Genomic DNA, 56,581 nt, shown 5'->3' with positions numbered 1-56,581 from the left:
AAGTGCCCGCCTCAGCCGGTCCTACCTGATCCGGGCCGTGCGGTACCTGGCAGGTGAGGCCGGGATCCGCCAGTTCCTGGACATCGGGACCGGCCTGCCGACAGCGAACAACACCCACCAGGTCGCGCAGTCGGTGGCGCCGTTCAGCCGGGTCGTCTACGTCGACAACGACCCGCTCGTGCTGGCACACGCGCGAACCCTGCTGGCCGGCCACCCCGACGGCGCCACCACCTACCTCGACGCCGACATGCACGACATGGACCTGGTGCTACGCGAGGCCGCACACACGCTCGACTTCACCCAGCCGGTGGCGGTGCTGTTCATGGGAGTGCTCGGGCACGTCGAGGACGACGCCGTCGCACAGGCCATGGTGAACCGGGCGCTGGCCGCCGTCCCGTCCGGCAGCTACCTGGCCGTCTACGACGGCACCGACATCACCCCGGCCAACGTCGAGGCGGCCCGGATCTGGAACGAGTCGGCCGCCCAGCCGTACCATCTGCGCAGCCCGGCCCGCCTGGCACGGTTCTTCGACGGGCTGGAGCTCGTCGAGCCCGGCGTCGTCCCGGTCACCCGTTGGCGCCCCGAGGACGACGCCCCAGAAATCGACCAGTTCTGCGCGGTAGGCCGCAAACCCTGAACTGAGCCTCTACAAGATCCAGGGCGCGCCTCATCAGCGGGGGGCTATGAATCGGAAGACGACGGTCTAGAGTGGACGCGTGCTGGGAGTCGTCGCGGCCGCGCTTGGCGGTCCTGAGGTGTTGCAGGTGACCGAACTGCCCGAGCCTGAGGCGGGGCCTGGGCAGGTGGTGGTCCGGATCCGCGCGGTCTGTGTGCACCCGGCTGACGTCGCCGCCACGACCGGAGAGATTCCTCGCGGGCCGGTTCCGCCGCCGTTCTCGCCCGGGTGGGACATCGCCGGCGAGGTGGCCTCGGTCGGCCCCGACACGGCGGATTTCGGGGTGGGTGATCGTGTCGTCGGGATGATTCCGTGGTATTTGACGCGGGGTAACCCCGGTGGCTATGCCGAGTTCGTGGCCGCCGACGCGGACTGGCTGGTGCGGCTGCCGGACGAACTCGACTTCGTGTCCGCAGCCACGGTGCCGCTCAACGTCCAGACCGCACACCAGGGTCTGTCACTGGTGTCATTGGCCATGCTGCCGGCCGGCAGCAGCATTCTGGTCACCGGTGCCAGCGGCGGTGTCGGCGGCTTCGTCACCCAACTTGCCCTTCAGGGCGGCTACCGTGTCGTCGCCCAGGCAAGCCACGGCGATGAGCAATGGGTGCGCGGTCTTGGCGCTCACGAGGTCGTCTCCCGTTCCGTCGATCTGGCCTCGGTAGGGCCGGTGGGCGCGGTGTTCGACGCGATCCCCCTCGGCGAGGCGGCGGCCGCCGCCGTCGAGGACAGGGGAATCGTGGTCGCGACCCGGCCCACGCCGGCCATCGTTCCGGCACGTGGTGTGCGCCAGGAGCTGCAACTCATCCGGCACGACCGGAAGCTGTTGGCCGACCTGGTGGGGCAGGTGGCGGCCGGACAGCTACGCACGCGCGTGGCGGTCACGATGCCGTTGACCGAAGCGGCCGACGCACACCGGCGGGTCTTGGCTGGTGGGCTGCGCGGGAAGGTCGTGCTGACGGTGGGCTGACGGGGAGCGCGGCGGCGACCGAGCCTGCCGCGGTGGGGTCCGTCAGATCGCGCAATCACATGGAGGCGGAGGAATTCCGGTCCAGGTACGGATCGGCTTCGGTTCGGACCGTGAGCCAGTTCGTGGGGATCGTGTCGACCAGCGTGCCGGCTCCGTTCTCGCCTCGGTAGCGGACCAGGGCGGCCCATTCGCAGGCGCCCTCGACCACTCCCGCGCGACGGGCGCCACTGCGGTGCACCCACACCGGGTCGCCCGGCTGGTACACCACCGCGGATCCGGAGGCGGTCAGACCCGGCGGGGGCACGGGGACGGCGGCCGGCTCGTACGTCTCGGTGTGGTCGCCGGTCTCGGTGGCCACGACCCAGGTGATACCGGCCCTGTCGGTGGTGTTCGCGTGCCGCTTGGCGCTGAACATGGCCTGGTCCGCGCGGCGCAGCAGGTCAGATAGGTCGCGGGAGCGCCCAGCCGGTACGACGCCGATCGAGGCGGTGACGGACAGGGTGTGGCCCAGCACGTTCATCGGCGGCGCGATCGCAGCGCTCAGCGAGCCAGCCACCTCGTGCCACCACGTCTCCGGGACATCGGCGCGCGGGGCACGCGGCAGCGCGGCGAACTCGTCACCGCCGAACCGGGCCACCAGATGGTCGCCGAGACAGCCGACAATGCGCCGGGCGACCACGCAGAGAACCTCGTCACCGGCATCGTGCCCGTAGGTATCGTTGATCGGCTTGAAACCGTTGAGGTCGAGGATCAGGACGGCCGACGAGCAATCGTCGCCGCCCAGCAACTCCGGGGCGAGCGTGTGAAAGAGGCGGCGGTTGGCGAGTCCGGTGAGGTCGTCGTGGCCGGCCATCCATCGGAGTGAGGCTCGCTCCTGCTCCATCTGCTGGACGTGTGCCGCGAGTTGATCGATGCGGGCCTGGAGGCGGGCGGTTTCGGGCTCGGTCCGCAGCTCAGTGTTATCTGACGGCACACCGCCCGTGTCGGCGGCGGCAGGATCGAGGATCCGCATCGGCCGTCCTCTCAGAACTCTGGCGGACCAGCGGGAGCTGTCGACCACAGTGGAATCATGGCAGCCGCCCTGAACACGTGCAAGATTTCACGTGGACAACTGTCGCGGTGACATGATGCATCCGAAGCAGGTTTCGGCTACTCTAGGTGCGTGCTCTTTCGTGGTGAAAGATCCGCCCACAGCCGTGAAATCCTAATTTTGCACTTCGGGCGGGGCATTAGGGCGGCATCCGGCCACTCAACCAGTGGCAGAACAATTACCCACAGTGAGCTACTCCAGAAGGAGGGGCACTGATGAGTAGTGAAACCGGCTGGATCATTTCCAGCAGGTCGACAGGCAACGGAGGCAGTTGCGTCGAGGCCCGCCGCCAGGACGGCCTCATCGAGGTCCGCAACAGCAAAGCGCGCGAGGCCGGCACGGTGGTGTTCACGGTCGAGGAGTGGGACTCGTTCCTGTTCGGCGCCAAGCGCGGCGAGTTCGACAAGCTCCTGACCGACTGATCACGGCTGGCCGCCTCCCCAGCGGCACTTCCTCCGGGTTCGGCCGTGGCGCACTGGTTACCTCAAGCGGTTCCAGATCTCCGACACCGCGTCAGGTCGTCACCGGAATTCTCCGACCGGCACGGAATCTCTGCTGATGAGGTCAAAGATCCGCCGGTATTCGTCAACCTCGACCTGCTCCTCCAGGTAAAGGGCACCGACGTGGGATTCGAGGTAGACCACGTCGGGATCGTCCGGGTCGTCGAACTCCAGGATCCGGAATGCACCGGCCATCGCCGCGTGCGCCCCGACCGAGAACGGCAGGACCCGGATGTCGACCGTATCCTCTCGGGACAGCCGTCGCAGATGCTCGATCTGCCCCTTCATAACCTGTTCGCCGCCGACCGGCCGGATCAACGTTCCCTCGCCGAGCACCGTCACGAGGCGGATCGGTGGGTTGCGAGCGAAGAGCGTCTTCTGCCGCTGCATGCGAAGGTTGATGTGGCGCTCGGCGACCTCCTCGTCGGCCGGCTGCTCGGCGCCGAAGACAGCTCGCGCGTACTCCGGGGTCTGCAACTCGCCGGGAACGACCTCGCCCTCGTACCCGAACATTCGGGACGCGGACGCCTCCAGCCCGACGTACAGCTTGAACCACTCGGGGATCACCGGGCTGGCGTCCCACCACTCCTGCTGTGACGTGCCCAGCGCGAGGTCGGCAAGCGCGTCGGTGATGCTCTGGTCCGCACCGTAGAGCCAGCAGAGCGCGCGCACGTTGGCGCCGGTCACCGGCACCTTGCCCGTCTCGATGCGGTGCAGCGTCGGCTCCGAGATGCCCAGCCGCGAGTCCACCACATCCCGCCGGCTCATCCCGGACGCCATGCGTAGCCGCGTCAATCGCCGCCCCAACGCCCGCCGCACGACGCGTTGGCCTGTGACCGGCACGCCTTACCTCCGCCTTTGCCAACCCATGTGGACGGTGACGCCGATTACCGTACCCGCAACGTCACGTTGTCAACAGCCAACCCGTCGTTGCACCCCCAACGTGTTATGGGGACGAGCCGGTGTTCGCGGTGACGCACACCGCCGACCATCGCCGCGGTTGACCACGTGGGCTCAGGGGTACCTGTCGTCGGGTAAGCCGATCGCACGAACTCTGGAGGTGCCCGATGGCGTTCGACGACAAGGTCGACAACAAGGCCGAAGAGGTCGGCGGCAAGGTGAAGGAAGGCGTCGGCAAGGCCACCGACGACGAGCGGTTGGAGGCCGAGGGCAAGGCCGACCAGGCCGGCGCGAACCTGAAGCAGGCCGGCGAGAAGATCAAGGATGCCTTCAAGTCCTGAGCTCACACCGGTGTGGCAGGCTGCGGCCGGCCACACCGGCTCGGGCCCGGCGTTACCGGTCCACTGATCGTCGATCGTCAGAGCCGGGTAGACGAGGCCGGTCCACCTGGTCGCGCAGCCGTTCGGCGGTCGCCGCCGTGATCGTGAACACGACTCAGCCGCCCTCGGCCATGAGGAGCGTCAGCTCCTGGACCAGCTCGTCCATGCTCTGGCCGGTAGGCGTGCTCCCAGGCGTCGAAGACCAGGATCGGCGTGGATCCCTGGCCGACGTTGCCGTGGTGGTCGTAGACCTGCTCCACGATCAGCCGCTGCGACAGCGGCTCCCACGCGAGCACACCCCAGCCGGAGCCCTGCACGCGACGTACGCCGCGACACCACGCCGAGCGCCGTCGCCACCAGCGGGGCGAGCACCACTCCGAGCGGGATGAGTTCGTTGCGGTTGCCCACCCGTACCAGAAGCTCGTCCTTGACGTGGCGGCGAAGCCGTCGCAGTGACGCCGACAGGGTCGGCTGGGTGAGGTCGAGACGCTCCGCGGCCCTGGTGACGCTGCGCTCACGCAGCAGGACGTCCAACGCGACCAGCAGGTTCAGGTCGAGTCGTGCCGGCTCCGCTGCCGTCGGCGTCTCCCCCACCCGGCGATGATGCACCACGAGAAGCCACCGCTGCCGGAACCCCTTGCCTACCGCCGTGGCTCAGCTCGCGTCACCCACTCGCCCGGGTTCAGGAGACGGCGGCGAAGCCGTCCACCAGCACGGCCGGCCGGCCGGACGTGCCCGCCACGACCACGGTGACGGTGTGTGTGCCGGGGTTGGTGGCCCCGGCCCAGAGCACCTGCCGATGGCCGGCGGTCCCTCGGGTGTCGACCGTGGCGACCTTGCGGCCGTCCAGGTAGACGCCGGCCGCGCCGGAGGTCGGCGTCCGTGAGCCGATCCAGGCCACATGGGAGCCGGTGAAGGTCCACGTCAGCGCCGAGCCCGCCGTCGATGCGGAGCTGGCCGCGCCGCCGGAGTAGCCGGCCGCCGACGAGGTGGTCCATGTACCGGTGAGTGTCCCGGCCGACTCCTCGACCGAGGCCAGCGACACCGGGCCGGTCCTGGTGGCCGTGTTGCCCGCGCAGTCCGTGGCGGTGACCAGGACGTTCTGTGTCGCGGCGGGCAGCGTGGTGGTCACGGTGAGTGTGCCGGCCGGTGCCGTGCCGAGCGTCTTGCCGTCCACCGTCGCGGTGAGCGCGCAGACCCCGCTCGCGTCGGCGGCGGAGGCGGTCAGGGTGACCGGAAGACCGGCGGCAGCGGAGCCGGGCCGGAGTTTGGTCACGACCGCGTCGATGGTCGGCGAGGCGGCGTCCATGGTGACGGGGATGATGGTGGAGGTGCCGGCCAGGCCGCTCGGGTCGACTGCCCGGACGGCCAGCGTGTGCGTGCCGGCGGCGAGCGGGACGGTGGCGCTGGTGACGGTGGCGCCGACGGTCGCGGCCACCTGCCCGTCCACCAGTACCTCGTAGCCGGTGAGGCCGCCGCCGTCGACGGCCGCCGTCCAGGTCACGGTGACGCTGTCGGCGTTCGTCGACTTGCGGGCGCCCGGCGCCGTGATCCGCGGCGGGGTCGGGGCGGTCGGCGTGGCGGTGACGGTGACGCCCAGCGCGTCGGAGGCCACCGAGCGCAGACCGTTGCCGTTGACGGCCGCGACGGTGAGGTGGTGTGTCCCGTCGGGAACCACGACCGACGCGGTGCGGGCCGAGCCGGCCAACCTGGCCTTCTCCACGTGGTCGACCTCGATGACGTAGGCCGAGATGCCGGACTGGGCGTCGGTGGACGCGGTCCAGGAGAGCCGGGCCAGGTTGCCCTTGACGACCGTGCCGGCCAGCGGGGCGGTCACCTTGGGCTGACCGGGCGCGGTGCTGTCCAGGACGGCCCGCACGGTGACGATCGGCGAGACGTTGCCCAGCGGGTCGCGGGCCCGCACGCCCACCGTGTGGGCGCCGTCGGTCGGTCCGTTCGCCAGCCGCCACGACGTCGGAGTCGCCGCCACGGTGTCCTTGGCTACGCCGTCCACGAAGATGTCGTAGCCGGCCACCGACTGGGCCGCCGGCGCCGTCCAGGAGACGACCGATCCGGCCGGGTCACCGGCGGCCTTGAGCACGGTCGGCGCCTTGAGCGTGGCCCGGGCCAGGTTGATGGAGACCGCCGCCGTGGCGCTGCGGTTGCCGACCCGGTCCACCGCGGTCAGGGTCAGCGTGTGGGCGCCGTTGGTCAGCGCCGGCAGGGTGACGTCCGCGGAGGTGGCCGCGGCGGTTGCGACGGCCACCTTGCGACCGTCGAGAAGGAGCTCGTAGCCGGCGACGCCGGAGTCCGCGTCGCTCGCCGCGGCCCAGCGCACGGTGGTCGTCGCGCCCACGGACCGGCCCGCGGTCGGTGCCTCGAAGACCGGAGCCGTGGGCGGCGCGTTGTCGCCCCGCACGGTGATGCTCGGGCTCGCGGCGCCGACCAGGCCGGCCTTGTTGACGGCGGTCACGGTGACCGTCACCGCGCCGGTCAAACGCCCCAGCGTCATGGTGGGGGTGGTCGCCGGGACGATCTTCGACTGCCCGTCGACCAGCACGCGATACTCCGCGATCCCCGACTCCGGGTCGGTCACCGCGGGCCAGCGCAGAGTCACCGAACCCGACGCGTACTCCCCGGCGACCCCGGCCGCGGTCACCACCGGAACGGCCGGCGCGGGCGGCGGGGTGCTGTCGTTGTAGGTGTTGCCGACGCGGATCCGGGCACCGGCGGCGTCGATCTGTTCCACGGTGAGGGTCACCGACGTGCCCGGCACGGCCCATCTGGCGCCGACCGTCATCATCCGGTTGGACGTCGCCGGGTCCATGATGAGCATGCGGGACTCGTTGCTGCCGCTGAGCAACTGGCGTACCTGGACACCGGTGGCGGAGGGAGGCTGGCCGGCGTCCCGGCCGGTCCTCGGCCGGTACTCCAGGTAGAGCGTGGACCCGGACAGCGCAACCTTGACCGCGCGCCGTGCCGTGATCGCGGTGACCGCGGGCAGTGTCACCATGGTCCCGGAACTGGCCGGCACGGGATCGGCCAGCGTGCCGAGCACATCGGCCAACGCCGTGTTCACGTTGTGGCCGTCGCGGTAGCGGGCGTACCCCATCACGTCGTAGTCGTCGTAGCTGGACACCGTGCACGACGTGCTCAGCGGGACCGCTGTGGCGCCCTCCTTGCAGGCGGCCGAGTTGGCGTGACCCAGCCCGAGGTTGTGGCCGAACTCGTGCTCCCAGGCGTCCGCAGACCCGTACCCGTTGATCCACATCTGGCCACCGGGAAGGTACGCGAGGCCTACCCAGCTGCAGGCGGTGAACTTCGGGAAGTAGATCAGCACGTGGTCCCGGCTGGTCGGTGAGGCCACCCCGTGTGCGGCACGCGCCGCGTTCGCAATGCCCGAATAGTCGCAGGTAACGGGATTGGGGATGCTGATCCAGTCCCGGACGTCGATCGTCGGGATCGTGATCGCGCCGGCGGTCTGCTCGCTCCAGAACGCGGCGGTCGCGTCGGCCGCCGTGCGCAGGGTCGCGGGGGTCTGCGAGTCCGGCGCGGTCCAGTACACCGGCAGCACGGTCAGGGTGTGCGCGCCCGCCCGCTGCGGCGGCAGCGTGCCGGCGAACGGCGCCGGATCCGCTTCCAGGATCTGCGCCTGACCGGTTTCCAGCGCGGCGGCGACCTCGGCGGTGGTGTCCACGGCGGCCGGCGCGGACACCGTCACCGCCACCTCGGTACCCGGGCGCAGGCCGACGGCGGCGGCCGCCGGCATCGGCACAGTGGTGTCGTCGATGGTGACGACCGGCTCGGTGACGGTTCTCGACGCCTGATCCCCGGCCGGGGTCGACAGGTCGCCGTCCACGACAACACGGGAGAAGGTGCCGTACACGGTCGTGGTCGACGGGCTGGTCGCCGCGGTCGCGGGTGACGGTGTGAGAAGCGTTCCCACAACGATGACCGCGACGGCGACGAGACCCCGGGGGTGAGGATTCATGCGCACCGGAATCGGCCACCGAGCCACCGAAGCTGAGACATTTCGGAGATCATTTTTCGGCGGCCCCGGCGGCCGGCGCCACGCGCCTGACGTGCGGGCCGGTTGCAGACGTCGATCACACCTGGAACGTCGTGACGATACGTCGCATCGTCGCGGACATGTCCTCGAGGGCCTTCTCCACCAGCCACGCCTGATCCGGCTGTGGCCTTCGCCCTGTCAGACCCCCGATGGGAGCTGATTACGAAGTCGGACGGTGTTGAGCGAGATGATTTTGCTGATCAGGCCACTGCCGGGGAAGTCCAGCATCAGCATGCCGGTCCGGACGATCGGAGTGTGCACCTCCGGGCCCTCGTTCAGATAGGTGAGCAGGAACGGGTTGACGCCCTGGACCCCGAACGCGCCTCCGGCCACCTGCTGCGGCTGGGCGAACACGCTGGAGCCGCTGGCGAAGTTGACGTACATCGTGCCCGGGTCGCCGGCGCTGGTGATGTCGAGGAACCGGCGTACCTGGTCCCGTTTGGTCGCGATGGCTCCTACATTGGGCACCGTGTACTCGTCCTGTACGTAGGTCGAGGAGGCGTCGTCCCAGCCGGCGAACTGCGTGAGACCGTAGTGCCCGATCGCGCCGCCGTGCGGTCCGTGCAGGACGGCCAGGACGACCCGGCCGCGGATCGTGCCGAGTGACGGTGTCGGGGCGCCGGCCCCGCGGGTCACCGACGGCTGCCAGAACAGTGCCGGGTACCGGGCGGTGTAGGTGTCGAAGATGTCGGCGAAGCTCTTCTGGCCCGGCACGTCGGTGCACGAGCCGAACTGGCCGGTGCATTCCTGCTTGAGACGCATCACCACGGTCTCGCCGGGATGCTGGGCGAGGAAGGTGCCGAGCCGGCTGAGGACGTCGTCGAAGTTGGCGTTCTGGTAGGCCGCCCCGTGGTGAATGGTGAACGTGTTGCCGGTGTTGACCCGCGCCCGGATGTCGATCATCCGGATGCCGGCGGTCAGCTGGCGGGCGAGCGTGCCGCCGCTGTCACCGAAGTCCTCCTGTGTCTGGGTCAGGGCACCGCCGTGCGTCGACATGGTCTCGTGGGTGCCGGGGATGGAGAGCGCGGCCAGGCTTGTCGAGCCGGCCAACGGCGCCATCCAGTCGGGGTTGTCGGCTGCGCCGAGCGTTCGGTAGGAGGCGTCGGCGGCGAGGACGGGTTGCGGCGCGACGAGGAGTGCGGCGAGAACGCAGAGAGCGACGGCGAAAGGACGTTTCATGCCAGTGATTGTTGTCGATGACTGGCATTCACCGAAGAGCGGCCGCCGCTTCGTCGACGACGGTCGGGTACCGGTGGATCCGATCAGCGGGTTCCGGTCGCCGTCCGCCCAGCCGGCCTGCACGAACTCGGTGGTGCGCTCAAGGCTTGCACCCCACCGCGACGAACTCCGACACGACCTCGGTGATGCCGGGGTGTTGCGGATCCGGCCGCCATGCGGTGCAGGTGACGACGCCGGGGTCCAGCAGATCGAGTCCGGCGAAGAACCCGCGGATCTCCTCGATGCTACGGGTTCTGATCGGAGCGGCCCCGCTCTCGTTCCACTGCCGCATCGACTCCTCGACGGCCGGCCCGTTGACCACCGTGGTCGGATGGGAGATCAGCAGGTAGCTGCCGGAAGGCACGGCGTCGACGAACTGGGCGACCACCGCACGGGCCTCGGCGTCGTCGATGACGAAGTTGATGATGCCGGACAGCACGACGGCGGTCGGCCGTGTGAAGTCCAGCGTGCCGGCGGCGGCTTCCAGGATGGCCCGCGGATCACGGACGTCGGCCTCGATGTAGTTCGTGGCCCCCTGAGGACTGCTGGTCAGCAACGCTCGGGCATGGGTCAGCACCAGCGGGTCATTGTCGACGTACACGATGCGTGCCTCGGGAGCCACCGACTGGGCCACCTCGTGCGTGTTGTCGGCCGTGGGCAGCCCCGTGCCGACGTCCAGGAACTGACGGATCTGCCCCTCGCCGGCCAGAAACCGCACGGCCCTGCCGAGGAACTGCCGGTTCGCCCGAGCCGACAGCACGAGTTCGGGCATCAACCTGACGGCGTAGTCGGCTGCCTCACGATCCACCGCGAAGTTGTCCTTACCGCCGAGCAGATAGTTCCAGACCCGTGCCGAGTGCGGCACGTTCGTGTTCAGCTGCGAAGGACCATCGGGTCCGGAGGTGGCCGCATTCTCCGTCATTGCACGTTCCTTCCGCGTCGGCGCAAACATCGATGGATGCCCGGAACCTTACGACCACCATCCGGATCGCTCGGACCAGGGTGCCGCCGAGGCACTCGACATCAGCGAAGCCGACGCGCGGCAGTTGGCGACGCGAGCACCCGACATCTGGGAAAATTGCCGCAGTTGTCGGTGCGGCACGAAGGGGCGAGACCGGGCGTCCGGGTGAGGCAGCGTGTCACAACCGGTGGGGCTGTCCGGTCAATGTGGTGACACGGCAGTGACAGCGAAGGGTTGTGGTTCGAATGAAGATCGCAGTGCTGGGCGGGACCGGCCTCATCGGCTCCCAGGTCGTCAGGCTGCTCACCGGGCACGGGCACGAGGCGGTGCCGCTGTCGCCGTCGAGCGGCGTCGACCTGCTCAGCGGCGAAGGGCTCGACGACGGTCTCAAGGGCGCCGACGTGGTGGTGAACCTGACCAACTCGCCCACCTTCGACGACAAGTCGCCGGACTTCTTTCGTACGACGATGGACAACATGGTGGCCGCCGCCCAGCGCCAGGGCGTCGGGCACGCGGTGATCCTGTCGATCGTCGGGGTCGACCTGGTGCCCGGCCTGGACTACTACCGGGCCAAGGTGCTGCAGGAGGACATCCTCAAGGCGGGACCGGTGCCGTGGTCGATCGTGCGGGCCACGCAGTTCTTCGAGTTCGTGCCCGCGGTGCTGTCGTGGACCTCCGACGAGAACACCGTGCGCCTGCCCGCGACGCCGGTGCAGCCGCTCGCCTCGGCCGACATCGCCGCCGAGGTGGCCGAGGTCAGCGTCGGCGCGCCGCTGAACGGCTACCACAACGTCGCCGGCCCGGAGGTGTTCACGCTCGACGAGTTCGGCCGGATCGCGCTCGAGGCGAACGGGGACCAGCGCCCGGTCGTGGTGGACCCGGCGGCGGGCATGTTCGCCGCGGTGCCGGGCGACGCGCTGATCGCCAAGGGCGACGCCCACCTCGCCGCGACCACCTTCGGTGAGTGGCTCGCGGCCAAGAAGTAGACGGGCCGTTCGCCGTCGGGCGCGGTCACCGGCCGGGCCAGCCGGTCCTCGGTGGGGTGGCCGCCCCGATCAGCAGGCCCAGTTCGGCGAAGGCGACCAGGAAACTCAGGGCGTCGGCGGCCGGCGGCAGCGTCCTGAGCCCCGGCGGCGCCGGCAGCCCGGCCCAGGCCAGGCACGGCACGGTGAACGAGACGACCAGATGGGCTCCGGCCCCGGCGGCCAGCAGCGCCGGGAACCCCGGCCGGCGCCGCCGGACCATGGCGCAGAGCTGGACCACGTTCCACAGCAGCACCGCCACCAGCAGCACGACCAGGGCACGGCCGAACGCTTCCAGCGGCAGTGGGCCACCGGGCGCGAGCAGGCCCGGCCCGTACGCGGGAGGCGCCGGCTCCGCCACGCGCAGAAACCGCAGCAGCGCGGCCATCGACTCCACACCGGCCACCAGCGCCGCCGGTACCGCGGCGAGCAGCACCAGCAGCCGGCGCCGCGCGGCCCGGCCGGCCGGCGGCGCGGCCGACGACAGGTCGGCCAGCATCACCGCGAACAGGACCGGGCCGAGCAGGACCACCGTGGCACGGTCACGCAGGCTCGCCAGGACCGTGACGGTCGGCAGCGTGGCGGCCACCGCCAGGTCGGCGAGAACGGGCCGGATCATGCCGGTGGCCAGCCCGGCCGCCAGCAGGAACGCCATCCCCAGCGTGATCAGCGGCAGCGGCGCGACACAGCCGCTGCCGCTCGCGCAGGCGGCCTCGCCGTGCCACAGCGGAACGGTCAGCGCGGCCAGCACGACCAGCAGGGCGACCGCCATGGCCGCCGTGTTCGGCCCGTCGCCGCAGCGCGCACCGATCTCCCCGGCGACGAGGAAGGACAGCATGCCGAGCCCGTAGATCAGCCATTCCCGGGTCGTGCCGCCGGCGGCGAAGGTCCGCAGCATCAGCCCGGCCGCGGCCAGCATGGTGAAGATGGAGATCACTGCCTGCAGGCGGGCCGCCGGCACGGCATGCCGGTCCAGGGTCGCCATCGACATCAGGTATCCGCAGCCGCCCACGCCGAGTGCCACCAGCAGCACCTGCGGTACCGATGCGGCCCGCATGACCGCGCCCAGCACGAGGATGCTCACCGCCGGCAGGACCGCGGCGGGCAGGTCGCCCGGATCGGCTCGCGGGAACAGCGGCCACCGGTGTGGGGTGACGGGGTTCATCATCGGCCGCTCAGGACCGTGAGCAGGACCGCGACCGCGGCCCACCAGGCGGCGAGCATCAGCAGGTGCAGCGAGAACGCGGTCGGGGCCGCCCCGGCGTCACCGGTTCGCGGGCCCGTGCCGCCGCGGCGCGCGGTGTGGGTCTCGACGAGGTCCGCGGCGCTCGCCAGGTCCCGGCCGGGCAGGTCGGTGGCGGCGCCCAGGTCGACCCAGTGGCGGGCGGTGCCGACGCTGGACCGGGCCGGTGGGCCGTCGACGAAGACCACGGTGGGCAGGTCGGGGTCGGTGACCTCGGTTTCCCGGGTGGAGAACTCCATGTCGCCCAGGCAGGCGGCGATCGCCCACAGCAACGCCCGCGGATCGATGTCGCCCGCCCGTACCGCCCAGCCGTGCGGGCGGGCCCGGCCCAGCTCGGCCACCATCACGGTGGCCTTCCCGCGGTGCAGGCGGGCCGCCCGGTCGAGGTCCCCGGCGGGGTCGCTGGCGTCGGCCCAGGACCGCGGATAACCGTCGGCCGGCTGGCCGAAACGCTGCGGTACCAGGTCCGGGCGCAGGGCGACCGCCCGCCGCATGGTGATCACCGACGGCGGGCCGACCAGCACCTGGGTGCTGGACGCCCACCGGTTGTGGACGTCACGAACCGGGAACCGGTGCAGGAGCGCCGCCTGGTCGCCGTACCGGAGATAGCAGGTGCTCGGCCCGGCGCCGCCGGGCGGCACGGACACCCGCCGCTCCAGCCGCTCGGCCCAGACCTGCCGCTGGTCGGCGGGCAGCGTGGACTCGACCACGCCCAGGCCGCTGCCGCCGCCCGGCAGTCGTGGCGCCCATTCGAAGACCAGCAGATCGACGCGAGCCGGCATCAACCGTCCCCGTCTCTACGGGCCGGCAGGGCGCCCAGCATCGCGAGCAGCGAGATGAGCGGCTCGGCGCAACGCTGCGGGCGGGCGCCGTGCGGGTAGCGGCCGCCCCGGTCACGGCCGCCGGTCGCCGAGGCGAAGTGCAGCGTGCACCGGCGGATCCGGTGCATCGGCGCCAACTGGGCGGTCCGGCCCCGCTGGTGCAGGTAGGCGTACACGTCGCGGCTCTCGGCCGGGCCGTCGGCGCGGCGGGCCCGGATCCAGCGGTCCACCGGCTCCTCGAAGCGCAGCAGGTCCGATTTGGTGACCACCACGACCGACGGGATGTCGAGCAGCCCGTCGGGTCCGCGCCGGTGCGCGAGCCGGTCGATGACCGCCTCGAACGTGGTGTCCGGGTCGGAACGGACGGGGTCGGCCACGAAGATCAGCGCGTCGGCGGCGGCCAGGAACTGGGTGGCCCGGCTCTGCCTGCGGCCGGGTTGCAGCATCTCCCCGGCGATGTCGAAGAACATCATCGGGCGTTCCCGGGATCCGGTGCCGAGGATCAGCCCGTCGGCGAAGTCGACGGTGTCCACCGGCCGGGTGTGTTCGAGCACCTCGCCGTCGCGGTACAGCCGGTTCATCCGGGACTGGCGGAAGTCGTCGTGCCAGGCGATGTCGACGGCGCTGGTCATGATCCCGAAGTCGCCGAGCACACCGCTCTCGATCTCCTGCATGATCCCGGCCAGCAGATGGGTCTTGCCCGCCGCCGTGTCACCGATCAGGCCGATGTTGATCGGTGACCCGCTGCGCAGGTAGGCGGCCGGCAGATAGTGCGGGCCGATCTCGCCGGTCCGGTTCGGGCAGCGGCGGAACGCCTGCCGCAGCCGGTACTCCCGGCGGTGCTGCGGTCCCGCCGTGCCCAGGTCGAGTGCCTTGTATCCCTTGTCGGTCCAGACGAACAGATCGGTCTCGGCCCAGGACACCGGGTCGAGGCAGAGATAGCAGTCCCGGGTGGCCGGGCCCGCGCTGCCGCGCCCGATGGACCAGAACCAGCGGCGGCGCCGTTGCGGTGGCCGGGCGGCGGGTGCGGCGGCTTCGGCCCGGCTCGCCCTGATCCGCTCGTACTGTTCCCGGCCGCTGTCCAGCGGCGAGGTCTCCACCGCCGGCACCGGCCAGCTCAGCGTCCGCAGCAGCTCCGCGGCGGTGGGCCGTTGCGCGGCCCGGGGCGCCAGCGCGTCGCCGAGCAGCACCGCGTAGCGGGGTCCCAGCCGTTCCCGGTACGAGTCCCCGTCCAGGCCGAGCAGCACCCCCAGCAGCACGGCGGCGCTCCACACGTCGTCGCGTGGGTCGGCCCGGCCGATCCCGCGCGCCTGCTCGGCCGACGCCCACGGTTCGCGGCCGAACCCGGTGCGGGTGTCGCCGGCGAACGCGGCGACCGGCAGGCCGGCGATCATCGCGCCCTCCCCGGTCCACCGCACCCGCGCATCGTTGACGCCCCGGTGCACGATCCCGGCGGCGGCCAGGTGCGCCAGAGCGGTGAGCAGGTCGCACAGCACCCGGTCGATGGCGTCGTTGCCGAGCCGGGCGGCGACCTGCCCGACCTCGGTGGCGGGCGGCGGCTGCCAGAGCACGTACGGTTCGTCGATGTCGGCCCGGTAGCCGAGCATCCGCGGCAGCACCGCCGGATAGCCGTTGTCGGGGTAGCGGCGGGCCAGCCGCAGACCGGCCGCGATCTCGGTGTCGAGGCGGTGCGGATTCGCCCGCGGGTCCAGTCTCCGCTGGATCAACGGCTGGTCATTGCCGCGGACCAGCCACACCCGTTCGACGATGCCGGACCGCTGGGACGGGCGTGGCGCCGCCTGCCGGTCCGGGCGGACGGTCCACCGGACCTCGTCGCCTCCGGGGGTGAGGAAATCCAGCGTCTGGTCACGCGCCGTGTCGACCATCAGCTTCCCCCTTCGGACTGGACGTAGCGGACCCCGGACCGCAACGGCACCAGATGCACCAGCCCCGCCGCGGTGCCGGTGCCGGTCCACACCACATCCGCCAGGGTGGCCGCCGGCACCGGCGGGTAGCCGCCATGGTCGTCGTGGTCACGTTCGGTGAACGTGGAGCGGGCGTGCCGCGGGGCGAACCGGATCGTCGCGGCCCGGTGCGGGTCGCGGCTCAGCAGGCTGGTCTGCTGGTCACCGCAGAGCAACTGGACCGGCTGGCCGTCGGCGAACACGGCGTCGCGCAGTCCGTTGCCGTCCTGCCACCAGGTGAGCTGGTCGGCTTCCGGCCGGGCCGGCCAGCCGGGCGGCGGCTCCTGCACACCCCACCGGTGCAGGTGCCGCTCGTATTCGGCGAGCAGCTCACCGGAGTGGCGCTCGTTGCGTTCGGCCATCCCGGCCAGGTCACCGGCGGCGGCTTCCGGCCAGCGCGCCTGCATGCACATCCGTACCAGGGCGGTCAGGTCCTGCCGCACCGCGGCCACCGCACGCCCGCTGAGATGCGCGGCCATCTCGGCCGGCAGCTTCGCGGCGCCGTCGCGCAGCACCCCGGCGACCGCGTCGAGTGCCGCGGCGGTGGCCCGCAGCAGGTCGGAGGCGCGGCGACGGTCCTCGGTCACCGCCCACTCGGTGATGGTGTCGTGACAGACGCTGTCCAGGCCGTGCAACGCGGGACGCACCATGCCGGGCACACCGACACGGGCATGCCAGCGGCGGGCCACCAGCGCCCACCACACCATCGGCGTGAGCAAGGCCAAAACCAGACCAACCCCGATCAAGGGGTACGGCCAGAGCACTCCCGAAAGCCGCAGCAGCTCCCCGGCCACCAGTCCGGAGGTGGCGAGCAGCAGCACGGTCAGCACCCTGCCCAGATCCCGGCCCCACTCGGGCGGCGACACCCCCAGGTGCCGGCGTTTGGCCCGCAGCAGCCCGGCGCCCAGGGTCAGCAGCAGCACCGCGGCGATCCCGCCCACCCGCCCGGCGAGCAGCGGCGCCAGCAGGATCAGCAGCGGGACCAGCGCGCTGCCGAACCCGCCGGGCATGGGTGGCAGCGCGGTGATCGGTTCCACCGCCCGGTCCAGGTCGGGCCGGCGGGCGGCGCTGCCCATCGGCAGCATCCGGGCCGCCGCCGCCCGCAACGGCCGGACCGTCTGCTCCAGGCCGCGGCCGGACTCCAGTGAACGGTGCACGGCACGGCGTACGTCGTCGGTGGCCATCGCCGCGGTGATCGTGACCGCCGGCAACTCGATGCCCTCGCGCCGCAGTTCCGCCCGCCGCTGATCGTCGCCGCACTGGTCGAGGCGCTGGAACAGCTCGGCCAGCACGGCCCGGTAGTCGCCGAGATGCCCGGCGGCGGCCGCGGCGAGCCTCGACACCGGGACACCGGCGAACGGCGCCCACACCGCCCACGGGCGGACCGCCGCGGTGACGGCCTGCTCGACGGCGGCCACCGCGGACTCGGCGGCCTGCCGCGCGGCCCGCACCCGGCCGCCGGGTTCGGCGTGCGACGACGGCACGTACCGGCGCTGCATGGTGCTCAGGTCTTCGATGAGGTCGTGATCGGAGGCCGGGGCGTCCGGCTGCGGGTCGTACGGGTCCACGCCGGTGGCCACCGCGAGCATGGCCCGCCGTTGCACCGCCGCGAGCAGCCCCGCGCCCATCCGGCCGGACCGCAACCGCACCGCCGGCGTGGCGACCCGCGTCTGCGTGGCCGCGGCCGTCGCCAGCACCTGCTGGAAGACCTCGCGGGCGCGGAGCGCCTCCAGCAGGCCGGCCAGGGGTGGCTCGGTGGCGGATCCGACCCGGACCAGCGATGCCGCGCCACCGTCGAGCCGCCACGGGATACCGTCCGGATCGCCTGCCCACAGCACCGTGACGAACTCACCGTTGAGCACCGACGGCAACACGATCGTGGCGCCGCCGTCCGGTTCGGCCGTCCCGACCACGACACAGACCATCTGCCGGACCGCCGGCGACGCGAGCACCGACGCCAGGGCGCCGGTGTGCCCCGGCAGCGCGGCCGCGTCGTCGACGACCACCACACCGCTCACGTCGACGTGGTCGTCGAGCTGGTCGTGCGGCAGCAGGAACCCGGCCCGCTGCCGCACGTAGTCGCCGAAGTCGCGGCAGGACACCAGTTCGCCGTACTCCTGCCGCAGGTCGATGACCGGAACCGCTCCGGCGGGGCCCCGGCTCATGCCTCGTCGTGCCGGTTCTTGACGGTGATCTCCAGCGCGATCAGCGAGTTGCCGTTGGGCGCCTCGCGCAGGAAGGTCCGCTGCCGGGCCGCGGGCAACGTCCGGCTCCAGAACCCGATCAGCTGTTCGCAGCGTTGCCGCGCGCCGGCGGGCATCCGTTCCCGCATGTCGGTGAGCACCTTCACCTGCCGGTCGGCCATCCCGACCAGCTCCCAGTAGAGCGGGTGCGGGTCGTCGAGGATCCCGGTGAATCCGTTCGGCATCGACTCCATCAGCTGGGCGCAGAAGTTGAGGCGGATCTCCCCGCCGTCGGCGAGCGTCCACGTCTCGTACTGCCGCAGCAGGCTCCCCCACGACGACGCCCGCCCGAACGCGCCCAGCTCCAGCACCATGGCCTCGGCGTCCGGCCGCCGGCTCAACGCGATCCGGATCCGCTCCGGCGAGTCACTGCCACCGATGCATTCCACCTGCCCGTTCCAGGCCGCGCAGAGCAACCGCACCAGGATCTCCTCCCGGTGCGTCTCGGTGGTGGCCAGCCAGTCCTCGCCGAAACCCAGCCGTTGCCGCCATGGCAGGAACGAGTCGGCCCTCGGCTCCCGCACCGCCCCGGCCCAGTCGAGCAGCACCTGCCGCAGCTCCGGCACTTCGGTGATCCCCATCGCGGTACGGGTGAGCACCACCGTGATCGACTCGGTCTGCACCGCCCGGAACTGGACCGGCTTGTCCCCACGGCGGGTGACGATCCGCAGCTGTCCGCTGAGCCACTTCTCCACCATTTCGTCGGCCTCCGCCGCCGGATAGACCACGAGCACCGACAGCCGTCCGGACCCCTCCGGCATGAACCCGCCCGGCAGCATCCCGGACAGGGTGCCGACGAACTGCTGCACGTCGCTGTCGGCCACCGGCACGTCCTGCGCCCGTTTGGCCGCGACCCGCAGCAGGTTGCTCATGTGCGGCAGCAGCGGCACCTCGTCCGGATCGCCGCCCCGCAGGATCCCGGCGACCTCCTGTTTGAGCAGGCCGAGGATGTTGCGCAGGCCTTCGGTGCCGCCGGAGCGGCCGAGCACCGACGCCTCGGCGAGGGCGTTCGCCCAGCCGTCCGGGCCGAGCAGCGCGTTCAGGATCTCGCCCTCGGTGGCGTTCTCCCGCTTGCCGCGGCGGGCCAGCCGGCGCAGCATCTCGGCGTACGTCTGCTCCAGGTCCTGCCGCGGCGGCAGCAGATAGGTGACGCCGACCCGCGCCCGGTACAGCTCCTCGGCCCGCCGGTTGAACGCCTCCTCACAGCCGCGCTCGTACGCGGTCAGCTCCTCGATCAGCGACCGCAGATGCCCGGTGAACCGCGTCAGACGCTGTTGCCACGTCTGCCGGTGATCGTTCCAGCTGGCGTGCCAGAACCGGCGGGCCCGGTACCGGAACCACTCGTCCTGCAGGGCGATGGTGTCGACCACCGGCTTCTCGCTGACCGTCGCCTTGACCAGCCCACCCATCCGGTCCCGCAGCTCGATCAGCTGTGGCGGCCGCGGATCGCTCTCCCACGCCTTCACCGTCGCGGCCGGCGGCACCCGCCGGCCCTCCATCACCCCGCGGACGCCGAGCTGGTCGATGTTCTCGGCCAGCGCCGCCTCACCGAGCACCACCCGCCGCAGCCGGAACAGGTCAGCGTGCCGCAGCACCGACCGCGCCCCGTCCGCCGGATTGAAGTCCCGCACCAGCTCGGGCATGGTCCGCAGCAGCGTCTGATCCAGGTTCTGCAGGCTGTCACCCATCCGGACGCCACGTTCCCGCAGCATCCCGCGGATCACGGCGGCGCCTTTGATGCCCTGCTCGGCAGCCGGATCGTCGAACGCTCCGGCGGCCCGTTGCCACACCGGCCCGACCGACGAGCCGTTGAAGAACTCCCGGATCAGGTCCCGGTTGGACTCCGAACGGCCGGGCGGCACCAGCTGCAACTCGCGGACGCCGCGGCCGAGCAGCCGTCCGGCGAACATGTCGGCCAGATCGTCGAACGGCACCGTCAACGACCCCACCAGGCTGGTCGAGACGCCCCGGCAGCCGATCCGGGTCGGCGACATGCTCTGCCGCTCCACCACGCCGTTGATGAAACTGTCGGCGAACGACACCGGGCCGCCGGCGTCGCGGCCCCCGGCCGGCACGTCCAAGCCGACCAGCGACAGGATCAGCGCCACGATCGACCGGTGCAGGTCGTCGCGGGCGATCCCGACCGCTTTGCTGAAAAGGAACGCGGTCTGCATCGCGCCGAGCCGCATCGGCACGTCACCCTCACGCGGATAGCGGACGTGACGGCCCCGGACCGTCGGTGTGCCGCCGAGATCGCCGTGCGCCCGCTGGTCCTGGTTGAGCTCGTCGACCAGGCGGAACATGTCGAGCAGCGCCCGGCCGGCGTTGAGCGACGCGTTGACGCCGCCGCCGCTGCCGGCCTCGAAGGCGGACGGCATCAGCACCAGCGGATAGATCTTGGCGTCGATCCCGGCCTGCCGGAACGCCGACTCGACGATGTGCAGGTAGTCGTAGAAGATGCCCGCGCCGGTGCCGCCGGCCACCGAGAACGCCACGAACACGTCGACGGTCTGCAGGCCCGGCTCGCGGGCCGGGTTGAGCAGCCGCAGCTCCGGCGCCGAGTTGGTGATCCGGCCGATGGCCCGGATGATCGGCTGGCGCAGCACCTCGACCGAATCGGAGACGGTGGCGTACAGGGCGGCTCGCCCGACGGTCGGCAGTTGCCCGGCGCCCAGGCGCAGCGGCACCACCATCGGCTCGTGCTCGCCGGGCGGCAGCCAGTCGCGGACGAAGTCGGCCGCCTTCACCCGCAGGAACTTCGCCACCTCCGGATAGCTGCGGAACTGCGGAAGCAGGTCGTAGGCGTAGTAGGCCGTCCGGTCGGCGACCTCGGAGTGCGCCTCGTTGGGCACCGACCGCCGCCGCAGCTGGCCGAGTTCGTCCTCGCTCAGGTCGGCGTAGACGAATTGCAGGCACGACGGCAGTTCGAACGGGCGCAGCTCGGTCAGGCCGAACGCGGGACCGTGCAGTTTGAGCCCGTCCGGGCCGCACAGTTCCTCACGAAGGCGGCGTTCGAGTTCGGCGCCGATCCGGCAGCCGGTGCCGCCCAGCCCCACGAACATCACCGGGTGGTAGAGGTGCATACGCGGTATCCGTTTCTAGAGGTCGTCGTCGCGTCCGCTGAGGTACAGCGGTTGGGTGGCGTCGTCGGGCGCCGCGATGGCGGCCGGTGCGGTGGAGTGGCCGGACAGTCGCAGGCCGAGCCGCGGATGTCGGGGCAGCGGCACCACCGCACCCGGGGCGAGGGGCAGGAACGGGCTGTCCGGGAGGGTGTCGGCGTCCGGGACGAACAGGCGTACCGAGCCGTCGGTGCCGCGTTCGATCCGGTAGCGGTCGCTGCCGGTGGACACCCGCCGCAGTGCCGGCGCCGAACCGTCGTCGGGGACCAGCACGTCGAACTCGAACCGGATTCCGGCCGGTGCGACCAGCCGCGGCGGCAGTTCCCGGCCGTCCTCGTGCAGGGCGACGGCGAGGCCCTTCACCTCGATCGCGGCCCGCCGGCGGCGCCGGGCCAGCAGCAGGACCGCGAGCAGGGTGGCCAGCACGATCACGGCGGCCAGCAGGTACAGCCCGAACCGTTCCAGCAGGCTGGGCGGCGCCAGCACGGTCAGGTCCAGCGGCGCGTTGCCCAGCGCGGTGCCGTCGGCGCCGACCACCTTCATGATCCCGCCGGCCGGGCCGGGTGCGGCGCCGTCCGCGACGGTCAGCGTGAAGCGGGTCTCGGTGGCGCCGGCCGCGAGCGTGATATCGGCCGGCGCGACGGTGACCGTGCCGTCGCGGTCCACGCCGGTGAGCTCGATCCGGGCGGGCACCGCGGCGCCGGATCCGTTGGAGCCCTGGATGGTGCCGGTGACCTCGGCGCCGGGCAGCGCGGTCGCGGCGTCGAGCAGGATCCGCGCCCGCACCTGCGGACCGGCCGCGGCGATCCGGAATGTCGTCTCCTGCCGGTCCGACTCCACCCCGGGCCCGGAGGCGGTGCCGACCACCCGGTAGCCGCCCGTCGCCGTCGGGGGCAGGGTGAAACTGGCGCTGTAGTAGGTGTCGCCGTCGCGCTCGTCCGCTCCGGCGCCGTCGTCGGCCAGCCGCAGCGACTGGTCCAGCCCGGTGCCGCTGACCTGCGCGGCGAAGGAGTATCCCGCCAGTTCGGACGGGTCGCCGATCTCCGCGGTCCGGGTGTGCGGCCGCATCACCACCGACACCGTCTCGCCGGCCCGCGGGCTGGGCGGATCGAGCACGAAGACGGTGTGCAGCACGCCCTGCCACACCGCCCGTGCGGTGACGATGCCGGGGTTCGCGTCCGCCGGGGCGGTCAGTTTCACCCGCCAGGTGCCGCTGGCCGGGTTGCGCATCCGCAACGACTCGACGAGACCGCCGCTGCCGGCCAGTTCGAAGGTGGTGTCACCGACCGTGCCGGTGGCCGGCGCCGGTTTCCCGTCCGGCCCGACGAACTCCACCCTGATCCGTTCGTCGCCGCCCTTGGTGACGTTGATGGCGCCGTCGGTGGCGATGGCCGGCACCGTGACGCTGAGCTCGACCGTCTCCCCCTGTTCGAGCCGGTCCTGCTCGGGAGGTTTGGAGTTGAGGCAGCGGCCCTGCACGAAGGCGTCCATCATGGCGGTGACCGCGGCCGCCCCGTCGGCGACCAGACGCGCCTCAGGGATGACCTCGCCCTGGGAGCATCGGGCCGCCGCGCTCTGCGCGGCCATCACGTCGAGCAGTTCGGCGCGTACGTCGTCACCGAACCCCAGCGGCCAGATCTGCACCCCCGCGTCCTTGGCCGCCGGCAGGATCCGGTCCCGGATGTTGTCCTCCGCCTCCCGCTGGCGGCCCTCCGGTGTGCTGCCGTAGTGGCCGTCCTGGCGGACGTCGAGTTGGCCGTCGGTGAGCAGCAGCAGGATCCGCCGCCGGTCGTCGGACTTGCGGGTGAGCGTGCTGACGCCCTGGTCGAGCGCGGCCACGAAGTCGGTGTCGGCGCTCTCTCCCGTACGGCGCCGAATGTTGTCCTGCACGCAGGCGACCATGGCGTCGCGGGCCGCGGCGCCCGCTCCGGCCGCGAGTTCGCAGATCCGGTCCGGGTCGACGGCCTGCACGTTCCCGGCGTTGCTGCCGAACCCGAACACTGTCACATCGGATTCCGGGGACAGTTCGGCGATCGCGACGCTGGCGGCGGCGATCCGCTCCTGCCGCACCTCGTCGTCACTGAGACTGCCCGACTCGTCGACGGCGATCGCCAGATGGATCGGCTCGACCTCGCCGCTCGGCGAGGGGGCGGCCCGCGCCGCGACGGCGGGTACCCCGAGAGCACCCGCCACGAGCGACGCCGCCGCGACTGCCCGGCCGAATCTGCCGATCATGGAATTCCCTCCACGTTTCGCCGCGCCCACCGGACTCCACCGCGAGAATCCGAGTTGACGACCAGGCTAGGCCCGGAAGCGAAATGAATCGGGAATCGAAAAAAGGTGAGAACGCCGTAGCCGAACTGACATGTCCGTCAGATACCGAATACGGCGCAACCAGCTCACCGTCTACGGAGGAACGCCCCGAACTGCGGATACGTGATCACCGAAAAAGTCGTCCGACGCTCTCCGGCACACCGGAACCGCGGAATACGCTCGTTCGGATTACCCTGCCCGAGGCCGTATTCCGCCCGATCGGACTACCCCTGCGGGTGACTCGGCAACCGCGTCGATGATGCCGCGGTCAGCGCTTCGCCGGAGAAGTCGGCGCAGCTGGGTTCCCCGGGATCGCGAGGCATGGGGCTGCGCCGCACGAGACGGCGCCCCACCGTCTTTGCCAGCTCCGCCGCCTCGGTCCGCAGCCGGCCGGCAAAGGTGACCGGCTGGAACAGTTCGGTGAACGGGGCCATCGGCCGTGTGCTGAAGCCCGCCGTGGGCCGTCCCTTCCACTGGAAATAGCCCCAGAAGGTCATCGCGGCCAGGCCGAAGAGCAGGAAGAAGCCCATCGCGCGTAACCATTCGTCGCCGGTCGGCCGGAGTCCGTTGACTTCACCGCGGCGCTGAATCACGTACCAGAAGAAGAAGCCGGCGGCGATCTGCAGCGGCATCCACGCGAGCAACCGCCAGCCGGCCACCGTGCGGCCGTCCAGGAAACGCATCGGGATCAGGGCGAAGACCAGGCTTTCGGCGCCGAGCACCACAACCCAGTAGGCCACCGCATCGAACAGAACCGTGTGCCAGCCGGCGTTGGCGGAGTGCGCGTTCTCCCAGTTCGCGCTGAAGCCGATGTATCCGAGGGCGATCAGCGCGCCGAGGCCGGCGACGCTCCACAGGACGCCGTACGCCCGTTGCGCTTCGGTCGGCTCGATCCGGTTCGCCGGCTTCCTACCCCTGAAGAGGATGAAGGTGCAGAACAGGCCGTACGCATAGGTGGGGTTGAGCTCGCAGACCTGCGAAAAGACCGCGCAGGCAACGCCCACCGCCAGTGCGACGGGTGGCACGTAGAGGGTCGCCCTGCCCCGGATCCGCCACAGGTAGATCTCGCCTGGGCCGCTGTAGGCGGCCATCACCAACGGAACCGCGATGAGCACGGCGGCCATGTTCAGGGCCCAGTTGCCGTCCGGCAGTTGCGCGGCGGGGCCCTCGCCCTTGCCGGAGAGGAGGGCGGCGCCGACCGCGGTCACGATCAGCAGGGTCGCTTGGAGCCAGGACGGCATCCGGCTGCGGTGTTTGACACCCAGGGCGCGGATCGCCCCGTGAATCTCCTCCCGGCGATTTTCATAGGTCTTGTTGAATACGTCGGAGGGGAACGCGACCAGGATGAACAGGAGCACCGCCATGGCCGCGACGAGCAGCAGGAGCGACGGATCCAGGGAGACGTCGTCGAGCGTGGGCATGGCCCAGCTGGCCCGGATCGGCGTGAAGCCCGCCGGCTTCGCCGAGGTCGGCGTGGGTGATTCGGTGACGGATGATGGCGTACGGGTGAGCGATGGCGCCGGTGTGAGCGTCGCCGTCGGGCCGGAGCCGGCCGGCGGCGGGCCGTCGGGTCGCTTCGAGGCGGCGACCAGGGCGGACCGCGGCGTGCGGGACGGCGTGGTGATGGCCGGAGCCGGCGCTCGAGGCGAGGTCGTGACGGTTGAGGTCGATGGGCGGGGCTGGGCGGCAGCGATCGAGGCCCGCTTCGTCGTGGGTCTGGCGGTTGGGGGGCCTTCCTTGGCCGGGCCGTGGGTCGGTGTCAGCTGGAGAGGTCTCGGCCGCAGCGGTGGCCGATCGAGAACGGTGAACTTGGCGGTGGGGCCTGCCCCCGAATTCGGATCCTCGTCCGGTTCACGGTCGGCGTTACACCTGGCCTCGATGAGCACCAGGCCGGAATCCGTGCTGTCGGGGATGTGCAGTGTGGCGCGGACGACGCCGACGGTGCTCGACAGGGACGCGGCGATCACGTTCTGGCCGCGCCAGTAGAAGTCGATGTCCGTGCAGTTCGCGGGCAAGCCGGTGGCGACGGCGCTGACCGTGGCGCCGGGAAGCCCTTCGGCCGGGACGATGTCGAGCGTGGCCGGCGATCCAGCGGGTGCCGCGGTGGCGGGGCTGCTGAAGGCGAGCGTGGTCGGCACGCTCAACACTGCGGCAAGCGCCGCAATGAGCGCGAACCGCCGGCCGGGACTGTCCGAGTTCACCGCGGTTCAGCTCCTATCTGCATAAAAGGTGCAAACCAGACAGAAGCAGGATAAACGCCCCACGCAACTCCGCTCCCCCTCCGGGTGACGCCACATCGGACCAAAGACGAAAGAGGCATTCGCCGAGCTGTCTCTCCTTTGTGTTATCCGGCCGCGCCCGGAACGCCTACCGGCCAACACCCCCGACATGGATGAGCATCTTTTTGTTCCGTGTATTGACAAGCTGTTTCATGTAACAGAACATCCACGGAGCGAACGTCTCTGTAACCCGCGCCACGCACTGGAGGGGGGAGCACGTGACCACGCTCGACTGGTCGGTACTCAGCGGGTATTTCCTTGTCATGGTCGGCATCGGCCTGTGGGCCAAGAGCCGCGTCCACAATGTCGCCGACTTCTTCACCGCGAGGGGCATGATCCCGTGGTGGCTCTCCGGAATCTCGCACCATATGTCCGGATACAGTGCCATCATGTTCGTGGCCTTCGCGGCCGTCGCCTACAACTACGGGCTCGCCATGTACGTGTGGTGGGCGCTCACCATCGGTCTCGGTGTCGGCATCGGCGCCTTCGTCTTCGCCGCCCGGTGGAACAGGCTCCGATCCCGGCACGGGGTGGCGTCCCCCCTGGAGTACCTGGCCCACCGCTACAACGTCCCCACCCAGCAGGCGCTCGCCTACAGCGGCGCGCTGCTCAAGGTGGTGGACATCGCCGCCAAATGGGTGGCCATCGCGGTACTGCTGCGGGGCTTCGCCGGGGTGCCGATCGTGTGGGGCATCCTGATCACCGGCGCGGTCACGCTCGTCTACATCACCGCCGGCGGCCTGTGGGCGGACGTGCTCACCGACTTCGGTCAGTTCGTCATCCAGGGCGTGGCCGGCATCGCGATGTTCTTCGCCTTCATGGCCCACCTCGGCGGCGTCTCCACGCTGTGGACGATGTGGGGCGATCTGCCGGAGGGGCACGGCGATCCGTTCAGCGGGCCGTACACCCTGACGTTCTTCCTGGCCCTGCTGTTCATCAAGACCTTCGAGTACAACGGCGGCATGTGGAATCTGGCGCAGCGGTACATGGCCGCGCCGTCCGGTTCGGCGGCCAAGAGGTCCGCCCTGCTGTCCAGCGGTCTGTGGCTGGTCTGGCCGCTGATCCTGTTCATGCCGATGTTCGCCGCGCCGCTGATCGTTCCCGGTCTGGCGAGCCCTGAGCAGGCGTATGTCGAACTGGCCAAGACCCTGCTGCCCCCGGGCGTCATCGGTCTGGTGCTGGCGGGCTTCTTCTCGCACACGATGGCGATGGTGTCCTCGGACGCCAACGTGATCTCATCGGTGGTGACCCGCGACATAGCCCCGCGCCTGGTGCGCCGGGTGCGCGACCTCAGCGAGGACGCGGCGCTGACCTTCGCCCGGATCACCACGTTCGCGTTCGTGGCGATCAGCATGGTGATCGCCATCAGCACCGAGGGCCAGGGCGTGGTCCTGAAGATCGTGATCGACCTGGTCGCGGCGACCATGGGCCCGATCTCCATCCCGCTGATGCTCGGATTGCTGCCCTGGTTCCGGCGCAGCGGACCGACCGCGGCGCTGGTCTCCTGGGCAGCCGGCCTCGGCGTCTGGGTGGTGATCAAGTGGGTTCTGGAGGAGACCAGCCAGACCATGGTGGTCGGGGTTCCGCTGGTCACCTCGCTGGCCCTCTACGTGGTGATCGGTCTGCTCCGGCCGGAGCGCACGGAGCGGCGCGACGAGCTCATCGATTCGCTGGAGAGCGATCCGGCGCCGGAGGCGAAGCCGGTCTCCACAGCGTGAACGGAGCGGGCGGCGGAGCCCGTGGGCCCCGCACCGCTGCCAGTAGGCTGAATCGGTGGCTAGGGAAGGCAGTTCCATCGACAAGACGCTGGCGGTGCTCGAGGCGCTCGCCGAGCACCACCGCGTCACCGACATCGCCGTGGCGACGGGTGTCTCCAAGTCGACCGTGCACCGGATCCTCCAGTCGCTCGTCACGTGGGGTTTCGCCCGCCCCGACGGGCTCGGCACCTACGAGCCCGGCCCGCGGATCCTCACCCTGGCCGGCCGGGTCATGCACCGTTTCGATCCGGCCCGCCAGGCGTCCGGCGCACTGCTCGCTCTGCGCGAAGCCACCGGCTTCACCACGCACTTCGCGATCCGCAGCGTCGACGAGGCGGTGTATGTCGACAAGCAGGAGGGGCGCCGGCCGTACCAGATGCCGTCACGCATCGGCATGAGCATCGCCCTGCACACGACCGCCATCGGCAAGGCCGTCCTGGCCGAGCTGAGCGACGAGGAGGTCCTGGCGATCTGCCGGCGCACCGGCCTCGCCCCGCGCACACCCCGCACCATCACCAGCGAGGAGGACCTGCTGACCCACCTGGCCCGGGTCCGCGCTCTCGGCTACGCGGTCGACGACGAGGAGAACGAGCCGGGCATCCGCTGCGTCGGCGCGGCCGTCTTCGACCACACCGGGCAGGTGCTCGGTGGCATCTCCGTCTCCACCCTGGCCATGGACATGGACATGTCCGGCCTGGAGACCCGGGCGTCGGAGGTCATCGCCGCCGCCCGGGACGTGTCCGCCGCGCTCGGCGCCGCGGTGCCGACGATCCGCTGATCGCGGGTCAGACGACGTCGATCGCGCCGATCTCGGCGAAGTTGGCGCCACCACGTCGCTGATCAGCCGCTCCGCCGGGATCCGGCCGCTGGTGATCAGGTGAAACGCTTCGACGAAGGAGCCGTGCAGGGGTTGCGACCACGGCATCGTTTCGGCGAACCATTCCTGCTTTGCGTGGGAGCCGTCGACGGACCAGCCGGTCACGCCGCCAACGTTCGCGTGCCAGCCAGCGAATCCACCCTCATCGTCGCGTGGTGGTTGATTCGGCGGCCCGCGATGAGGCGGCGAGAGCGCGTCATCGCATCGTCGACCCGCCCGCGGCCGGAGGCACGTACGCGGCGACGGCGATCCGCTCGCCGGGGAAGACAGCGAGGCTGCGGCCCTGGGGACGGAGCAACTGCGCCTGGTGGTCGGCGGCGCCGATGTCCGTCAGCACGGCGAAACCGTGTGCTCGCAGGTGGGCGGCCAGCTCGGCCGGCTGGTAGGCGGCACGCCAGCCCAGCCGGCGCGACCACCGGTCGTTCTCTCTCCGATCGGCCTCGGCCTGCGGCAGATAGGTGATGATCAAGCGGCTGCCGGCGGCCAGCCGGCCGGCGTAGGCGAGCACCCGGTCGACCGCCTCCCGGTCGACATACATGGTCACGGCCTCGCAGATCAGCAGAGTGCGCCCGGTTCCGGCACCGGCCAGCACCGTTGCCGCGTCCGGTTTCGTCAGGTCCAACGGCACATAGGTGACGTTCCCCGGCAGGGCGCCCAAGGACCGGATCAGGGCCGCCTTCTTGGCCGCCTGTGCCGCCGGCAGGTCGAACTCCCAGACCCGGGCCGCCGCCATCTCCGGCAGCCGGTACGGGCGGGTGTCCATCCCCGCTCCGACGATGACCACCCGGTCGATCCCGGTCGCGAGGGCGGACCGGCAGGCCTCGTCGACGGCCCGGGCACGGCAGACCACCGCGCCGTAGAAGCCGGGCCCGGACCGTTCCAGCAGGTGCAGGAACAACCGCCGCAACGGGTGGTGCGCGACCACCACCGCCTGCCAGCCGGAGAGCATCCGGGCCGCCAGCGGATCGTCGACGAGCGGCCGCGCGGCGTGCTGCTCGATGGCCCGCATCATGGCGGCGCCGTCAGCGGTCCGCTCGACGCGCATGGGATCAGCCGGCCACGGTCGCCTCGATGACGGCGTACGGCGGCTCCACCGGGGTGGCCGCGACGCGGTGCAGGCCCGCGCGGGTCAGCAGGTCGTCGAACTCGGCCAGGGTGCGCTCGCGGCTGCCCACGGTGGCGAGCATGGCGATGTCCATCAGCGGCGCGATGCCGGCGGCGTCGTCGCTGATCAGGATCTCGGTGATCACGATGCGGCCGCCGGGGTGCAGCGCGTCGCGGCAGTTCGCCAGGATGCGTACGCACTCGTCGTCGGACCAGTCGTGCAGGATGAACTTCAGCAGCAGCAGGTCGCCGGTGGGCACCTCCTTGAAGAAGTCACCGGCCACCGCGGTGAAGCGGTCGTCCAGGCCTCGCTCGACGGCCGCCGCCTGCGCGCCGGGCACCGCGTGCGCCAGGTCGAGCACGATCGCGTCGAGGCCGGGGTGCTTCTCCAGCAGGGCCAGGGCGAAGGAGCCGTGCGCGCCACCGACGTCGACCACCGTGGTCACGCCGGCGACGTCGATCACCTCGACCGCGTCCCGGATGACCGGCGCGGACATGCTGGCCATCGCCGCGCCGAAGAGCCGGCCCTCGTCGGGGTGGGCGGCCAGGTAGTCGAAGAACGACATGCCGAGCGCCTGGGTGGTCTGGGACTCGCCGCTGCGGACCGCCTCCGGGATCCGCGCCCACGTCCGCCACAGGCACGGGCTGGACTGGGAGGCGGCCAGGTCCCGCAGCGACATCGGCGCGTCGCGGTGCAGGACGGCCAGCAGGTCGGTGCCGGCGAAACCACCGTCCGCGTACGCGACCAGACCGATCGATGCACAGGCCCGGAGAAAGCGGGCCGTCGCCTGCGGATCCGCGCCTTCGGCCGCGGCGATCTCGGCAGCGCTCCGTGGCCCGTCCGCCAGATGCTCGGCCAGCGAAAGATCAACAGCTGAGCGTACGGCCTGGGCCAGCCACGGCCCGATGATGAATCCCATGACTGTCTCATAAGGACTATCCGTCATGCTGGCAACCTAGCGCCGCGAACCGTGCCGGTCAGCCCGGCCTCAGACAGTGCGTAAACCGGAGGCCGGGTCGCCGCGCAACCGCCGTTGCCGTTCGTCGCTCGCTCGGGCCGACGCCGCGATTTGCGATGGTTCAGCGCGCCGCTCACGGCCGGCCGGCGCGCCGGCGAATCAGGAGGTCTGCGAGCCGTCGAACAGGGTGCACGCACCGGTGGCCGTGCCGACGCGGATGCCGTACAGGTCGAAGACGCCGACCGTGATCTCCTCGGCGTAGTAGTACGGGTTGCTGGTGATCGTGTGCACGTATCCCGTGTCGATCCAGGTGCCGTCGGCGGCCTTGACCACTTGATGCTGGATGTCCCATCCCTCGCCGAGAATTTCGCTGCGGTAACCGGGATCGTTCGGCCTCTGCTGCTTGATCGTCGCGATGTGATAGGAGACCCGTGACGCCCGTCCCGCGCCCGACGAGTCGCCCGCGGCGCCGTTGACGCCGTTGACGACGGCGGTCACGGTACCGGCCACCGGGTCGCAGGTGAGTGTGACTCTGGTCCGCTGGTCGTGGTCGCAGGTGGCCTCGCGGGTGGCCAGGTTGGCGCCGGTCGCCGCGTCCTTGAACGTCACGGTCAGCTGCTCGCGGTAGAAGAGGTCGGCCACCGGGTCGAAGGCGCCGGTGTAACCGACCGCGCTGATGTCGCCCGAACTCGTGGACGTGGTGGTCACCCGGAAGGGCTGCGCCAACGGCGCCAGGACCGTCCTGGCGGTGGCCGTCACCCGTACACCGGTGCGGCGCTGGAATTCGACGGTCACCTGCTTGGCCGGGCCCGGAGCGAACAGCGTGCCGGAAACCCAGGTGGTGATCTCGCCGGTCTCGGCATCGCAGGTGATGTTCGCCCGCAGTCGCGTCGCAGCCGAGGCGGCCGTCGCGGGCACCAGCACCCCGACGACCACCGCCGACACGGCAAGGCCGGCCAACACTCGCATCCTCAACATCGATCCCCCGTAGATCTGCTATGGACGGATTGGGGTGCCGACGGTACCAGACATCGATGACCGTCATGCGGGCATTGATGAGGCTGCGACCGGTGTCAGCCGGGTCGCGGTCTGCCGTACACGCCCGCCCCGTTCCGGCCGACTCCGTTCACGGGCATCGCCCCAGGCGACCTGCTCGCGTTCGCCCCCGTACGCGAGGACTTCGACTACGGCCGCACCCTCATCATGCGCGCCCAGGAGGGCGAGTTTCCCCAGCCCACGCTGGCCCGAGCGGACGATGCCACCAACGCCGCATTCGGCGAAGGGCTCAACGCGTGCGCGACCGGTGAGGTGCAGGACGCCGGTAACCCGCCGCGTCAGGAGGTCCTCGACGGGCAGCTGGTGGTTGTGCTCGCCACCGTGCAGCAAACGGCGACACCGACGCTGGAGGCGGCCTACAAGACCTGCCTGGCCACGAAGGGCACGCCAGCGAACAACCTGTCCGACCTCCACAACAAGGTCGGACTCAAATACCCTCCGGTCTCGTTCGAGCAGCCGTGGGATCCGACGCTGCTCGACGGCCGGGACGAGGCGGTGGCGTTCGAGCGCAGGGCCGCGGCCGCCGACGCCACCTGCCGCGCGGGCGCCGTGGACACCGCGCTGATCGCCGCCCAGCCCGCCCTGTTGCTGTTTCTCTCCCAGAACGCAGCGAAGGTGGCATCCGTCGAGGACGGCTGGGCGCAAGCCGGCGCGGACGTGCCCGCACTGCGGGCACGCGCCGCACAATTCCAACTCCGTACGTAGCCGGCACTCAACCGCCGCCCCTGGAGTGCTACTCGTGGGTTGAGGAGCCGTCCCGGCGCAGTACCAGGAGGTCCAGGGCGTCGATCACGGGGCCGGTGTCGGTGAGCGCGGCGTGGCGCAGGCGCTCAACGCCGGCGGAGTACTCCTCATCGGTGATCAGCTGCAGCGGGGTGTGTGCCTCGCGGCGCAACCCGTCCGCTGCCTGGCGCAGCGACACGGCGGTGATCTGTGGGACCTGTTCCAGGCTGACGGTGGCGAATCCCTCGCCGGCGAAGGCGGCTTCGACCTGGCCGACGGAGGGAGCGGCGTCACCGGCGAGCACGGGCTGGTGGACGGACCGTTCACGCATCGCAGGCGAGGGCTCGACGGCGGTCACGTCGATACCCGGGAACCAGTCGGAGAACGCCCGGGACCAGCTGCCCGTGCCGGCGCCCAGGTCCAGCAACCGCATGCCCGGCCGAGGATCGAGGACCCGTTTCACGGCGGCGCGCCACTGGCCGGCTCCGTCGTCACCGAGGTGCCGCGTCGATGCGAACGCTGCCGCATCGGTGTGGTCGTATGCGATCCGGGCCATGCCGACGACCCAACTCGCTCCGTGGGACGGGGGCAAGAAGAGATGCCGCGATTCACATCCGCCATCAGCGGGTTGCGAGTCGCCGGGCGAAGCCGATCATGGTTGTGCCCAGGGCGGCGGCCAGGCGGACGCGGCGTGGGCGGGCGGGGGTGCAGGCAAGGGTTCCGAGCGCCCACCCGGAGCTGAGCGCGAGGGCTCGCCCACCACGCCGGCTTAGCGCCGCCGCGACGGCCACCGCGGCGGAGGTCGCGAGCAGGCCGGCGGTGGCTGCCGTGACCACGCCCGGGGAGGCCCGGTCGGGTCGTGCGGCGACGATGTTGACGGCGCTCGCCAGGGTCGTCCAGCCCAGCAGCAGTCCGGTGCTGGCCGGAGTGGCGGCGACCAGGCCGGAGGCGGGTGGTGTGCGTTGCAACTGGACGTGTGCGGTCGCGGTGAGGGCGGTGGCGAGCGGCAGAAGGTAGGGCGTGAGCGGGAACCGTCCGGTCTGTGCGGCCAAGGACCATACGGTGTTCACCGCATACGCTCCGGCCAAGGGCCAGCCGGTGCGCCGGCTTGTCGGGTCACGTCTACCTCCTGGCAGGCATTGACCGACGGTCGATACGGCGCAAGCGGCGAAGATCGGTGCCCATACGGCGAACGCGTAATCCGGCGGGGTGATCGCGGTGCCGTACCGGTCGGTCTGTTCGCCCTTGCCGAACAGGGCGCCCAGATTCGGCACCGCGACGAACGTCGTGCAGGCTCCGGCCAGGGTGAGCGAACGCGTCGTGTCCATCACTACCTCCTCAAGAAGTCGCCTACTTTCCAAGCTGGGCCTCGCGGCGTGGAGGAGCAACTCGGCGGCCTGGCCTGGGCGGTGCACCACCTCGCCGCCGCCGAAGCCACGTTCGGACTCGGCCGTGGCTCACTTCGGGTGGTGGCAGGGCTCAGGAGAAGCCGGTCGCCAGGTCGGCGACCGTGTGCGCGCCCAAGCCGGTGATCTGCCCTTCGGCGTACCGGCCGGCCACCGAGCGCACGTGATCCTCGGCGGCCCGGGCCAGGCCGTCGTAGACAGCGGTGAACAGCTCGCGGGCCGGTTCCCGCAACCATCCCGGCGGCAGCAGCCGGGCGGGTAGCTGAGGGTCGAGAATGGGCAGCCGCCGGTAGGTGTCCATCACCTCGGTGCGGGCGCGGACGGCCTGGGCGCCGGTGATCTGCCCGGCGGCCGCGCACGGCGCGGTCGCGCTCCACTGCCGGATGAAGGATTCGTACTGTCGCGCGATGTCGCCGGTGTCCCAGGCGTCGAGCGGGCTCCGGCGGCTCGCCGCGTCCAGATCCACGTGCCGGGCACGGAAGACGGTCAGAGTGCCGAGGGCGAGTTCGGCGAGCCGGGACTTGGCCTTCTCACTGAGGTCGTGCGGGGAGATCCACAGTCCGTCGTACAGCGGCGCGTAACCCATCCACCGTAGTTGGCCGCGCAGCCCTCGCCGCAGGGCGCCTTCCTCCTGCGGCAGGGAGAAGGCGATCAGCGTCCACTGCTCGTCCCAAGGCCGCGTTCCGACGGGCGAGACGATGGCGCTGCCGCCGACCACCAGGGAGGCCACGGCCGCCGGGGTCAGCCGGTAGGAGCTGCGCCGGCCCTGGCGGTGACTCTCGAGCACGCCGCGACGGGCGAGCCGGCTGATCGCCGTCCGAGCGCCCGCCTGGCTGACGCCGGCCTCGGCAAGCAGGGCGACGATGGCCGCGGACGGCAGCCAGGCCCTCGATCGCAGCGTGTAGTCCGCCAGCAAGGTGACCGCCAGGCCTTGCGGCGCGTTGCCGGCCTGCCGCCGCGGCAGCCGCACCGGGCCGGTCGAGTCCTGCGGAAAGATCTCGTCGATGTCGTACGGGCTGGTCACAGGACGACTCTAGGGCCCGCAGTCCAATTGATCGAGTGCTGTCGATTGACACTTTCTTGACCGGGGTGAAAGCTATATGCCACGTAATGGTGGTGGACGGTTACCCCAGCCGTACCCCGATCCCCCAGATGCCACCGCGGCACCCCTCCGCGCCGGCAGCCATCCCCTCAGCGTGTGGGAACCAAGGAGTCAGGCCATGAAGATCCGAAGAAAGATCCTGCTCGCCGCCGCGACCGCGCTCGCCGTCGCCGGGCTGGCCGTCCCGGCGGCACGGCCCGCGTTCGCCGCCTCGTTGACCGAGGTCACGGCCTTCGGCGACAACCCCGGCGGCATGCGCATGCACATCTACGTTCCGGACAGCCGCCCGGCCAACCCCGCGATCGTGGTGGCCATGCACGGCTGCGGCGGCTCCGGGCCGGGTTTCTACTCCAGCAGCGAGTTCGCCGGGCTGGCCGACCGGTACGGGTTCCTGGTCATCTATCCCAGCGCCACCCAGCAGGCCGGTTTCGGCAACTGCTTCGACACCTGGTCGGAGGCCGCCAAACGGCGCGGTGGCGGCAGCGATCCGGTGTCGATAGTATCGATGGTCACCTACGCCCAACGGCAGTACGGTGGTGACCCGAACCGGGTCTACGCGACCGGCAGCTCGTCCGGCGGCATGATGACCAATGAGATGCTCGCCCTCTACCCCGACGTCTTCAAGGCCGGGGCCGCGTTCATGGGCACGCCGTTCAACTGTTTCGCCAACGCCGCCGACTATCCCCCGGGCAGCAGCAGATGCACCGGCGGCAGCATGGACCGGACCGCCCAGCAGTGGGGCGACGCGGTGCGGCAGGCCTACCCGGGCTACACCGGCCCGCGCCCGCGCGTGCAGCTGTGGCACGGCACCAGCGACACCCTCGTGCCGTACTCGCTGCTGCAAGAAGAGATCGAACAATGGACCAACGTGTTCGCGCTGAGCCAGACACCGGCCTCGACCGACACACCGCAGGCCGGCTGGAACCGCCGCCGCTACACCGACAGCTCCGCGACGGTTCAGGTGGAGGCCTACAGCATCCAGGGCGCCGGGCACAGCCTGCCGGCCACCGGCATGGCCGCGTACGCGATCTCGTTCTTCGGCCTCACCGGTGGCACCCCGCCGACGTCCACACCGCCGTCGAACCCGCCCTCGAGCTCACCGGCCACGGGCGCGTGCCGCGTCGCGGCCACCGTGAACGCGTGGAACTCCGGCCTGACCGAGAGCCTCGCCATCACGAACACCGGCACCGCCGCCGTCAGCGGCTGGTCACTGGCCTTCACCCTGCCGGCCGGACAGACCATCACCTCCGGCTGGAACGCCACCTACGCGCCGGCCTCCGGCCAGTTGATCGCCAGGAACGCCGCCTACAACGGCACCATCCCGGCCGGCGCCTCGGTGACCATCGGCTTCCAAGCCACCCACACCGGGAACACGGGCACTCCGTCCGCGTTCACGCTCAACGGAACCGCCTGCGGTACGGCCTGAGGGCCACGCATACCGGGGTGCCGCCGGACCGTCAGGCGGCACCCCTCCCCTGGTCTTCCCCAGCTGAGGCGCCCGGGCCCGGCGGAGTGCCGGACCCGAACGCGGTGGATGAACTCGCGTTGGCAATCCGTGCTGATGATCCGACCGCGGAGAGGGGCGACCGAGCGTTCGCGATGACGCTGACGGCGCCGAGTCTCGATCCCCATCCGCCTGGCCGCCACAGCGGCGGCACAGCACCAGGACGGGACGGCCTGTCAGCCGGGCACCGCCGGCCGGTGCACCGCCAACCAGGCATCGACGTCGGCGGCCAGCCACACCTGGCCTTGCGCCAGGTCGGCTACCGGCTTGGGGAAACCGTCCCGGCTGGTCAGCTGATACGCGCGCTGGCGGCTGACATTACCGAGACGAATTCTGATCTCGTGTGCACCCAGCAGGGCACCGCTCTTCACCGCCACACCACAACTCTAGGCCTTGGACAAGTAGTCGCGAAGTGCCCGTACCGGTGAATGACAAACGAGAGGGCATGTGAGTTCTCAGCGGATCGGATCCGCAACTGACCCCGTTCTCGGCGAATCTGATCCGAGCGGCAATCAACGCGGACCGCGGCTCGGGCTTTGATCATTCGGCTGATCCGATAACAAGCCGGGCTGCGGATACTCCACTGATGGCCACCGTTGATGGCCCCATCGCAGGTCGACGCCCAGCTCCTGGTTCCAGTCGATGAGGTGCCGGATCAGCGTCGGTTGCGGGATCCACGCTTGGTGCAGCGGATGGTTCGCGACCCGGTCCAGCGGCACGGGGATGCCACTGATGGTGAACGCGGTGCTCGCAACCGGCGGTGTCGTGGGTCCCGGTGATCCGGCGGCACAGCCCGCGCATGTCGAGCATCCGCAGAACCTGGCGGCGACTATCTTCCCGTCGCGACGCATTCCCAAGCGGCCGAGTTCGTCGCCCTGGTCGACGCCACGCCGGCACTGCGCTCGTACGCCGAAGGCATCTGGACTCGGCACACCGACAGCCTCAGCGCCGCCATCGCCGAGGAGTGCGGCGTGAACCACGACGACCTCGCCTGCGTGACACTGGCCAGATCCGTACTCGAAATTCCCGCCCTCGTCCGCGGCCGATCGGATCCTCGCGCCGCGCCGTCGAGGCGAGTTTCGACGTCCTGACGCACGGTTGGGTGCGGCCGGACGGACCGTAAGCGTCGAGCTGAGACGCATCCGCGGCCCGGTCCGGCATCATCCAGGACCGCGGGACGGGTCGGGGTTCATGCTTTCCAGTCGCCGACCATCTCGACGTAGCAGTAGCCGTCGACCTGCTTGCGGTCGACCATGCCGTGCACCGTGCTGGCGCCTTCATAGCGCTCACTGAGACCGTTGATCGCCTGTTCGCGGGGCTTCGCCTGCACGGTGAGCTCCATGCCGAGGTCGGGAACTCGCACCCGCCACCGCGTCGGGAACCGCGATCCGTCTCGCGAGTGCCAGTACTCACCGGCATCCTGCACCAGCGGGACGAGATCGGCGACCGTGTGCGCGCCGGTCTCGTCGACCACCGTCACCCACGCGTCCGGGCCGCCGTCCGGGCCGACTGCGTCCCAGAGACTGACGCGCCATCCGTTGCTGAGGTTGAGGTCCATCCACGTCCACCGTCCCGACGGCGGTCCGAGGGACTGTTTCTGCCATTGCCGGTCGAACCAGCTCACACCGGCGGCCGTGAACTCGCGGCCGTCGATGACCAGCTGGCCGGTGGTCTCCATCGCCGGGATGGAGTACTGATAGACGTCCATGCCGAGCATGTCGAAGCGTCCCGTACCCCGGTTGTACAGCGGATGGCCGACGGCCTTCAGGGTGACGTCGACGCTCGCGCCCTTGATCCGGGCCTGGACGCGCAGGTCGTCCAGGGTCCCGGCGATCAGGCAATGCGGAGTCTCGACCAGCAGCCGGTCCGAGCGGGCGCGGGCGCGAAAGATCGGGTAAAAGGTGTCTTGCGCGCCGTACCAGCCGGTGGTCTCGTCGGTGACACTGGCAGCGGCGTCCACGCCGACGACGATTCCCTTGATGCTGAGGGCCATCATGTGGACGAGGTAGTTGAGCGTGTGCCCTTCGGCTTGGAAGTGGCCGATAGCGAACCATGAGTTGAGCGTGTAGCCGGGCTTGCATGCCAGATCAGCGACGACGTCGACGGCGGGAACGGCACCCGGCGGAGCGGTCGTCAGGTTTGCGGTGAGCATTGGAACGTTCATGTGCGTGCCCTTTCTGCCGGGGTCTCGGTGTCTACGGGACCAGGACGATGCGGTCGTCGGTGTCGGCGTTCCACGCTCGGGTGATCTCGGCGAGCGGTACGGCTCGGGCGCGGACGTCGATCGATCCATCGGTCACCGCGGCGGCGAGAGCCGGTAGCTCGGCGATGAAGTCGCGGGCGTGCACGGAGCCGATGCCGCTGCCGACGATGTTCAGCCGGGCCGAACGCAACGCGACCGACGGAATCGGCGCGGTCGAGCCGGCCATGGATCCGATCTGAATCCAGGTCAGCGGCTTGGTCCGGTCGGCGCGGGAGGTGAGCATCGGGATCATCGCGGCGGCGGCGGCGGCGGGCTCGCCCCACACGTAGTCGAGGACGACGTCGACGTCCGCCGCGATATCGATCCGGTCGAACGTACACGTCTCGTCGGCGCCCAGGGCGGGCAGGGAGGCCAGGCGGGCCGCGTCACGGCCGGCGGCGATCACGTGTGCGGCGCCGAACAGCTTCGCGACCTGCACCGCCATCCGGCCGGCGTTGCCGGTGGCGCCGATGACCAGGACCCGCTGCCCCACGGTGAACTCGATGCGGCGGCGCAGCGTGACCCAGGCGGACATCCCAGGGTTCATCGCCGCGGCGATCCGGACCGGGTCGACCCCTTCGGGCAGCACCACGCTGCGACGGACGTCGATGACGGTGCGCTCGGCGAACGTCCCGAACGTCGTGTCGTCGAGGGCCACGTAGCGCAGTCGACCGGAAGGGTCGCGCACCACACCGTCGACACCGGGCACGAGCGGAAACGCGCCGGTGCTGCTGTAGTTCGAGCCGTCGGCCTTCGCCCGGGTCAGGTGGTGCAGGCCAGCCGCGAGCACCTGCACGACCATCTCGTTGTCGCCGGTCGCTACCGGCTCCGGATGGTCGCGGCAGATCGGCGGTACGCCGAACGCGGAGAGGACTGCGGCACGCATGGAGAACCTCCAGGATATAGTTTGTATTACCAACTACCTCAAGGATGGTTGGTAATACCATCTATGTCAACTGGCATCACCACCTGGCTCCTCATCCACCAACAACTCTCCGAAGCCGTACCAGCGCAACTGCCGAAGCAGATCGTCAAGACGTACGCACGCAACAGACGCCCCGCCCCAGACGTCCGGATCGTACGAATCAGACCGAGGAGCACCAGCCGACCGCCGAAGGTTCGCAAGCCGGCGACCACCTCCAAGCGGGCCACACCCGACCACCGCTACTGGGTGTCCGGCCACGACCGCCAGCAGCCGTACGGCCCTGGACGGAAGCAGACCAGAACCGTGACCATCCAGCCCTTCCTCAAGGTTGACCCGAGCCTGCCCATCAAGCTCACCGAGATCGACCGCACGGTGACCGTCAACGACGCCCTGCGCGGTATCACCGCAGCGCAGACGGGCAGTCGCCAAGGCGGTGAGCTCGAAGACCGCACTGCGTACGGTCGTTTCCCCTCGGGCTCGGATATCTGGGTATCCATGATCGCTTCGGTCGGTTCGATTGCTCGGCCGTGATGGTCGCGCACGAGGTCGGTGCGGCTGTAGTTGCTGTTGGGCCGGAGCGCTGGCGCCGGTGGACGCGGGTACGCTCGACCTACGCCCGTGTGTCAAGCACCGCGTCGGCGGCATCGTCTAGGCTCTGCACGATCCACTGCTCGAAATCGGCCTTGGTGCGCTCCGCCGCCGCCTGCCAACGCAACCGCTGCTCCTCCGTGGTGATGCGAGGCAGCGGCGCAGTCAGCCGACGTGCGCCGCCGTTGCGGGTGGCTCGGAGGTTCCGGCGTAGCTCGTTGCGCGACCAGCCGCCCTCCTCAGCCTGATCCAGCCATCGATCCTGCTGTTCGTCGGGCAGACCAGCTACCTCGGCATGATGCTGGAAGCTCAACGCGGCCCGCCGTCGGGCCAACGGGAAACGGCGCGCGACCCATGCATAATTGCGCACCGTCTGATACTCCAAACCCAGTGTTTCGACAGCGCCCCGATACCTGCCGGTGAACTCTCGTTCACCGTGTTCCAACCAGTCCCCAATGCACCATACAGATGAATTCAGCACCTCAACGAGCCGCCAGCCGGCGCGTTCCCACCCCGCGAACGTGACGCCTCTTGGTATCCGCAGACCCACCTGGGTGACGAGGATCCGACCATTCGACAGCGCCGCCTCAGGCGTCGCCCGCGGGTACTTTCCATCGTTTGCGGTGGAACCCACACCTCGTTGTTCAGGTATCGGCAACGTGACTCCTCGCAATCGCCAATAAGGAGAGCCTGTCGTCCCGGCCCTCCACTGATCCGGCGGCCACGAAGGACGGTAATCCGTCGGCGCCGCGGCCCCATCCCCCCACCGTGGACATCCACGCGTAGCTCGCGCGGGGGACGCGCCAGCAGCTGTTGTCCCGCCGGCGGGACAACAGCTCCAGTGGGGCCGCCGGAACCGTGAAAACGTTGACATCGGTAGATTCCCTCAGCAAATATGTGTCCACCGGTCGCTTATATTCGACGACGAAAGGGCAGTAAATGGGCATGAAGTCACGAACAGGCAGAGGCTTGAAAAGGGCGGCAGTAATGGTGGCCGCAGCAATGGCAGCGGTGGTCGGCGTGTCCAGTCCGGCATTCGCCATCCACCAACCCGACCCGTTCTCCTGCTCCTGGAATCGCACGTTTGGCAGCGGCGACTTCCTCTGGCTGAAAATCCTGCAGACAAATCCGTCGGCGCCGTGGACGCCGTTGTGCTTCGTCGACGCCGGCTCGGCTTGGGATCTGAATGTGAGGAGTGTGGTCGGACTGCATACCGGCAACAATGCCGGCATCATCGGCAGCGACACCGTCCTCTGGGCGTTTCCCAAGTGGCACGACGACTTCACCAACTATGGCACCGTCCGGCATCTGACCATCTACTCGTGACATACGCGCCGCCGGGCGGTCCGACGTGCGGACCGCCCGGCCCGGCCAAGACTTGGGGATGTGCCGAACATGCATGAGGATGACGACATCGTCGCCGCGGCCGGCCGCCGAGCGCGGCGCCGCCGCATCGCTGCCGGGCTGGCCGCCGTTGTCCTAGCCGGTTCCGCTTGGTGGGCGTACGACCGCTCGGCGCAGCCAGTGGCTCCCGGCGACGGTGCCACGGTCAACGTGCTGGAATCGGATCTGCGAGACCCCGAACGGCTGAACGCCATTCTCGAGGACGCCGGTATCCCGGCCCGCATCCAGATCATGCACGCCAAGCTCGTCAACGGCGTTCTACTGGGTGGCTGCAGCGGCGCCGACCAGGACGGCCTGCGCCAGATCGAGGCCGTGCTCGGCCCGCCGCCTGTGATCCGTCCGATCGGCACCGGCGAAGGTTTGAGGATTGACATCGCGGCCCTGCCTCGCGACACCCAGATGTCGTTCGTCTACTGGGTGATGCCTGGCAAGATCGGGCCCACCACGGTGCCGACGATGAGCCTGCACCACGGCACGCCGCCGACCTGCACCCTGCCGGCCGCGCCGGGCCGGTGACCGTCATTCGCCCCGGCCGTGACCGGTCAACGGCCGTCGGCCTGCCGGAGGGGCATCATCGGCCACGGCCGGGGATCTCGAAGGACGCGTTCACCGTTCCGTTGGTCTCACTGAATGAGAGAATCAGACGGTAGATAGCGAGCCACCGACACTGCAGACTGGACAGCTCCCGGGCGGTTTGAGGAACTCCGCGAATGCCGGTATCGCGTGGATTTACCCGGCCAGGCCCGCCCGTTCCTCTGCCAGTATCTAGCGTCGGCGGGCCGGTTGGGCGTCGGACGTGTCCGGATGGTCGAGTTCCGTGCGCATGGCCGTGAGGCGCGCCGCCAACGCGGGGTTCACTCGCCAGAGACGAGTCAGGTCGGACCGGGTGTCGAGGAGTTGGGCCCACAGCAATCCCCGGCCCTGTTCGAGTGGTTCGGTCGCGTCCTTGCTGCGGTTCGCGGCTACTGCCGCCGCGGCGGCGTCGCTGGCCAGGCCGGACGCGTAGCGCCGAAGCTGGAGGTGCTGGTCGGACCGGTGGGATCCGCGTTGGATCAGCAGCGGCAGCAGGTCGACGACCTCAGCATAGGCGTCGGCGGCGGCGCCGGGCCCGTGCGTCTGGCCGATCGCGGCGGCACGTTCACGACCGGCGCTGACCCGCAGGCTGGCTGGCGTCGTGGCCATCCGCTCCGCCTGTGACCAGAGGTCCTCGGCCCGCCGGAAGTCCGCCTCGTCGCCCAGCTCCTGGAAGCGGGCGTAGAGCGCGCCGGCCAGGCTTTGCTGGCGGATCGGGAAGTCGACGTGGTGCGGGCCGGTGGCGGCCATCGCGGCCGCATGCGCGTCGACGGCCTGGCCGAGGTCCGCCTGATGGCGGTGGTGCCGGAATCGGGCGGCCATCGCGGCGCCGAGATTCCCCAGCACGGCGGCGCCGTCCTGGTGGATGGCGGCGGTGTTCGCGGCGGTGCCGAGCAGTGTGATGGCCTGGTCCAGGTCGGCCGGTCGCTGGTGCAGGTCGAAGCGGTCGTGCAGCGCGGTGCCCAGGTTGCACAGCAGCCCGACCCGCTGCGGGTCGTCCGGGCTCAACAACGGCAAGGCGGTGCCGAGCAGGTCGATGACCCGTTCGAGATCATCCGGGTCGGCATGCCAGTGGTACCGGGTCTGCAACGCTACGGCCAAATTCGACGCCGTGTAGCCGGCGTGCTCGGAGCCTCGGTCGGTGGCCGCCAGCGCCTCGGTCAGCCGACCGATCGCGTCCTCGAGGTCAGCGTACCGGTGTCGGTGCCGGAATCTCATGTGCAAGGCGTTGCCGAGATCGGCGAGGGCGCCAGCGGAGGTGAGGACCTCGATCGCACGATCGAGGTGATTCGGATCGCCGCGCTGCTGGAACAGTTCGACCAGAACCATCCCGAGGTTGACGTATTCATGTGTGCCGGCCTGGGCCACCGCGTCGAGACAGTCGGCTGCCCGCTCCAGATCCGCCGGGTCATGCCGCAGGGTGAAGCGGCGCTGGTACGCGTCTCCCAGTTGCCGCTGCCGGAAGGCGTGCTCCGGGTGATCCGGACCGGTGGCGTCGGCCGCTGCGGCGAGCAGAGGGATCGCCTCGTCGAGGTCCGCCGCGGCGCCGAGCGACCTGAACCTGCTCAGGTGAGCCCCGCCGAGATGGAACCGGCGGGTGTCGTGATCGTGGTGCCGGTTCTGCCGCAGCGCGTCACCGAGCACGCTGATCGCTCGGTCGAGGTCGGTCATCCGGCCGGTGTGGTGGAACCGCAGGTTCAGCATGTTGCCGAGATTGGTCATGGCTTCGAGCCGGACGGCGTCGTCCGGGTCGGCGAGGTCCACCGCGGTGGTCAGCAACTCGACGCATTGGTCCAGATCGGCGTGGTCGCCGCGCAGCTTGAACCGTAGGTGCATCACACCGGCCAGGTTGACCGTCGGCTCCAGGCGGCCGGTGCCGATGGCGTTCATCGCCGCGGTGTGCAACTCGATCGCCCTGTCCAGGTCAGCTCCGTCGCCGTGGCGCTCGAACCGGATCCGCAGCGCGCTGCCGAGGTTGGTCGACAGGACCGCGTGGCAGGGCTCGGCGGAGGCCGTCGCGTGCAGGGCCGCAGTCAGCAGGGCGATGGCGCGATCGAGCGCGTTCGGGTCGCTGCCGCTGACCACCTGGCTCAGCAGGCGTGCGCCCTCGTCGGCGCGGCGACCCCGCTCGTTCAGGCACTCCGCGACCGGCGGTGGGACGGCGCCGGCGTCGAGGCCGGCGAGAAGGGAGGCGAGGCTGAGCGCGCTCTGCAGCTCGAACTCGTGCCCGGTGGCCTGATGCCGGTACCAATGCGCCTGCACTACGACCTTGGCCGTGACGACGATCTGGTTCCTGTCGCCGGAGCCGACGGCGGACTCCATGAGCTGCACCATGTGGTCCACGACCTGAGGGTCACAGACCCCATCGGGTTCGCCTCGCTCGTACGCCCGGATTTGGTCCGTCAGATCGGTGAGGAGGTCTGGCGCGGACATGAACTCCCCATCGTCGAACGGAGCGGGTCCGCCTACTTTAGTGCTGTCCACGTTCGAGTGAGGGGAGTCCATGACGTGGTCGCCGAACTGCTGACGGCCGTCCGGGCGCGGATCACCGCCTTCCACGAGTACGGCGACGCCGCCGCCGTGCTGAGCCAAACGGCCGCCGACCAAGCCGAGGAACTGGTACGGGCGGCCGGCCCGGCCACGTTGCCGGTAGAGGTCGCGGCCGCGGCGGGGTGGCTGTACTGGTGCCGGTTCGAGGCCGATCCCGACGGCGGTCAGGCCGCGTTGCGGCGAGCGGCCGACCTGTTCGTCCCGGTCGGGCAGGCCGATCCGCTCCTGCTGCCGGCGCAGTTGCGGGAGCCGCTGATCGAGGAGTACAAACGCCAGGCGCGAGCGATACTCGAACCCGCCATCACGTCCGGTGACGTCACCGGCCTTCCGTACGCCACCGACCTGCTCTACCGGATCGTGCAGGCGACCGTACCGGAGGATCCGCAGCGAGCCGCTGCCCTTTCCGACCTGAGCGTCGCGGCGCAGTTGCGCTACGCCGACAATTCCGACCTCACGGAGCTCGACGACGCGGTCGCGTTCGGCCGGGCGGCGGTGGCGACGCTCGCCCGGGCCGACTTCCTGACCAATCTCAGCAGCGCCCGGCTGTCGCAGTATCGGGCGTGCGGCGACGTCGCCGCCCTGACCGAGGCGATCAACCTGGCCGAGGCCGCGACACGCGCCGCCCCCACCAGCGCCACCATCCACCGGGCCCTGGTGCAGGCTGTACGGGCCTGTTTCGACCGTACCGGTCTTCCGGCCGATCTCGATCGGATCGTGAATGCGGCCCGGACAGGTGTGGTCGAAGCGAATCCGGCGCCGGCGGGGAGCCAGGAACTCCGCCTCGCGCTCGCGCAGGCGCTCTGGGAGCGCTATCGCCGAGCCGAGGCGCTCGCCGATCTCGACGAGGTCGTCGCGACCTGCCGCGGTGCCCTCGGCGCCACCCCGGCGCCGGATGAGCGAGTCGCCTGGCTGTCCATGCTCGGGCAGTCGCTCGGCGTCCGGTACGGCCGTACCTGGGAGCGGCGAAACCTCGACGAGGCGGTAACGGTCGGCCGGCAGGCCGCCCGCGAGGCGGATCCCGACGCGCGTGTCTCGCACCTGCTGCACCTCGCCTCGGTGCTGGACGAACGGCTGACACTCGCCTGGTCCGCCGACGACGAAACGGAGCAGTTGCTGAGTCTGCGGGCCGCCACCGAATCCGGTCCGGGGCACAAGGACTACGCTCGGGCGCTGCAGCATCTGGGCGGCGCACTGGTGGGCCGGTTCCAGCGACTGGGTCAGAAAGCCGACCTCGACGAGGCGATCAGTCACACGCGGGCGGCGGTGGCCGCATCCGGCGCGGATGCCGAGACCCGCCGGAAGGCGCTGTCGAATCTCGCGGTCAGCCTGGAGATCCGGCGCGGGCCCGGCGACGTGGACGAGGCGGTGACGACGGCCCGGGCCGCTGTCGCCGTCCCCGGCGACAGCACAAGTAGCACCGAGCTGGCCAATCTCGGCAAAGTACTGGTCGCCAGGTTCCTAACGCTCGGCGATCCGGTGGATCTCGAGGAGGCGATCAGCGTCACCCGATCCGCGGTCCGGGTCAGCACCGACCCGGTCGGACGGGCCCGCGGCCTCAACAACCTGTGCGGCATGCTGACCCGGCGATTCACGACGACCCGGCGCATCGCGGACCTGGACGAGGCGATCGAGGCCGGCCGTGCGAGCGTTGAGGCCGCGCCGCCGCGTTGGCCCGAACGCTCCCGGTACCAGACGACGCTGGACCTCGCCCTGCGGTTGCGCGCCACGGTTCGGGACGGATAGGCGGCGCCTTCAACCAACCCGGTGCGAGCGTGCGGGGGGCCGGATTCGTGCCGCCGGGTCGCTTCGCGGCACGGCTGGCGGCCGCCCTAAAAGGAGCAGCTGCCAGCCTCACCGCAGAATCGAAGAAGCCCGGCCGCGAATGGCGAAGCCACCACGGCCCGCAGCGCTACGTGGAACCCGATGACGAAAGCGACCACCGACCGCCATTCAGCGCCTCCGGTACGCGCTTCGACGGTGGTCCGGCCGCCCTTCTCGCGGAGGTCGATGTCCTTGCGAGCCAGTAGCCCCATGAGCCGTTCCACGTTCGCGCCAATCACTGAAGTGCCAGCGACTTGCACTCACTCAGGGTGACGTCACGGCCCTACAGAGCCTCCGAGTGGCGGGATGGGTGGAATCAGCATTGCTCGAAGGCAACGACGCCGTCTCCGTTGTCATCCCGATAGGGGATTTCGTCGCGAATGTTGTCGGTCGAAATCCAGCCATGCTTGTTGGTGCCGGCCACTCGCACATAAACCCACATGTTGTCGTAGCTATTAAAGTCCCAGCAGTGGTACCAAACTCTTTCGCCGCCGCTGACCTTGCCGACATTATCGCAATCCGCGTACGGAGCCGACTTGAGATTCCAGCCGTTCGCACTCGCCTTCATGATCCCGGATCCGTCGCCGTTCGCGGCCGGCGTATAACTCCAACCGCACGCTGCGGATGCCGGCTGGGCCGTGGCGACGCCGAGTCCAGCAGTGAGCAATGCCGCCGCAATTCCTGCGCGCAAGGTTCGGGTAGAAGACAAACGCATCCCATGACTCCGCTCCTGAAGGGCTGAATACCCCCAAGATATCATTTCAATTCGAGCGCCGTGGATACCACAACACCGACAGCATCATGCACATCACGCTGTCGCAGCGCCGCCGCCGCGGTCGAGGGTGGTGAACGTCGACGAGGCGATGTGCGTGTTCCGTGACGGCGACCCGGTCGGAGCGTGCGAGGCAGCAACAGAGGTCATCTCCCGGACGCCAGTAGGGATATCGGGGCGGCGCAAGCTCGGGCCGAAGGGCGGCCGGCCACCGTCCTTCGACCCTGAGCGCTACAAGCAGCGGCATGCCGTCGAATGCGGCATCAACCGGATCAAACGCAACCGCGCCGTCTCTGTTCGGTACGACGAACTCGCCGTTCCGCTGCGAAGCCACCGTGACGATCGCCGCGATCAACGGGTGCCGCCAACCGATTATGATGCAGGTCCTGAGCCCAACCCGCTTTGACGCGGATCAGCCGGGGGCCAGGCAGCTACTCAGCGCCGCCGAATGTGAGCCAGAGCCGTTGACTGGACAGCCCTCTCACTCCGTCGCGGCCTGCGGGGTGTCATGAACACCTTTTGCCGGTATTGATGCAGGTGGTTATGCGCTGCATGGTCCGGGCGGAGTTGACGTTGATGAAGTCGTTGTGGTCGGAGAAGGGGTTGTGGTTCTCCTCGGGGAAGGAGTCGAGGGCGTATTGGCCCTTGGCTTGGACACTACGGGGGATGTTGTAGGAGATGGTGATCCGTAGTTGGGGGATGGCGCGGAAGCCTTGCGGGCAGGCACCGGTGGTCTTGTCGGCGAACGCGACGTGTCTGCGGTGGTTGTCGCTGTCGATGTTCTTGCCGTCCCAGCAGCCGGGGAAGTCGTGGACGCGCTGGACCGCACGGCCGGCGGGGCAGATCGGATATTTGTCGGAGAGTCGATCGCCGAATCCGGAGCAGGTCCAGGTGGCGCGGGCGTTGGCCGGTCCGCGGCTGGTGGGCTTGGCGTCGCCGGTGAGGGTCCGGAGGAACTTGGGCATCGGGACGACCTTGCTGACCGGGTTGCCGCGGTATTCGATGAGCACTTTCGCGGGGCGGACGATACCGCCGGTGTTGCCGGGTAGTTCGAAGTCGGGTCCTTGCGGCTCGGGCAGTGCGGCGGCGCCCCCGGGTGTGGCCGGGGCGGCGGGGGCCGGGTTCAGCGTGCAGGGGGCGAGTGCATCGAGGCCCTGCGGGCGGGTCCCCTGCCTGCCGATGGCGGTGGCGATCCGGTCGAGCGCGGCGACGCGTTTGGCTCGCAGCGGTCCGAGGACGGCGTTGTCGACGACGGCGGCGCCGCCTTGGCCGCGGCTGGTGACGAGGCGTTCGCCGGCCTCGGAGATCTGCCGATCGAGTTCGTCGAGGTTGCGGTTGACTTCGGCGAGGGCTTGATCGGGTACGCCCGGCAGCTTGTCGCGAACGGTGGGGCATTGGATCTGCGGGTTGGCGACCTGGCCGGCTCTGATGCTCGCGGCGTGGGCGGTGCCGTGCATCGCGGCGTGCACGCCGTCATAACTGACGTCACAGTCGACCAGCGAGACCATACCCGGCCGTTCGCCGCCGGTGTTGGTGACAGCGGCGCCGATGTCCTTGATCAAAATCGCACGGCGGGTACGCAGCGAGCCGAGAACCCTGCTGTTGATGCCGGCGTCGATGCGGCCGCGGCTGGCGGTCATCCGTTCGTTCGCGGCAGCTTCCAGGCGGTCCAAGTCGGCCAGCAGGCGGTCGACGCGGGCGCGGACGCGAACGGGGACAGCGGGCAGCCGGTCACGGACCGAGGGGCACACGACCGCCGGCTGGGTCTCGGAAAGGGCCCGCTGGACCTCGCCGCCGCTGCGGACCGTTCTGTCGATGCGCACGACGGGCCAGAAGTAGGAGGATCTGTCGCCGTTGCGGCAGGTGGTGCCGGATGCGTCGAGGTCGGCGTCGGAGGAGTCGGCGGTGATCGCCAGGTTGCCGACGAAGTCGTGGACGTGTTCGGCGCCGTTCTTGATGCCGGGCTGGGCCACCGGGTTGTCCGGGCTGAACTTGCCGTTGCCGTTGGTGCCGCAGTTCACCGTGAAGCGGCCTGTCGACGCGGCCGCGGTGGGCCGGGGGTGGCGCACGTTGGGCCGTACGTTCTGGATCGGCACGAACTGCGCCAGGCTGGTGGCGGCGTCCGCGGTGCCGTTGCCGCCGCTGGAGACGAAGGTGACCGTGAGGGCGCCGGTGGCCGCCAGCACCGCCGCGGCCATGGCGATCCTGGCAGGCCGTGACGTCAGGACGGGGAACGAGGTCTGTCTGCGTTTCATGGGGATCTCCTCGATGCGGTGAAGGCCGGATCCGGTGATGTGTCGACGTGAACGGGTACGAACCGCTGAGCGACGAAAGATGAATATTCGACGGGTACGTCATCATTTGGTAAGAACTTGTGGGGCTACCAGACCGTCAGGACCAGGTGGTTGACCGTCAGGGCCACTGCTGCCTGCACGGCGAGCCAGGTCCGGCGGTCCGCGGGTGGTATCAGGGGCGCACCGGCCATCAGCCATACCGCGAAGGGCAGCCAGATGCGTTCCACCTCGGCCTTGCTGTAGCCCGACAGGTCCGCGGCGACGATCGCCGCCGCAGCGGCGAGCGGCACGACCCAGACGGCATTGCGAGCGCGCGGTCGTGCGGCCGTCACCGCCCGGCGAAGGATCACCGCCGCTGCGGGACCGGCGGCGACGGCCATCAGCGCGAGGTTGGCCCACACCCAGTAGCCGTAGGCGCGATCGCTGGCGATGCCCTGGTAGTAGCGCTCGATGAGCAGGTGATAGCCGGTGGGCCAGGAGAAGCCGGCCGCCGTGAAAGCGGCCACGACCGGCATCGTTCCGGCGAACGCCCAACCCGCGGTGCGCCGATGCGGGCCGGCAGCGACGACGACCGCCAGGGCGATCGCGGCCATCAGGACGAGCCCGTACGACAGGTAGCAGCCGAAAGCCAGCAGGAGGCCGCCGGCGACCGCGGCCCCCGCGCGCCCACGAGCCGCGCCGTGTGCCAGCAGGGCGACGCCGGTGGCTGTCACGCCCGCGAACAGTCCGTCGGCCGATACTCCGGACCAGACCGCGCCGGGGAACAGCACCACGAACGGCACCACGGCCCGGGCTGCCTCTTCGGTGCTGAGCAGCCGTACCGTGTGCGGCACCGCGACGGCCACCAGGCTTGCCACCAGGATGCACAGCATCCCGGCCCAGGCGCCGCCGCCGAGTCCGGCACGGTCGAGCCAGACGAAGACGAGCAGCGCCCCCGGCGGGTGAGCGGACACGTGGGTGGTCCATGAGTCCGGCTGGAAGTCGAGGATCCGGGTGGTGAATTCGGCCAGTGTGGCGGGGATGTCGGTGATGCCGGGAACCTCGTGCAGGTATTCGTGCTCGGTGGTCAACCGGTCGGTGATGCCGCGTCGCCAGCCGTCGATCAGCGCGAGCGACAACGTCCACGCCACGGCGGCGACATAGGACAGGGCCGGTAACAGCCGCCAGTGCGTCCGGGCCGCCAGTGCCGGCCCTCGCCACCAGACCAGTACGGCGACCAGCAGGGCGAGCGGTGTGCCGGGGCCGACGTGCGGCAGCCAGTGCGCGAACAGGGGCGGGGTGCTGGCGTGAACGGGTCGCCCCAGCAGGTACAGCACACCGCCGGTGACCGCGGCCGCCGCGAACAACCCGACAGCGACGGCGGCGGCGATCAGGTCGGCACGGGGCGGCCGGTTCCACGGGCGGATGCTCATCCGCGCAGCGTGGTGGAGGCGAATTCGGTGATCCCGGCGGCGAGGTCCACGGTGGCCTCGAAGCCCAGCTCGGCCCGCGCTCGTGCCGGCGCGGCGACCACGTGCCGCACGTCGCCGAGCCGGAACTCGCCCGTGACGACGGGAGAGGGGCCTCCGGCGGCTCGGGCGAGTTCGGCGGCCATCTGCCCGACGGTGGCCGGGCGGCCGGAGGCGATGTTGTAGGCACGCCAGCCGGTGTGCGTGCCGGTCGCGGTCATGGCGGCGAGGTTGGCGGCTGCCACGTCACGGACGTGCACGAAGTCGCGGCGTTGGCCGCCGTCCTCAAATACCCGCGGCGCCCGGCCGGCTTCCAGCGCGGATCGGAAGATCGCGGCGACACCGCTGTACGGGGTGTCACGGGGCATGCCCGGCCCGTACACGTTGTGGTATCGCAGGGCGATGGTGGTGCCGCCGGTTTGCCGTGTCCACGCCGCCGTGAGGTGTTCCTGGGCGACCTTGGTCGCGGCGTACACGCTGCGCGGGTCCAGCGGCGCCTGTTCGTCGACGAGGCCCGGCTCGAGTGGGGTGCCGCAGACGGCGCAGGGCGGCTCGAACCGGCCGGCGGACAGGTCCGCGACCGTCCGCGGCCCGGGGCGTGCCGGGCCGTGCCGCGGGCAGGTGTAGGCGCCTTCGCCGTAGACGACCATGGAGCTGGCCAGCACCAGCCGGTGGATGCCGGCGCGGGCCATCTCGGTCAGCAGGACGGCGGTGCCGAGGCTGTTGCAGCCGACGTATTCGGGCAGATCGTCGAGGTCCACGCCGAGTCCCACCATGGCGGCCTGGTGAACCACGACGTCGACACCGGCCAGGACGCCCGCGACCGCCGCCTGGTCGCGAAGGTCGAGCCGGTGCAGCGGGGCTCCCGCCACGGTGTCCGGCAGCGGCGCGCGGTGCGCGCCGCGATGGCCTGCGTCGGCGACGGTCACCTGGTGGCCGGCGTCGTGCAGGGCGGTTACGACATGGGTTCCGATGAAACCGGCTCCACCGGTCACGAGTACGTGAGTCACGGCGCCGACCGTAGGGCCGCGACCAGGCGGCGGATCCCGGTTGCGGCGAGCCGTCAGCGGATCGTAAGGACTCGCGGGCCACGTCACCGTTTCGTAAGACCTCGTCATCGCCTCGTAAGGAAATCCGGACGGATCCGGTCCTAGCGTCCGAAGCATGACCGATGTGGTGCTTCCCTGCCGGGACGAGGCTGCGGCCCTGCCCGGCCTGCTGGCCCGGATGCCGGCCGGCTACCGGCCGATCGTGGTGGACAACGGCTCGACCGACGGTTCGGCCGCGGTGGCCCGCGCTCACGGCGCGGAGGTGATCAGCGTGGCCGAGCCCGGGTACGGCGCGGCCGTACACGCCGGTGTGCTGGCCGCCGACCCGGTCGACGGGGTGGTGTGCGTGATGGACGCCGACGGCTCCTTCGACCCGGCGCAGCTGCCCAGGCTGGCCGGCCCCGTGCTCTGCGGTGCGGCCGAGTTGATCACCGGCCGACGACGGCCGACGGCACGTGGGGTGTGGCCGCTGCACGCGCGGGCCGCCAACGCCGTCCTCGCCCACCGGCTGCGCCGCACGGCCGGTGTCGATGTGCACGACATCGGGCCGATCCGGGCCGTACGCCGCGACGACCTGCTCGCTCTGGGGTTGCGCGACCGCCGGTTCGGCTATCCGCTGGAGCTGCTGATCACCGCCGGGCGGGCCGGCTGGCGGGTGGTCGAGGTCGACGTCGACTACCACCCGCGGGCGGCCGGCACCCGCTCCAAGGTGACCGGCACCGTCCTCGGCACCCTCCGGGCGGTCCGCGACATGAGCGCGGTGCTGGCCCGGTGAACGCTCCCCAGGTCCTGGTGATGGCCAAGGCCCCGGTTGCGGGCCGGGTCAAGACGCGGCTGTGCCCACCCTGCACCCCTGGCCAGGCGGCCCGGATCGCCGCCGCCGCGCTGGCCGACACCCTCGACACGGTCGCCGCGGCCGCGGCCGCGGCCGGCGCCCGGGTCCTGGTCGTCGACGGCGACTACCCGGCACCGCCGGGCTGGACGGTGTGCCCGCAGCGAGGCGGCCCGCTCGGCGACCGCCTCGCCAACGCGTTCGCCGACACCCGGGCACCGCAGACGGCCACCGTCCTGATCGGCATGGACACCCCACAACTCGCCACCGTCGCACACCTCGACAGGGCCCTGCGGCTGCTCGCCGACGTGGACGCGGTGCTGGGGCCGGCAGACGACGGCGGCTGGTGGGCACTGGGCCTGCGCGACCCCCGCCACGCCGAGATCCTGCGCACCATCCCCACCTCCACACCGACCACCGGGCGGCAGACGCTGACCGCGCTGCGCCGCCACGGCCTGCGCATACAGCTGCTGCCTCAGCTGCGCGATGTGGACACCGCGGCCGACGCACACGCGGTGGCCGCCCTGTGCCCGGCGAACAGCCGTTTCGCTCGCGCTGTCGCCACCGAGATGCCGTCACCGACGGCGGTCGCCGGATGAACGCCGTCGCGGTCTTCGACGCCGCCATCAACCGGGCCGCGGCCGGCATCCCCGCCGCGTTCACCGCCCGGCACGAAAGCGGCAATGTGCTCCGATTCGATCCGGGCGCCTGGTGCCAGGACGTCATCGCCGGAGACGTAGCACTACTCGACCGCTGCACCGGCCCGACCCTCGACGTCGGCTGCGGTCCCGGCCGGCTCACCGGCGCGCTGGCCCGCTCCGGCCGGCCGGCTCTCGGCATCGACATCAGCGCCACTGCGGTCCGCCTCGCCCGCCGCCGCGGCGCGACGGCACTGCGGCGCGACGTCTTCGACCCGGTGCCCGGCACCGGCCGCTGGCGGCATCTCCTGCTGGCCGACGGCAACATCGGCATCGGCGGCAACCCGCGCCGGCTCCTGCGCCGGTGCCGCGAACTGCTGGAACCCGACGGGCGGCTGCACGCTGAACTGGCACCGCCCGGCACCCCCGCCTGGTCCGGCATCGCGACGGTGCAGACCCCGGCCGGCCAGGGCGGTCCCCTACCCTGGGCCTGCGTTCCCGCCGACGGCCTCACCGCGCTGGCGTCGGCCGCCGCCCTGCGCATCCTCGACACCAGGACGGAGGCCGGCCGATGGTTCGCCACGCTGGCACCCCAGTGACCGGCCGTACGCCGGCCTTGCGACGGCTGGCGCAATGGTTGTCGGCGCCGCCGGAAGCACTGCGCCGGGGGCCGCTGCTTCCCGGACGGTTCCCATCGGCGTTGCGATCGACCCGGCTGACCAGCCAGGTCGGCATCGCGCTCGCCGTGACGTTCACCGTCTGTTTCGTGACCGGCCTGATCAGTCATCTGGTCCAGCACCCGCCGGACTGGTTCTGGTGGCCGTCGCGGCCCGTCGGGCTCTACCGGTTCACGCAGGGCCTGCACGTGGCGACCGGGCTCGCCACCGTGCCGCTGCTCGGCGCGAAACTGTGGTCGGTCTATCCGCATCTGTTCACCTGGCCTCCGATCCGGTCGATCACCCACGCGGCCGCCCGCGCGAGCGTCGGCGTGCTGGTCGCCGCCGCCCTGTTCCAAGTGGTCAGCGGCGTCCTGAACGTCGCCCGCTGGTATGCGCCGATGCCGTTCTTCTTCACCGCCGGGCACTACTGGGTGGCCTGGCTGGTGGTCGGCGCGATGCTGGTGCACATCGGCGTACAACTGCCGGCCGCGCGCACCGCCCTCACCGCCCGCCCTGTCGCCGAGCCGGACTCCGACGGGCTGAGCCGGCGCGGGCTGCTCGGCGCCGTCGGGACCGCCGCCGGGCTGATCACCCTGACCACGGTCGGCCAGACCGTCCGGCCGCTGTCCGGCCTCGCGCTCCTCGCGCCGCGCGTCCCGCACGTGGGCCCACAGGGGTTGCCGGTCAACGCGACCGCCATCGGCGCCGGGGTCGCCTCCCTGGTGGTGGATCCGTCGTACCGGCTGGTGGTCACCGGCACGCGACGGCAGCTGAGCCTGGACCTGGCCGCCCTCGGCGCCCTCCCCCAGCACACCGCGGACCTACCGATCGCCTGCGTGGAGGGCTGGAGCGCCTCCGGGCAGTGGACCGGCGTCCGGCTACGGGACCTGGTGGCACTCGCCGGGGACGACCCGGACCGAGTGGCCGTGCTCGTGGAGTCACTGCAGACGGGCGGCCGGTACCGGTCCACGACCGTGCCGGCCGAGCACACCCGTGATCCACTCACCCTGGTCGCGCTGCGGCTGGCCGGCGAACCCCTGCACCTGGATCACGGCTACCCGGCACGGCTGATCGCCCCGAACCGGCCCGGCGTGCTGCAGACCAAATGGATCGGCCGGATCACCGTGCTGGAGTCACGGTGAAAACGCGAACCGTCCTGGCCGTCACCGGAATTCTGATCATGGGGTACGCCGTTGCCGGCGCCCTCCACGACCCGGATCTGGCACCCGCCGGTGTGCTGACCTTCCTGGCCGGGGTGCTGGTCGTCCACGACGTCATCTGGATGCCGGCCCTGCTCGCGGCGGGCGCCGTGATCACCCGCCTGGTCCCCCGACGGCGGCGCCCGGCGGTCATCGCCGCGACGATCTGCGCCGCCGCGATCACGGTCGTGGCGCTGCCGCTGGTGCTCGGCTTCGGGCGCCCGGCGGACAACCCTTCGGCGCTGCCCTCGGCGTACGGCCGGAACTTGATCGTCGTGCTTCTCGTCGTCGCCGTCGCCGCGTTGCTGCGGCGCCGACCGGCGAAAGGCCGTAAGAATTCCGAAAGGCCTGGGAGAAACGTACGGGGAGCCGGTCATGGGTAGCGTGGGCTGATGGGACATCGGGTGCTGGTGGTCGACGACGACGCCACGGTCAGTGACGTCGTGCGGCGCTATCTGGAGCAGGCCGGCTGCGAGGTGCGGCTGGCCGCCGACGGCGCCGACGGCCTCGCGGCGATCGCCGCCCAATGCCCCGACCTCGTCGTCCTCGACCTGATGATGCCCGGCATCGACGGCTTGGAGGTGTGCCGCCGGATCCGCCGGCAACTGCCCGGCCTGCCGGTCATCATGCTCACCGCGCTCGGCGAGGAGGCCGACCGCGTCCTCGGCCTGGAGGTCGGCGCCGACGACTACGTGACCAAGCCGTTCTCCCCTCGTGAGCTGGTCCTGCGCATCCAGTCGGTGCTGCGCCGCACCGGCGGGCAGGCGGTGAGTCCCGGCCCCTCCGCGACGCTGCGCGAGGCGGACCTGACCGTCGACACCGCGCGCCGTGTCGCCGAACGCCACGGCGCTCCGCTGGCACTGACCGTCCGGGAGTTCGACCTGCTGGTCTTCTTCATGCGCAATCCCGGCCGGGCCTGGTCACGCGCCGATCTGCTGGACAAGGTCTGGGGATGGCAGTTCGGTGACCAGTCGACCGTCACCGTCCACGTCCGTCGGCTCCGCGAGAAGATCGAGAACGACCCGGCCGAGCCGGCCCGCATCCGCACCGTCTGGGGAGTCGGATACACCTACGAGCCACTCGACGAGGGACACCGTCGGTCATGAACTCGGCCCTGAAGGACCGAGCTTGCGTTCGTTGGTCTAGCTGGCTGCTAGGGTCACGCCGCGTTCGGCTGCATGACGGCAGCCCTGCGCGCGATGTTGCGCGCAGCGTTGTGGTCGGCCGGGCCAGCGTGCCCGCACCTCAAGCAGAGGAAATCGTCCCGGGTAGGCCGATTCCTTTTGTCGATGTGCCCGCACTCGGCGCATTGCCGGGAGGTGTTGCGGGGGTCC

General features: G+C 70.6%; 51 protein-coding genes and 1 pseudogene (1 of these 52 cut by a window edge). 22 read left to right on the top strand and 30 right to left on the bottom strand.

Annotated features, from left to right (window positions below):
- On the top strand, positions 1-637 hold the 3' portion of the coding sequence (locus IEZ13_RS43250; protein ID WP_183227289.1) for an SAM-dependent methyltransferase. Its footprint begins 152 nt before the window's first position; 637 of the gene's 789 nt are visible here — the last part of the coding sequence; its start codon lies off the left edge, out of view; the stop codon is at positions 635-637.
- Positions 638-716: 79 nt separating this feature from the next.
- Entirely contained in the window at positions 717-1,643 is a 927-nt protein-coding gene (locus tag IEZ13_RS43245; protein WP_183227287.1) for an NADP-dependent oxidoreductase, read from the top strand.
- Positions 1,644-1,698: 55 nt separating this feature from the next.
- Here the strand turns inward: IEZ13_RS43245 and IEZ13_RS43240 are convergent, their stop codons facing one another.
- On the bottom strand, positions 1,699-2,655 hold the full coding sequence (locus IEZ13_RS43240) for a GGDEF domain-containing protein (RefSeq protein WP_183227285.1): 957 nt from the start codon (positions 2,653-2,655) through the stop codon (positions 1,699-1,701).
- Between the two features lie 293 nt (positions 2,656-2,948).
- On the opposite strand from IEZ13_RS43240, the gene IEZ13_RS43235 reads away from it, so the two are divergent.
- Complete coding sequence (locus IEZ13_RS43235) at positions 2,949-3,155, top strand: DUF397 domain-containing protein (RefSeq protein WP_183227283.1); 207 nt, start codon at positions 2,949-2,951, stop codon at positions 3,153-3,155.
- Positions 3,156-3,254: 99 nt separating this feature from the next.
- Here the strand turns inward: IEZ13_RS43235 and IEZ13_RS43230 are convergent, their stop codons facing one another.
- Entirely contained in the window at positions 3,255-4,052 is a 798-nt protein-coding gene (locus IEZ13_RS43230; protein ID WP_268240208.1) for a helix-turn-helix domain-containing protein, read from the bottom strand.
- 248 nt (positions 4,053-4,300) lie between these two features.
- Between IEZ13_RS43230 and IEZ13_RS43225 the strand changes: the two genes are divergently transcribed.
- Complete coding sequence (locus IEZ13_RS43225; RefSeq protein WP_183227279.1) at positions 4,301-4,474, top strand: CsbD family protein; 174 nt, start codon at positions 4,301-4,303, stop codon at positions 4,472-4,474.
- A gap of 77 nt (positions 4,475-4,551) precedes the next feature.
- Here IEZ13_RS43225 and IEZ13_RS47285 read toward each other — a convergent pair whose 3' ends face one another.
- The 5 genes and pseudogenes from IEZ13_RS47285 to IEZ13_RS43200 all read right to left on the bottom strand — a co-directional run bounded on the left by IEZ13_RS47285 (position 4,552) and on the right by IEZ13_RS43200 (position 10,722).
- Positions 4,552-4,773 (bottom strand): Fe-Mn family superoxide dismutase, encoded by a 222-nt coding sequence (locus tag IEZ13_RS47285; protein WP_229795738.1) that lies wholly within the window; start codon positions 4,771-4,773, stop codon positions 4,552-4,554.
- A gap of 145 nt (positions 4,774-4,918) precedes the next feature.
- A pseudogene (locus tag IEZ13_RS47280) lies at positions 4,919-5,107 on the bottom strand (helix-turn-helix domain-containing protein); the annotation flags it as partial.
- An 88-nt stretch (positions 5,108-5,195) separates the two neighbouring features.
- Positions 5,196-8,459 (bottom strand): Ig-like domain-containing protein, encoded by a 3,264-nt coding sequence (locus tag IEZ13_RS43210; protein ID WP_183227277.1) that lies wholly within the window; start codon positions 8,457-8,459, stop codon positions 5,196-5,198.
- Between the two features lie 261 nt (positions 8,460-8,720).
- Positions 8,721-9,761 (bottom strand): phosphatidylinositol-specific phospholipase C, encoded by a 1,041-nt coding sequence (locus tag IEZ13_RS43205; RefSeq protein ID WP_183227276.1) that lies wholly within the window; start codon positions 9,759-9,761, stop codon positions 8,721-8,723.
- Between the two features lie 139 nt (positions 9,762-9,900).
- Entirely contained in the window at positions 9,901-10,722 is an 822-nt protein-coding gene (locus IEZ13_RS43200; protein ID WP_229795737.1) for an SAM-dependent methyltransferase, read from the bottom strand.
- A gap of 284 nt (positions 10,723-11,006) precedes the next feature.
- On the opposite strand from IEZ13_RS43200, the gene IEZ13_RS43195 reads away from it, so the two are divergent.
- Positions 11,007-11,747, top strand: coding sequence for an SDR family oxidoreductase (locus IEZ13_RS43195; protein WP_183227273.1), 741 nt, complete (start codon positions 11,007-11,009; stop codon positions 11,745-11,747).
- Between the two features lie 25 nt (positions 11,748-11,772).
- On the opposite strand, the gene IEZ13_RS43190 is transcribed toward IEZ13_RS43195, so the two are convergent.
- From IEZ13_RS43190 to IEZ13_RS43160, 7 genes are all read right to left on the bottom strand, one after another.
- Positions 11,773-12,951 (bottom strand): hypothetical protein, encoded by a 1,179-nt coding sequence (locus IEZ13_RS43190; RefSeq protein ID WP_183227271.1) that lies wholly within the window; start codon positions 12,949-12,951, stop codon positions 11,773-11,775.
- Entirely contained in the window at positions 12,948-13,808 is an 861-nt protein-coding gene (locus IEZ13_RS43185) for a hypothetical protein (RefSeq protein WP_183227269.1), read from the bottom strand. The genes IEZ13_RS43190 and IEZ13_RS43185 overlap by 4 nt, the downstream gene beginning before the upstream one ends.
- Positions 13,808-15,733, bottom strand: coding sequence for a GTPase domain-containing protein (locus IEZ13_RS43180; RefSeq protein ID WP_183227267.1), 1,926 nt, complete (start codon positions 15,731-15,733; stop codon positions 13,808-13,810). The genes IEZ13_RS43185 and IEZ13_RS43180 overlap by 1 nt, the downstream gene beginning before the upstream one ends.
- Positions 15,733-17,976 carry a hypothetical protein gene (locus IEZ13_RS43175; RefSeq protein WP_183227265.1) on the bottom strand — a complete coding sequence of 748 codons (2,244 nt, stop codon included), beginning with the start codon at positions 17,974-17,976 and terminating at the stop codon, positions 15,733-15,735. The genes IEZ13_RS43180 and IEZ13_RS43175 overlap by 1 nt, the downstream gene beginning before the upstream one ends.
- On the bottom strand, positions 17,973-21,137 hold the full coding sequence (locus tag IEZ13_RS43170) for a tubulin-like doman-containing protein (protein WP_183227263.1): 3,165 nt from the start codon (positions 21,135-21,137) through the stop codon (positions 17,973-17,975). Before IEZ13_RS43170 ends, IEZ13_RS43175 begins: the two co-directional genes overlap by 4 nt.
- Positions 21,138-21,152: 15 nt before the next feature.
- Positions 21,153-23,408: a vWA domain-containing protein gene (locus IEZ13_RS43165; protein ID WP_183227261.1), complete on the bottom strand. Its 2,256-nt coding sequence runs from the start codon at positions 23,406-23,408 to the stop codon at positions 21,153-21,155.
- Positions 23,409-23,710: 302 nt separating this feature from the next.
- Positions 23,711-24,907, bottom strand: coding sequence for an FGLLP motif-containing membrane protein (locus IEZ13_RS43160; RefSeq protein WP_183227259.1), 1,197 nt, complete (start codon positions 24,905-24,907; stop codon positions 23,711-23,713).
- Between IEZ13_RS43160 and IEZ13_RS43155 the strand changes: the two genes are divergently transcribed.
- From IEZ13_RS43155 to IEZ13_RS43140, 4 genes are all read left to right on the top strand, one after another.
- Positions 24,906-25,472 (top strand): hypothetical protein, encoded by a 567-nt coding sequence (locus IEZ13_RS43155; RefSeq protein ID WP_183227257.1) that lies wholly within the window; start codon positions 24,906-24,908, stop codon positions 25,470-25,472. The two genes, IEZ13_RS43160 and IEZ13_RS43155, sit on opposite strands and share 2 nt — an antisense overlap.
- A gap of 6 nt (positions 25,473-25,478) precedes the next feature.
- Positions 25,479-25,712 carry a hypothetical protein gene (locus IEZ13_RS43150; protein WP_183227255.1) on the top strand — a complete coding sequence of 78 codons (234 nt, stop codon included), beginning with the start codon at positions 25,479-25,481 and terminating at the stop codon, positions 25,710-25,712.
- Between the two features lie 271 nt (positions 25,713-25,983).
- Positions 25,984-27,483 carry a sodium:solute symporter family protein gene (locus IEZ13_RS43145; RefSeq protein ID WP_183227253.1) on the top strand — a complete coding sequence of 500 codons (1,500 nt, stop codon included), beginning with the start codon at positions 25,984-25,986 and terminating at the stop codon, positions 27,481-27,483.
- A gap of 55 nt (positions 27,484-27,538) precedes the next feature.
- Positions 27,539-28,300 (top strand): IclR family transcriptional regulator, encoded by a 762-nt coding sequence (locus tag IEZ13_RS43140; protein ID WP_183227251.1) that lies wholly within the window; start codon positions 27,539-27,541, stop codon positions 28,298-28,300.
- A gap of 295 nt (positions 28,301-28,595) precedes the next feature.
- On the opposite strand, the gene IEZ13_RS43135 is transcribed toward IEZ13_RS43140, so the two are convergent.
- From IEZ13_RS43135 to IEZ13_RS43125, 3 genes are all read right to left on the bottom strand, one after another.
- Complete coding sequence (locus IEZ13_RS43135; RefSeq protein ID WP_183227249.1) at positions 28,596-29,444, bottom strand: SAM-dependent methyltransferase; 849 nt, start codon at positions 29,442-29,444, stop codon at positions 28,596-28,598.
- A gap of 4 nt (positions 29,445-29,448) precedes the next feature.
- The gene (locus tag IEZ13_RS43130; protein ID WP_203834124.1) at positions 29,449-30,423 is read right to left on the bottom strand and encodes a methyltransferase; all 975 of its coding nucleotides are present in this window, start codon (positions 30,421-30,423) and stop codon (positions 29,449-29,451) included.
- Between the two features lie 198 nt (positions 30,424-30,621).
- Positions 30,622-31,422, bottom strand: coding sequence for a hypothetical protein (locus tag IEZ13_RS43125; protein ID WP_183227245.1), 801 nt, complete (start codon positions 31,420-31,422; stop codon positions 30,622-30,624).
- Between the two features lie 243 nt (positions 31,423-31,665).
- Between IEZ13_RS43125 and IEZ13_RS43120 the strand changes: the two genes are divergently transcribed.
- The gene (locus IEZ13_RS43120; protein ID WP_183227243.1) at positions 31,666-32,223 is read left to right on the top strand and encodes a hypothetical protein; all 558 of its coding nucleotides are present in this window, start codon (positions 31,666-31,668) and stop codon (positions 32,221-32,223) included.
- 28 nt (positions 32,224-32,251) lie between these two features.
- Here the strand turns inward: IEZ13_RS43120 and IEZ13_RS43115 are convergent, their stop codons facing one another.
- The 3 genes from IEZ13_RS43115 to IEZ13_RS43105 all read right to left on the bottom strand — a co-directional run bounded on the left by IEZ13_RS43115 (position 32,252) and on the right by IEZ13_RS43105 (position 34,671).
- On the bottom strand, positions 32,252-32,797 hold the full coding sequence (locus IEZ13_RS43115; RefSeq protein ID WP_183227241.1) for a class I SAM-dependent methyltransferase: 546 nt from the start codon (positions 32,795-32,797) through the stop codon (positions 32,252-32,254).
- Between the two features lie 64 nt (positions 32,798-32,861).
- Entirely contained in the window at positions 32,862-33,569 is a 708-nt protein-coding gene (locus IEZ13_RS43110; protein ID WP_183227239.1) for a hypothetical protein, read from the bottom strand.
- A gap of 151 nt (positions 33,570-33,720) precedes the next feature.
- Positions 33,721-34,671, bottom strand: coding sequence for a PaaX family transcriptional regulator (locus IEZ13_RS43105; RefSeq protein WP_183227238.1), 951 nt, complete (start codon positions 34,669-34,671; stop codon positions 33,721-33,723).
- A gap of 196 nt (positions 34,672-34,867) precedes the next feature.
- Between IEZ13_RS43105 and IEZ13_RS43100 the strand changes: the two genes are divergently transcribed.
- A complete protein-coding gene (locus IEZ13_RS43100) occupies positions 34,868-36,175 on the top strand; it encodes an extracellular catalytic domain type 1 short-chain-length polyhydroxyalkanoate depolymerase (protein WP_183227236.1) in 1,308 nt (435 codons plus the stop codon).
- Positions 36,176-36,429: 254 nt separating this feature from the next.
- Here IEZ13_RS43100 and IEZ13_RS43095 read toward each other — a convergent pair whose 3' ends face one another.
- From IEZ13_RS43095 to IEZ13_RS43085, 3 genes are all read right to left on the bottom strand, one after another.
- Positions 36,430-36,630: a helix-turn-helix transcriptional regulator gene (locus IEZ13_RS43095; RefSeq protein ID WP_372441950.1), complete on the bottom strand. Its 201-nt coding sequence runs from the start codon at positions 36,628-36,630 to the stop codon at positions 36,430-36,432.
- An 812-nt stretch (positions 36,631-37,442) separates the two neighbouring features.
- Complete coding sequence (locus IEZ13_RS43090; protein ID WP_189285779.1) at positions 37,443-38,546, bottom strand: lipocalin family protein; 1,104 nt, start codon at positions 38,544-38,546, stop codon at positions 37,443-37,445.
- Positions 38,449-39,381, bottom strand: coding sequence for a quinone oxidoreductase family protein (locus tag IEZ13_RS43085; protein ID WP_183227231.1), 933 nt, complete (start codon positions 39,379-39,381; stop codon positions 38,449-38,451). Before IEZ13_RS43085 ends, IEZ13_RS43090 begins: the two co-directional genes overlap by 98 nt.
- Positions 39,382-39,723: 342 nt before the next feature.
- Between IEZ13_RS43085 and IEZ13_RS43080 the strand changes: the two genes are divergently transcribed.
- Positions 39,724-39,951, top strand: coding sequence for a hypothetical protein (locus tag IEZ13_RS43080; protein WP_183227229.1), 228 nt, complete (start codon positions 39,724-39,726; stop codon positions 39,949-39,951).
- Between the two features lie 79 nt (positions 39,952-40,030).
- On the opposite strand, the gene IEZ13_RS43075 is transcribed toward IEZ13_RS43080, so the two are convergent.
- A complete protein-coding gene (locus tag IEZ13_RS43075; RefSeq protein WP_203834125.1) occupies positions 40,031-40,642 on the bottom strand; it encodes an LmbU family transcriptional regulator in 612 nt (203 codons plus the stop codon).
- A gap of 353 nt (positions 40,643-40,995) precedes the next feature.
- Here IEZ13_RS43075 and IEZ13_RS43070 point away from each other — a divergent pair, with 353 nt between their 5' ends.
- Both IEZ13_RS43070 and IEZ13_RS43065 read left to right on the top strand, forming a co-directional pair.
- Positions 40,996-41,334 carry a hypothetical protein gene (locus IEZ13_RS43070; protein WP_229795736.1) on the top strand — a complete coding sequence of 113 codons (339 nt, stop codon included), beginning with the start codon at positions 40,996-40,998 and terminating at the stop codon, positions 41,332-41,334.
- A gap of 69 nt (positions 41,335-41,403) precedes the next feature.
- Positions 41,404-41,928 (top strand): hypothetical protein, encoded by a 525-nt coding sequence (locus IEZ13_RS43065; protein ID WP_183227225.1) that lies wholly within the window; start codon positions 41,404-41,406, stop codon positions 41,926-41,928.
- Positions 41,929-42,177: 249 nt separating this feature from the next.
- Here IEZ13_RS43065 and IEZ13_RS43060 read toward each other — a convergent pair whose 3' ends face one another.
- Entirely contained in the window at positions 42,178-44,307 is a 2,130-nt protein-coding gene (locus IEZ13_RS43060) for a tetratricopeptide repeat protein (RefSeq protein ID WP_183227223.1), read from the bottom strand.
- Between IEZ13_RS43060 and IEZ13_RS43055 the strand changes: the two genes are divergently transcribed.
- Positions 44,236-46,278 (top strand): hypothetical protein, encoded by a 2,043-nt coding sequence (locus IEZ13_RS43055; protein ID WP_183227221.1) that lies wholly within the window; start codon positions 44,236-44,238, stop codon positions 46,276-46,278. The two genes, IEZ13_RS43060 and IEZ13_RS43055, sit on opposite strands and share 72 nt — an antisense overlap.
- Before the next feature lie 394 nt (positions 46,279-46,672).
- Here the strand turns inward: IEZ13_RS43055 and IEZ13_RS43050 are convergent, their stop codons facing one another.
- Complete coding sequence (locus IEZ13_RS43050) at positions 46,673-47,071, bottom strand: hypothetical protein (RefSeq protein ID WP_183227219.1); 399 nt, start codon at positions 47,069-47,071, stop codon at positions 46,673-46,675.
- A gap of 130 nt (positions 47,072-47,201) precedes the next feature.
- On the opposite strand from IEZ13_RS43050, the gene IEZ13_RS47275 reads away from it, so the two are divergent.
- A complete protein-coding gene (locus tag IEZ13_RS47275) occupies positions 47,202-47,534 on the top strand; it encodes a hypothetical protein (RefSeq protein WP_203834127.1) in 333 nt (110 codons plus the stop codon).
- A gap of 100 nt (positions 47,535-47,634) precedes the next feature.
- Here IEZ13_RS47275 and IEZ13_RS43040 read toward each other — a convergent pair whose 3' ends face one another.
- The 3 genes from IEZ13_RS43040 to IEZ13_RS43030 all read right to left on the bottom strand — a co-directional run bounded on the left by IEZ13_RS43040 (position 47,635) and on the right by IEZ13_RS43030 (position 51,880).
- Complete coding sequence (locus tag IEZ13_RS43040; RefSeq protein WP_183227217.1) at positions 47,635-49,383, bottom strand: DUF1996 domain-containing protein; 1,749 nt, start codon at positions 49,381-49,383, stop codon at positions 47,635-47,637.
- Positions 49,384-49,508: 125 nt separating this feature from the next.
- Positions 49,509-50,834 (bottom strand): hypothetical protein, encoded by a 1,326-nt coding sequence (locus IEZ13_RS43035; RefSeq protein WP_183227215.1) that lies wholly within the window; start codon positions 50,832-50,834, stop codon positions 49,509-49,511.
- Positions 50,831-51,880, bottom strand: a complete 1,050-nt coding sequence (locus IEZ13_RS43030; RefSeq protein WP_229795735.1) for an NAD-dependent epimerase/dehydratase family protein — start codon at positions 51,878-51,880, stop codon at positions 50,831-50,833. The genes IEZ13_RS43035 and IEZ13_RS43030 overlap by 4 nt, the downstream gene beginning before the upstream one ends.
- A gap of 154 nt (positions 51,881-52,034) precedes the next feature.
- On the opposite strand from IEZ13_RS43030, the gene IEZ13_RS43025 reads away from it, so the two are divergent.
- Genes IEZ13_RS43025 through IEZ13_RS43000 form a run of 6 tightly spaced genes read left to right on the top strand, consistent with a single transcriptional unit; the run spans position 52,035 to position 56,353 of the window.
- Positions 52,035-52,694, top strand: a complete 660-nt coding sequence (locus tag IEZ13_RS43025) for a glycosyltransferase family 2 protein (RefSeq protein ID WP_183227211.1) — start codon at positions 52,035-52,037, stop codon at positions 52,692-52,694.
- A gap of 20 nt (positions 52,695-52,714) precedes the next feature.
- Positions 52,715-53,350 (top strand): TIGR04282 family arsenosugar biosynthesis glycosyltransferase, encoded by a 636-nt coding sequence (locus tag IEZ13_RS43020; RefSeq protein ID WP_183227303.1) that lies wholly within the window; start codon positions 52,715-52,717, stop codon positions 53,348-53,350.
- A complete protein-coding gene (locus IEZ13_RS43015) occupies positions 53,347-53,988 on the top strand; it encodes a class I SAM-dependent methyltransferase (protein WP_183227209.1) in 642 nt (213 codons plus the stop codon). The genes IEZ13_RS43020 and IEZ13_RS43015 overlap by 4 nt, the downstream gene beginning before the upstream one ends.
- Positions 53,961-55,190 carry a molybdopterin-dependent oxidoreductase gene (locus IEZ13_RS43010; RefSeq protein WP_183227207.1) on the top strand — a complete coding sequence of 410 codons (1,230 nt, stop codon included), beginning with the start codon at positions 53,961-53,963 and terminating at the stop codon, positions 55,188-55,190. The genes IEZ13_RS43015 and IEZ13_RS43010 overlap by 28 nt, the downstream gene beginning before the upstream one ends.
- The gene (locus tag IEZ13_RS43005; protein WP_183227205.1) at positions 55,187-55,630 is read left to right on the top strand and encodes a hypothetical protein; all 444 of its coding nucleotides are present in this window, start codon (positions 55,187-55,189) and stop codon (positions 55,628-55,630) included. The genes IEZ13_RS43010 and IEZ13_RS43005 overlap by 4 nt, the downstream gene beginning before the upstream one ends.
- A 9-nt stretch (positions 55,631-55,639) precedes the next feature.
- Positions 55,640-56,353 (top strand): response regulator transcription factor, encoded by a 714-nt coding sequence (locus IEZ13_RS43000; protein WP_183227203.1) that lies wholly within the window; start codon positions 55,640-55,642, stop codon positions 56,351-56,353.
- Between the two features lie 53 nt (positions 56,354-56,406).
- On the opposite strand, the gene IEZ13_RS48080 is transcribed toward IEZ13_RS43000, so the two are convergent.
- On the bottom strand, positions 56,407-56,581 hold a 175-nt coding region (locus IEZ13_RS48080; protein WP_189285777.1), incomplete at its 5' end, for a zinc ribbon domain-containing protein.

The organism is Actinoplanes campanulatus (assembly GCF_014647795.1).
Taxonomy (GTDB): Bacteria; Actinomycetota; Actinomycetes; order Mycobacteriales; family Micromonosporaceae; genus Actinoplanes; species Actinoplanes campanulatus.
Note: the sequence above shows the minus strand (reverse complement) of the source record. Positions and strands in the feature narration are given on the sequence as shown.

Coding starts and splice junctions, on each gene's coding strand:
- IEZ13_RS43240 (WP_183227285.1), bottom strand. CDS start 2,655: ATGCGGATCCTCGATCCTGCCGCCGCCGACACGGGCGGTGTGCCGTCA.
- IEZ13_RS43235 (WP_183227283.1), top strand. CDS start 2,949: ATGAGTAGTGAAACCGGCTGGATCATTTCCAGCAGGTCGACAGGCAAC.
- IEZ13_RS43225 (WP_183227279.1), top strand. CDS start 4,301: ATGGCGTTCGACGACAAGGTCGACAACAAGGCCGAAGAGGTCGGCGGC.
- IEZ13_RS43205 (WP_183227276.1), bottom strand. CDS start 9,761: ATGAAACGTCCTTTCGCCGTCGCTCTCTGCGTTCTCGCCGCACTCCTC.
- IEZ13_RS43200 (WP_229795737.1), bottom strand. CDS start 10,722: ATGACGGAGAATGCGGCCACCTCCGGACCCGATGGTCCTTCGCAGCTG.
- IEZ13_RS43195 (WP_183227273.1), top strand. CDS start 11,007: ATGAAGATCGCAGTGCTGGGCGGGACCGGCCTCATCGGCTCCCAGGTC.
- IEZ13_RS43190 (WP_183227271.1), bottom strand. CDS start 12,951: ATGATGAACCCCGTCACCCCACACCGGTGGCCGCTGTTCCCGCGAGCC.
- IEZ13_RS43185 (WP_183227269.1), bottom strand. CDS start 13,808: ATGCCGGCTCGCGTCGATCTGCTGGTCTTCGAATGGGCGCCACGACTG.
- IEZ13_RS43180 (WP_183227267.1), bottom strand. CDS start 15,733: ATGGTCGACACGGCGCGTGACCAGACGCTGGATTTCCTCACCCCCGGA.
- IEZ13_RS43175 (WP_183227265.1), bottom strand. CDS start 17,976: ATGAGCCGGGGCCCCGCCGGAGCGGTTCCGGTCATCGACCTGCGGCAG.
- IEZ13_RS43170 (WP_183227263.1), bottom strand. CDS start 21,137: ATGCACCTCTACCACCCGGTGATGTTCGTGGGGCTGGGCGGCACCGGC.
- IEZ13_RS43165 (WP_183227261.1), bottom strand. CDS start 23,408: ATGATCGGCAGATTCGGCCGGGCAGTCGCGGCGGCGTCGCTCGTGGCG.
- IEZ13_RS43155 (WP_183227257.1), top strand. CDS start 24,906: ATGGCCCAGCTGGCCCGGATCGGCGTGAAGCCCGCCGGCTTCGCCGAG.
- IEZ13_RS43160 (WP_183227259.1), bottom strand. CDS start 24,907: ATGCCCACGCTCGACGACGTCTCCCTGGATCCGTCGCTCCTGCTGCTC.
- IEZ13_RS43150 (WP_183227255.1), top strand. CDS start 25,479: ATGTCCGTGCAGTTCGCGGGCAAGCCGGTGGCGACGGCGCTGACCGTG.
- IEZ13_RS43135 (WP_183227249.1), bottom strand. CDS start 29,444: ATGCGCGTCGAGCGGACCGCTGACGGCGCCGCCATGATGCGGGCCATC.
- IEZ13_RS43130 (WP_203834124.1), bottom strand. CDS start 30,423: ATGGGATTCATCATCGGGCCGTGGCTGGCCCAGGCCGTACGCTCAGCT.
- IEZ13_RS43120 (WP_183227243.1), top strand. CDS start 31,666: ATGCGCGCCCAGGAGGGCGAGTTTCCCCAGCCCACGCTGGCCCGAGCG.
- IEZ13_RS43115 (WP_183227241.1), bottom strand. CDS start 32,797: ATGGCCCGGATCGCATACGACCACACCGATGCGGCAGCGTTCGCATCG.
- IEZ13_RS43110 (WP_183227239.1), bottom strand. CDS start 33,569: ATGGACACGACGCGTTCGCTCACCCTGGCCGGAGCCTGCACGACGTTC.
- IEZ13_RS43100 (WP_183227236.1), top strand. CDS start 34,868: ATGAAGATCCGAAGAAAGATCCTGCTCGCCGCCGCGACCGCGCTCGCC.
- IEZ13_RS43090 (WP_189285779.1), bottom strand. CDS start 38,546: ATGGATCGATCGACGTCCGCGCCCGAGCCGTACCGCTCGCCGAGATCA.
- IEZ13_RS43085 (WP_183227231.1), bottom strand. CDS start 39,381: ATGCGTGCCGCAGTCCTCTCCGCGTTCGGCGTACCGCCGATCTGCCGC.
- IEZ13_RS43070 (WP_229795736.1), top strand. CDS start 40,996: ATGGTGGCCGCAGCAATGGCAGCGGTGGTCGGCGTGTCCAGTCCGGCA.
- IEZ13_RS43065 (WP_183227225.1), top strand. CDS start 41,404: ATGCATGAGGATGACGACATCGTCGCCGCGGCCGGCCGCCGAGCGCGG.
- IEZ13_RS43055 (WP_183227221.1), top strand. CDS start 44,236: ATGCGCCTGCACTACGACCTTGGCCGTGACGACGATCTGGTTCCTGTC.
- IEZ13_RS43060 (WP_183227223.1), bottom strand. CDS start 44,307: ATGGAGTCCGCCGTCGGCTCCGGCGACAGGAACCAGATCGTCGTCACG.
- IEZ13_RS43050 (WP_183227219.1), bottom strand. CDS start 47,071: ATGCGTTTGTCTTCTACCCGAACCTTGCGCGCAGGAATTGCGGCGGCA.
- IEZ13_RS43040 (WP_183227217.1), bottom strand. CDS start 49,383: ATGAAACGCAGACAGACCTCGTTCCCCGTCCTGACGTCACGGCCTGCC.
- IEZ13_RS43035 (WP_183227215.1), bottom strand. CDS start 50,834: ATGAGCATCCGCCCGTGGAACCGGCCGCCCCGTGCCGACCTGATCGCC.
- IEZ13_RS43025 (WP_183227211.1), top strand. CDS start 52,035: ATGACCGATGTGGTGCTTCCCTGCCGGGACGAGGCTGCGGCCCTGCCC.
- IEZ13_RS43020 (WP_183227303.1), top strand. CDS start 52,715: ATGGCCAAGGCCCCGGTTGCGGGCCGGGTCAAGACGCGGCTGTGCCCA.
- IEZ13_RS43015 (WP_183227209.1), top strand. CDS start 53,347: ATGAACGCCGTCGCGGTCTTCGACGCCGCCATCAACCGGGCCGCGGCC.
- IEZ13_RS43010 (WP_183227207.1), top strand. CDS start 53,961: ATGGTTCGCCACGCTGGCACCCCAGTGACCGGCCGTACGCCGGCCTTG.
- IEZ13_RS43000 (WP_183227203.1), top strand. CDS start 55,640: ATGGGACATCGGGTGCTGGTGGTCGACGACGACGCCACGGTCAGTGAC.